We start from the raw sequence: 57671 nt of genomic DNA, 5'->3' as shown, positions 1-57671 counted from the left end.
GTGGCGGGCACGCGCGGCAAAGGCGGGCGGCATGTCCGCTGGAGGGTCGACGTAGAAGATCACTGAGGGCTTAGGGGGGCCGGTGATCCGAGCAAACAACCACAGATGATCGTGGACATCCCCGTCGAAGTACGGGTGGAGGGTCTGGTCACCCGCGTGCGTCGGTGCCTCCTCCTTCTTTTTATGGTTGCACCTAGAGCAGGCCGGGACGAGGTTAACGGGGACGACGGACAGCAGCGGGAAGGAGTCCTTCGGCAGCTGATGGTCGAGGGTATCCGCGGCACCATGCCCGCATAGGGCGCACAGCCCGTGGCAGCTGCCGCGAAGTTTGTCGTAGACAGAGCGTCCGGCCCCGCCAACCATGCGGTTGACATAGGTCTTCTTCAGCTCTTCGTTGATACCGCCCTTGGCGGCCGACTCGCCCTCAGGCTGATGTTTGAGGTGATTGAGGGTGTGCTGGGCCTGCTGGGCTGCGGCGACCTCGTATGCGGTCGCCGCCTTTACAACAGTTTCCTTAAGCCCTTGCAGCGCCTTGCGAACGCCAGTAGGACGGGCTGTGGCTGTGCAGACGTCATACACAGTGCTGGCGTCCAGGCTGGGCTTGACCATAGGGATCATTCAGTGGTCACCCTGCAGACCGTCGTCGGCGGAACGGGTGCCACGCGCGGCAATCAACGAGCGGGCGATGATGCGCGCCTCGCCGCCCAGCCGGCCCCGGAAACGTTCGAGGATCTCCTCGTAGGAAAGCCCGTCATCGACCGTGCGGCTGAGATCGCGGTGGAACCCGGTGTCAGTGACCTCCAGGCCGAAGACCTCGTGAGTGAGGACGCCGACGTTCTCGCCGAAGGTCTCGATGGTCGGCCGGTGCGCGGTGAACTGATCGCCGTGACGCAGCAGCTTCCATACACAGTCGGATGGGACTTCTTGGAGGACTACCGGGGAGTGCGTGGCGACGATCGCGAGTCCGTTGCGGTCAGTCAAGAGATCCGACAGAGCTCGGACGAACGCCGCAAGCATAGGGGGATGCAAGTGCGTTTCCGGCTCATCGATGAGAACCAGAGTGCGCTCGCCGACGTTCTCGACAAGCCGGGTCATGGTCAGCAGGACGACCTTGTGGCCGGAACTGAGCGAGTTGAACAGGCTGCGGGCCACAGTGCGTCGGCGAGCGGTGGGGTTGATTCGGATGTACGCGCTCAACCACCCCTCGGGCAACAGACCGCTACCCGAGTACGACAGGGTCCGCAGGGCGGCCATCCACCGCTCGTGCAACTCGGCGGTGCCGAGGCAGATATCCAGGCTCTCGGCGAACTCTTTTTTGAGTCGGGATTGTGACTTCATTTGCGGGGTGTGCCCCTGGGCGGACGGCTGGCACAAACCTACGTACACGGTAGGAAAGTCCGCCGGATACTCGGGCAGGAGGGGCGGGGTGTCGAAGGCACTGAAGGAAACCCGAACGAGGTTGGCGAAGGAACGCCCTGTAATGGCATCAAGGGCCGTACGGGGAATTTCCGCACCCCTCTCCGCCTCTGCTTCGTAGATCCATCCCACCTCCTCGGGGTCGGCTTGAGGATCTGCGACTGCCCGCGAGAGTCGCTGCAGCAAGACAGACTTGCCCGCCCCGTTGCGGCCGGTGAGAACGTGGATGTTGGACGGCGGCTGCTGACCGGGAATAACCTGGAAGTCGAGAGTAAGACGGTCGCCACCATCTTGCACAGGGGAGATGTAGCCGATGTCGAAGGAGGCGCGGCGCGCTCCCCCTCGGGCCATGCGCCGAAATTGACCCTCGACCGTGTGCGCCCTGAGTGAGCGCATCAACGAAACGCGCGTGACCTCCTGATGCTGCGCCATGGCGAACACCCGTTCATTCAGAGCCATGTCCTGCAGCCCGCGTAGCACAGCTTCAGAGGTGCTCCCGGCCAGTTCGTTTAGCCTCTCGTAGTAGGTGTCGTCTTGCCCGACGGAGAAGTATCCGTCTGACAGCCTCGTGAAAGACGACGGGAGCCGCACGACGGTCTCGGCATCCGGCTCCATGTCGAGCGACGCAATCTTCACATTGCCAATGTCGTGACGTCCTCGGTTGTCGACGACTAGGAGGCGGAACATGGTGCGCCATCCGAAGTCGTCCCAGGAGTCTTTGACCAGCACGGCGAGCGGCCGGGGATCAAGCGGGATACGGGCCCCCCGGTCGAGTACAACGAACCGCACGCCGCCTCCTGAACACTTTGCGCTGCTCCGCCCCGGCTATGTGGGCGGTACGCCAATCCTAAGGGCTTGCCGGGAAACAAGTCGTGGCTTCCAGCTGTGGGGCTCGTTGGTCTGGTATGGGGAGATCGGAGGGGATCGAGGCCGTTCTGGCGGCGAAGTTCCAGGTGCTGTTGCCACATCTGGACGAGCGTCAGCGTCGGCTGGCCATAGGGGCGGAAGCACTGTCGCTGGGGCATGGCGGCATCAAAATCGTCGCCGCTGCAGCCGGGGTCCGGGAGGCCACGGTCTCGCGTGGGGCGGCTGAACTGGACTCTGGTCAGGCCCCGTTGGGGCGGGTGCGCCATCCCGGTGGAGGGCGGAAGAAGGCGGCCGAGCTGGACTCTGGGCTGCGGCCGGCACTGCTGGCGCTGGTCGAGCCCGACGAGCGGGGCGACCCGATGTCGCCGCTGCGCTGGACGACGAAGTCGACCCGGAAGCTGTCGGCGGAGCTCACCCGCCAGGGGCACCGGGTCTCCGCCGACACCGTCGCCGGTCTGCTGCGGGAGGAGGGCTTCAGCCTGCAGGCCAACACCAAGACCATCGAAGGTGCCCAGCACCCCGACAGGGACGCCCAGTTCCGCTACCTCAACGAGCGGGCACGAGACCACAGGGACGCCGGTGACCCGGTGATCAGCGTGGACAGCAAGAAGAAGGAACTGATCGGCGATTACAGGAACGCCGGGCACGAATGGCAGCCTGCAGGACAACCCGTGAGGGTCAAGACGCACGACTTCCCCGGCCAGGCCGCCAAGGCGATTCCCTACGGAATCTACGACATGACGGCGAACACCGGTTGGGTCAGCATCGGCACCGATCACGACACGGCGGCGTTCGCCGTCGCCTCGATCCGCCGCTGGTGGCAGGCGGTCGGCCAACACGACTACCCCGGCGCCCGCCGGCTGCTGATCACCGCTGACGGTGGCGGCTCCAACGGCTACCGCACCCGGGGCTGGAAGACCCAGCTCGCCGATCTCGCCGCCGAGACCGGCCTTGAGATCATGGTGTGCCACCTTCCGCCCGGCACCTCGAAGTGGAACAAGATCGAGCACCGGCTGTTCTCCCACATCACCATGAACTGGCGAGGCAGGCCCCTGACCAGCCACGAAGTCATGCTCCAGACCATCGCCGCGACCACCAGCCGCACCGGCCTCACCGTCCGGGCCGACTCGACAGCGGTGAGTACCCCACCGGCATCCGCATCAGCGACGAGGAGATCGCCGCCCTGCCCATCACCCGCCACCGCTTCCACGGCGACTGGAACTACACCCTCCACCCCCAGCGCCCGACGGACACGGCGACCACCACCAGCACACAGGACGAGGCCCTGGCGGACGGACCGGCCCGCCTCACGCAGCGTTCGTTACAGGATCCGGAACTGACCGGGATGACCCGCCAGCAGCTCAACGAACTCATCGACATGCTGACTCCAGCGATGGAGATTCAACGCGAGCAAGTGCTCCGCACCCGCAGGGGCCACGAACGCCTGGTGGCCCCTGGCACAGGCGCCAAACCCAAGCTCACCTCAGCCGACCGAGTCCTGGCCACCGTGCTCCACCTGCGGAAACTCGCGACCATGGACCTCTTGGGCCAGCTCTTCAACACCACCGCCATGACCATCAGCCGCGCAGCGAAAGACGTCCGCCCGCTCCTGGACGCCCACGGAGTTCACATCCCCGCCTCGACCGCCCGCTTCCGCACACCGACTGACATCGAGAGATTCCTCGACCTCGACAAGAACAAGATCAAACCGACGTGTTGATTCCCGGCAAGCCCTAAGAGCTTGTAACATGATCATGTTCGGGCCCTCTTGAGGTGTCGCCAGCAGCTGAGCTGCAGGCCAGGGAGACGAGGGCGTCGTGAGTTCGGTATATCGTTCCCATTAGACAGCGAGGCGATTGAGCCGGTGGAGCACCGCGAAGGCCTGCTCAACGACGTAGCGGAACTCGCCCATGTCCTTGACGTTCGGGTTGCCTCTGCGGGGAGATGACGGGCAGGATCCGGCGTTTGCGGTGTGCGTCGTGGTTGGGTTGGAATCGGAACCCTTGTCGCCAAGCATGGCTTCGGGACGTCCGCGGGGACGGCTGGGGCGGCCAGTGACAGGTGGGATGCCGTCGAACAGGGCGAGTGTCTTTACTGACGTCAGCGCAGCCGCACGTACAACTGACCTTGCAGAGCCCGCCGGGCGGAGCACTTGGGTCCGTCATCGCCGACTGAGACCAGGCCGCTCGGTTGTCCCATCAGGGCACTTCGACCCACTCAATGTGATCACTTGAGACATCCGCAGCAGCTTTGCCGCTCGAGGTCTGTGCGCGAGGGCCAGTGGTGATGCGTGCTGAAGGTTCTGGGACGGCAGCGGCGTGAGGGATCACGGCGGCGCAGGCTTCGCAAGCATCAGCAAGGTGCCAGGTCCGGCCCTGGTCCGCCCGGATAAGCAAGAGTCGAAGCGGCCCAGAGCACGGCCCCTGCCGGCGATGCCATGTGCAGAGCCGCTCGCGGCACTGACAGATTCGCAGGTACACGGGCAGTTGAGACTCGGACAAGTGGCGCACAAAGTGCCGTCGAATCTCTGGGGCCCCAGTAGACCCCGTCACCACGATAGGCAAGGGGCAGGCGCTGCATGTCGCCACAGGCTGCCCAGCCGGGCTGCTGATCGTGACGCTCCATGCACGCGAGGGCAGAGCTGGGGTCATCGATTCCCTCCAAGCCGCGATTGGGTACTTCTCCGGTCCGCCTGACGAGCGGCTCCGGGCGGTGCCAACGTAGTGCAGACCTGTGCCCTGACGGGGATGCCTCCGTACCCGCACAAATAGGGCAGAGGTCTGCACTGCCAGGGCAGGGGTCTGCACCTTCGGATGGTCAGGTGACGATCTTCCCGCCGCCAGACCCCGACCCGATGGCGCTGCGGCAGTCCCTGGCCCGACTGCGCGCGGATCGAGGCTGGAGTTATGACCAGCTCGCCGCCCATAGCGGCTTGTCCCGCCGCACCCTCATTGAGATCGAACAGGGTCGTACCGTCGGCACGCTCGGGACCTGGCACGCGCTCGCTCATGCCTTCAGCATCCCTCTGGGCGAGCTTCTCGACCCGCTGTGCACCGGCCATGACTCCCCAGGGTCCGAGCGCTGAACTTGCCGTTCTCCGATCACCCGAAGGGGATGCCGGGGGCGGACGTGTGCTCGATGGGCGTACTCGTGTGGGTTTCTTGACACTCGATCGAAGGGGCCCGATGGTGCGCACACGGACAGTAGGCGCGTCGGCTGGCACTTTCACTTCGGCATCTGCCGTAAGAGATAAGGCCTCGGTCCTCGCTCGCCTTGAGTGTGGTGGGGTCGCCACAGCTCCCGGAGGGCCCCCTTCATGCGCTTCAGCCCCACCGACGAACAGGCCGCCGCCCTGGAGGCATTCGGCGAAGGCGACCATCTCGTTATCCAGGCCGGTGCCGGTACCGGCAAGACCTCTACACTCGCCTTCCTCGCCGAGCAAAAGGCCGCCCGCCGAGGCCACTACCTCGCCTTCAACCGAGCCATCGCTCTGGACGCGGCCGCCCGCTTCCCTGCATCTGTCCAGTGCAAGACTGCTCACTCCCTGGCCTACGCCGCCCTCGGATACCGATTCCGCGACCGCCTCAATAGCCCTCGCCGGCCCGGTTGGAAAGTGGGCCAAGACCTGGGTCTGAACAGTGCCACCCGCATTCACGGGCGCGATCTCATGCCCGCCACCCTCTCGAACGCGGTGCTACGGACGGTCAGCCTCTACTGTCAGTCCGCCGACACTGAGCTCGCCCACCATCACGTCCCGCGCCTGCGCGGCATCGATAGCGACGAGGCTCACGCGGAACTCGCCGATCTCCTGCTGCCGTATGCGGCAAGGGTTTGGGGCGATCTACAAAGCCCCGACGGAGACGTGGTGCGCTTCGAACACGACCATTACCTCAAGATGTGGGCCTTGACCGAGCCCGTTCTGCACTGCGACTTCCTGCTGCTGGACGAGGCCCAGGACACCAATCCCGTCCTCGAGCAGGTCGTTCTGGCCCAGCGGGTCCGCACCCAGATCGTCATGGTCGGCGACTCCGCCCAGGCCATCTACGGCTGGCGAGGCGCCCGTGACGTGATGACTGGATTCGCTGGTCGTCAACTCACCCTGACTCGTTCCTTCCGCTTCGGCCCCGAACTCGCTACCGAAGCAAACCGCTGGCTCGCCCTTAGCGGAGCTCCGATCCAGCTCACCGGAAGCCCGGACATCCCCACCAGCATCGGGGGGCGCGCGGAGAGCCCTAATGCGGTGCTGTGTCGCACAAACATCGGGGCTGTCTCCGAAATTTTCACGCTTCTCGATGCCGGTACGGCGACAGCGCTGGTGGGTGGGGGCGGCGCTCTGCGTGCCCTAGCTCAGGCCGCCCGCGACCTTATCGGGGGACGGCGCACACACCACCCAGAACTACTGCTGTTCACCACCTGGACCGCGCTACGCGACTATGCCGAGCTCGACCCCGCTGGCGCCGATCTGCAGCCCTTCGCCAACCTCGTAGACGAACACGGCCCTGACGCCATCCTCCATGCCGTCGACCGCCTTGTTCCCGAGGACCATGCCAAGGTCACCGTTTCCACCGCCCATAAAGCCAAAGGCCGGGAATGGTCCCACGTGCGCATCGCCACCGACTTCACCCCGCCCCCCGACACCAACGCCGTGGACTCCTCAGGCCGCCCCGTGCCCGGCCCCGTCAAAGAATCGGAAGCCCGCTTGGCCTACGTTGCCGTCACTCGCGCCCGTCACCACCTCGATCCCGAAGGCCTGGCATGGATCGATCAGCACCCCGACAACCCCATGAGGCGTTGCCCATGAGAGGACGCCGATCCCCATGGCATGCCTCGTCACAGCCGGCGTAGGGATGCGCTCCTCAAGGGACGACGGATAGGCTGCGCGTCGCAGCAGCCGTAGCCTGCTGGCCCTTGCCTTCGAAGGTCGTGAGGGTAAGCCCGAACATGAGTCGGTTCATCTCCTCGCTAGTGAGCCCCAGGTCGGCCGCGACGGACCCAGGGCGAACACGCTTCGAACGCAGCGCGGTAAAGACCTTCGTCAACACCTGCGACGTTTCTCGCTGGCTCATGCCCTGCGGCTCACCGGACCGATATCCCAAACGGCTCAACTCGGCGCAGGTAGAACGGTACTGCCAGTCGGAGAGCAGTCCCAGGTCGTGCATCCGGTAGGTCAGAGCCATGGCAGAGACGTTCCAGATCCGCTTGCCGCGAAGGATCTGATCGACGTGTGCACCTGAGGGCATGTGTCCCAGAACGCTCGCTCGAGGCATCAGGAACGCGGAGGCAAAGTCGTTCGCTTGCCGTTCGGCGTCGGGCCCTGAGCAGGCGTGCTCACTACCATGCATGACGAGGTGACCCAGTTCATGGGCCGCGTCGAAGCGCCCTCGCTCGGCCGACTTGAGTGTGTTGAGGAATACGAACGGAACACCGTCGCGCCACACGGCGAAGGCGTCGACCTCTGCGTGGTCAGGATCGAGTGAAAACACTCGAACTCCGTGTGCTTCCAGAAGATGCACCATATTGGGCGCTGGCGCTTCCGCCAGACCCCAGCGGGTGCGAACCATGCCAGCGGCTGTTTCCGGGTCAGGTTTGCCCAGTGAAGGCACATTCACTTCTGGTAGGCGGAACCTTTCGTCGATCCACTCGTAAAGCATCGCACCCAGCGTGCCTGCGGCTCGCGCGGCTTCGAGGACCCTGGCCGAGGTCTTGCTCCGCGCCCGCCACGAGATGCCCTCGGCGGGGAGCTCGTCCAGCGCAGGGCCTTCGAAGAAGACGGTAGGGAAGTCGAGCGCTGAGGCGATCTTGGCGACAGTGTCGGGACGGGGCGTAGTGCGTCCTGTCTCGTAGTTTGACAGGCTCTGCAGTGACACCCCAGCTCGGTCCGACAACTCAGCAAGGGTAAGACCCCTGCGCTTGCGGGCCAGTGTGATGCGGGACGGGGTCACCATGGGGGCTGCCTCAGTTATTGGTGGTGCTCAGCAGGGCGACAGGTTTCGCCGCCCAGCCAACGGGCCTCAGCGGAAATCGACGGCGATGTCGATCTCTTCAGGTCCATCATCGTTCGTAAGTTCGATTCCGTCCATCACCAGGGCGGGAAGCGGAATCCTCGGACCCCATTCGATCACGAAGCCGTCCCGGAAGCCCTTCGGCTGCGACAGCTCGCAGTCGATCCGTACCGTGTCACCGATCTTGGTGCGACAGGACAGCAGGAACCACGTCTTCAGGGCAAAGGCCTCTTCTTCGCTCAACGCAACCCCCTCAGAGCCAGCGCCAGCCACGAACAGAGCCGTCTGTACGAGCGAAGTGGCGTCGCCGGCGTTGGCGCGAGCGACCATTTCAGTGGCGGCTCCGCGGCGCCGTGCGTTCTTCGGGAACAGGCTTGCCTGCCCCGTGGCGGCGTTGCCCGCCATCACGCCCATCGCAACCGATCGATCCGGATTGCAGACAAGTTCGAGCCGACCATGGACGAGCCGCGCCCACCCCTCCTTCTCGATGTGCAGCTCGCGGATGGTCCGCACATGCGCCTCATAGGCCCGCCGGCCCGCCGTTCCCGTTGGATCGTTGCGGACAGCGGTGCGCCTTGCCACCTCGCCCGCGCGCAGCACTCCGTGCAGGAGCTCCAGCCTGGTCCCCACGCCACCCAACTGGACCCGAACCTCATCGGGTTCAGGGGAAGGCTTCACAAGGGACAGGGTCAAGGGAACCTCCAAGGGTCGACAGCGAGCTTATAAAGACTGTACCTCAGATGAGGGTCGAGTTTTATAAGAATCGCCGAGCTTTACGACCCTTCTGTAGGCCGTGAGCCGGGTCAGGGGGGAGTGATGCTCGTGATCGCGGATGGCCTGCCGGAGAGAACGGCTCGTGGCAAGTGGCCCTGTCTGCAGCTCTCTTGTGGCCGGACGGCTCGAATGAAGTGCACCGCTTGGAGAGAGGAACAGGCCCCGCAGCTGTTCTGAGGGGCCGTCCTGGTGCATATGGCTGGTCAGATCTGCAGGATCAGTGAGCTCCTTCAGAGTTGCCTCTCCAGCGTGAGGATGGCCTTGGCGATTGACGTCATGCGGTTGGGGCTGCACCGGGACCTGCGGAAGATCCGCCAGGACTTCAGGCTCGCGACACCGCGTTCCACGGGTGCTCGTGCTGCGGCCAGGGCCCGGTTGAGGGTCTTCTCGGTGGGAGTGAGTTCCTGGAGTGGCTTGCGTTTGATGCCGGTCGTCAGCCACGGACCGGCGCCCTGGTAGGCGAGATCGGCCAGGATGGGAACACCCTGGCGCTCGCAGATCCGGATGATCCAGTGGGTACGGGCGGCGGTCAGGTCGTGTGTGCGGCCCGGCAGCGCGGGCGAGATCCACAGCAGCCGGCCGCCGGGATCGGTGACGACCTGCACGTTCACACCATGGCGCCGGTGCTTGTGGGAGTAGTCGGCCCGACCGTCGCCGACCCGGTCGCACTCGGCGAGGGTGCCGTCGAGCAGGACGAAGTCGGGATCGTGCTCACGCAGCGTCTTGAGCAGACCCGGTGCTCGTTCGGCGAGCAGGTCGACGATCGCGCGGGTGTAGGCGTGGGCGGTGGACTCGCTGATCCCGAACCCGGCGGCGATCTTCGCCAGAGTGGTGTGCTCTCGTAGGTACACCAGTGCCACCATCGCCCGCTGAGACGGACGGAGCTTGCAGCGCCGGTCGCCCTCACGAATGACAACCAGCAGGGTGACCCACTCCACGTGCGCATGTGGCAGGTCGAGTGCGGCAGGATGGATGACCAACGAGGCCCCCGAGCAGCGTGGTTGAGACGTCAGACACCTCGATCAACAGCTCAGGGGCCTCGCCCGTTGCGCTTCACGGCCCATCACCCGATCGGTGGCCAACTCGAAGAAGCTCAGTGCCTCCACCTGCCCGAGCGTGGCCACGCTGGCCTGTGCGGCCTCCCGGGCCTTCGTCAGCTTCTCCATCCATGCGATCCGCTCCTCGCCGAGCTGGGCGCGCAATCGCCGCGCTTGCTCAAAGTCCGTCATGCGAGTGTGGGCGGAGTCGACGTAGGTGGTCGGAAGTAGAGCCAGGCGACCTAGGGCAGTTCGGGAGCCTGGCTCCGCGCGTGCCAGGGTGGAGAGTGACAGCTCATTCGTTCTCGGTTGTCCCTCGGCGGCGGGAGGACAACTCGACAACGGTGCGTTCGCTTCGCTTGCCGAGTTCCTCGCGGAGGGCTTCGTTGTCGTGGTGCAGAGCGGCGATTGCCGTGGCGGCGGCCTTGAGGCGCTTTTCAAGGCCAGTGCATTCCTGGGTCTTCGCCCTCAGTTTCTTGCGGAGTTCCGCGATCTGCCCGTCGCGTTGCGCCTCGCCGCGGGTGACCTTCCCGTGGACTGCGACGTAGGCGTCCCACTCGGCGAGGATGCTGGGGGCCCGGTTCATCGTCGCCCGGCTGACCTGGGCTTCTCTCCAAAGGTTCTCCTTGGTGAGCTTCCCGTCCGTGTGCTGAGGCTTGCCTGCGATGAGCCGTTGCATAGCGGCCCGGAGGGCTTGGGCGGTTTTGTCGGACACTTGGTCCTCGGCAGGGCGGGCAGGAGTCATGCGGATGCCTCCTGGACTTGATTCAGGACGGCCTCGGCTCGCTCGGCTTCGCGGGTGATGAGGGCTCGGCGGCAGGGTGCCAAGCCGGGGGTCTGAAGGAGCTTGAGCTGAGTGCGATGATGGGAGTCGTAGATCGGGACATGCTCGACGCCGATCATGCTGTTGCCGCAACGGTCGGGACGGCAGCGATCCGGCAGCGGACCCGTGTGGCCTTCCGGGATGATCGCGTTCTCGAGGCAGACCGCACCGGCGGGTTGCGAAGCGTCGTAGAGGCAGTTGTTGAGGACACCGAAGCGGATGGTGATTCCGGCCTTGCGCAGGAGGTCCTCTTCGACGCGGGAGCTGACGTTTCGGGCTTTGACGGTTGCGATGATCTGGTCGAAGGCGGCTTTGACGCGGTCGGCTCCGTGGCCGAAGCCGATGACCTCTCCGTCCTTGTGGGCCTGGTAGAGGTTCTTCAGTCGCCTGAATCGGGCGGCGTCGATGGCGTTCTCAAGGTGCTTGGCCCAAGCGTCGTCTGCGGCTGCATAACCGCGGGTGGAGCTGTTGGCGAGAGCCCGGGTGGCGATGTGCTTGAGCTGAATGCCCAGGGCGATCTCCGATCCGGCGAACTGGTCGGTCAGCATCGCCATGGTCTTGCGGAACATGTGGGGCGAGGCATCGCCTTCGGGGATCCGGTCGAGCCCTGACCAGTCCCGGCCTTCGTTGACGAAGGCGATGAAGGAACTCACCATCTCGGAGCCGTCGATGGCCTCGTCGGAGTCCGGCCTCTGGATCGGGGCGAAAACCCGGTCGGGGTGTACTGAGACGATTTCAGCGACCGCGATGGCCTCGGCAACCGGCTCGGAGATCCACCAGTGCTTGCGGGGCTTGTTGCTGTTGCCCTTGCTCAGGGTTGAGGCGATGGCGGGCGAGTTGTAGTGCTCGACGATGCAGTTGCGGCCGATCTTGTGCAGCTCCGAGTCGCGCATCATTGACAAGGCGGCGACCAAGACGAACGCGGCATCCCGTAGCACCGTCTGGAGTCTGTGGAGTTGCTGGGCGTCGAAGCCAGGGTGCCATCGGCCGACGCTGCTGTCCGCTCGGGTGACCTCCGTCAGGTCCTGCACGGGTCCTGCATGGGTGAACCGGCCCTCGGAAACGGCGTTCAAGACCATCCCGCGCCGCTCGCGGCTGCTGGGGCGGCGGCGTTCGGAGAACAGGGCGTGATGAAGGTCTTCAGTGACGCCAAGGAACAGCGCCATCAAACGCCAGTTGACCCGCGGGGGCTGCTCGTCAGGCCGGTCACGGTCGTAGTAGACGGGGACCTTGTTGTCCGGGTCGGCGAGCCATGCTTTGAGTTCTGCGGTCTTCCCCGCAGTGGACCGACCGGCGGCCTGGCGGAGTCCGCCGTAGCATCGAACGGCCCGGAGAATGTCCGGCGCGAAGGTGTGGATGTATGCCCAGGCCGCACGAATAAGCGGGAACCAGATTTCCGGTGCGACGGCTTGCGTGGACAGTTCGGACGTCTTGACGTACTTCGAGACCTGGCGGGCGCTCTTGCCGGGCCAGGGATCCGCCGTCGGCCATCCGACGGTGAGCACCTCGCTGAACGCATGCATCTTCTGGAAGAGCCCGACGTGCCCACAGACCGTAGCCGGCCGCAGGCATTTGGCCAGGTCCTTGATGTGGCGCTTGAGGTCGACGACCTCCCACTCCGAGGGAAGGTCAGGAAGGCCGTTCTTCCGCCCCCACTTGACCGCTCCTCGGAGATAGGAGAGCGCATTGCGCAAGGTGATCACGTCCGCTGCGGAGTAGCCGAGGTGGATGCCCTTGTCCTGCAGCGTCTCGTGCTGCGGATTGGAAAGGATCATCGCGACCTCACGGGCCAGCAGGTTCCAGGCCGGAGGCTCCAGAACACCGGTGAAGTTCATCTTCCACTCGCTGGCGGAGAAGTTAGCGGGGCGCTCGAGAATGCCGTTGTAGTCCCAAGACCTGGTGTCGCCGAACAGGGGGATCCGGGCGTCCGGGCGTCGAGCGTCCTTGTGCAGTGGACGGCCCTGGACGACGGGTTCGTCCGCAGGGAAGAGAGGGATCCACTCGGCGGCGGGGCTGGTCAGGATCACGAGTCGAACTCCACGCGTGCGGACAGCGGAAGGTCCAAGGTGGCCTCTCCGGCACCGATGTGTTTGCGGGCCAGCGTGATCTCCTCGTCATTGCGGTCGGCAAGGACCGCAGTGAGGTTCGAGTAGGACTGGCCCCAGTGCCTGGTGAATGCCTGCGGCGTCAGCCGTTGCTTGACTTTCTCCAAGTGCGATTGGAAGAGGAGCAGTTGGGGAAGCTGGCTGGGCATTACCCAGGCGTTGCGGCACTCGAGACACCGCAGCGGGGCGACCGCGCAGAGCTCACCGGGCGGACTGTAAGGACCGTCGTATGGGTTCCTGCAGTGGGAAATCCCCATGTCGAGCTGACCCTGGACGATTCCGTCCGCCTCCTCGGGCTGCAGCCCGAGCGCCTGGAGTGCCTCGCTGTCCCCCGCTGCCTCCGCCGCGTCGGAGGTGATGACGGTGGGCCCACCGGTCGCCTTGCTGAACCAATGGTCTTGGGCGGTGGTAATCACCTCGCCGGAAATTACCCGCAGGGTCGTGCCCTGCGCGTAGTGGCCAGCGAAGGTTTCTTCCAGGTGGTCGTCGGCGGCCTCGCTGATCCGCCCACCGCTCACGATGGCTTTCTCGACCTTGGTCGATTTCCGCAGCCGGCCGATGTGCCGGTCCCCTTCGATGGTCACGCCGACGGAGTCCAGCCACTTCCCGAAGGCCATCGAAGGAACCTCTGGGTCCCAGCGGCAGAACTCAATCTCCAGGTTGGCATGCACCACGGCCCGGACGAAGAGGGTGTTGGTGATGTGCGGTGTCCGTTCCCGGACCTTCTCAGTGGCCTGAAGCAGGCGGCGCACGATCGCGCTGGCTTCCCGCCGGGGCTTGTCATAACTCTCGTGTTCACCCCGCTCTCCGGTCTCCGGCTGGGGCTGAGCGGCGTCGCGGAAGGCCCGGTGCCGCAGCCGGCTCGCGCGGTCCTTGATCAACGTGAGCCGGACACCCTTGGGGAGGAACTCGACGTCGCCGGGGCCGAAGTCTGTCACTTCCTCGGAGGCATGTCCGGTGGCATCCATCAGCAGCACCCGGAACGCATGCAGGTCCAAGGTAGTCGGATAGAGACGGCTCAATAGCCGTCTGACCAGCATGATCTTGGCCATGTTGGAGTAGACATGACCGTCCGGCCTGGTGATGAGCGCGCGCAACTCCTCGGGCCACAAGGAGGCAGGAGGCAAAGCTCTGGTGGTCTCCTTCGCGTGGACCGTGTTCTGGCACAGAAACCACAGCAAGTCCGCGATGTTGAACCAACTTCCCTGGTCGGGGTGCTGTCCCTGCCCGGCCAGGGCCCAGCCCTCGTCCAGGCGCTTTTGCAGAGCGTTCGCCGAGGTCCACGCGGCTCGGACCATGGCCTGCTTCTCCGCGAGCTCGAACTCATCGCGTTCGTTCGACTCACCCCAGCCGATCAGAATCGGGCCGCGGGCAAGGCGGGCGAGGCCCTCGTCGACGCTGCGGTGCCGATGGTCGTCGCGCCGGACGATCAGCACGTGCATGGCGCGGGCCAGCATGGCGGGCCACTGCGACCCCGTGGAGAACTCGGCCGGCAGATTCCGCTCCCACTTCGAGAGGACGGGCTTCAGCCCAGGGCTCTCCAGCGTCATCAGCTCGGCGTCCGTCTGGGTGTCCGCCGTCTCGCAGAGCTTCTCGATGGCCCTGCGATAGTTATCCGAGGGGCCAGCGGTGAGGCTGGTGGAGGCGACGTACTCCACCCACTCGTCCGCCAGCTGAGCGGCCAGCCGTGAGCATCGGTAGGCGGCCGGGTCAACGTACTGCAGCACTTCTCGGCCTCGGCTAGTCGTGGAGACGACCCGCAGTCCCAGGCCGGATGTCCCCGCCGGGGCGTCCAGTGCCTCGAGCAGGCGTTGTTGGACAATGCGCTTCCTGGGCATCAGCCCTCCATGTTCTTCAAGGCGGGCTTCTCCACGCGGAAGGCGTGGGAGGCGATCTGCGCGTAGGTGGTCTGTTCGTCGCGGTCGCCGAGCCAGTCGCGGAAGGCCGCCTCGAAGTCGTTCACCAGGTCGTCGGTGTACTGGAGATAGTCGTAGGTGGTCGACGGGTTCGCGTGACCCAATCTGCGGCTCACGATCAGCAGCGGGTTGTAGCGGATGTTCCCTGTCAGGTAGGAACGGTGACGGCGGCGGCGGGCCGCGTGATCCGGCTCCTCGCCGTCCATCTGCCGTTCCAGGTAGGTCAGCAGCTGCAGGGCGTAGGTGTGGCGCAGGTCGTGCCAGCGCCATCTCTTCGCGGGCATCAGCGGCGTGGTCTCGTCCGCGAGGGCTTCCATCCGGCGCCAGGCGTCGTGGCGGTAGCGCTTCCATGAGTCGGCCAGCGGCATCAGACCGCCCCGGCAGACGAAGAGAGTCAGTGCCTCCAGCCCGAACTCCCCCTCCCGCACGGTGATCCGCCGCAGATCAGGGTCCATCGCAGACATCAGGAACTCCTGCTGGATCCCGTCGAGCGTGCCGCGGATCAGGCCCGTTGCATGTTCGATGTGCGAGACGACGAACAAGTCTCGGTGCAGCCGGCCGAGCCTGCGAGCGGCTGCCTCCACTACATAGGGCCTCTCCAGCAAGCAGTAGATCTCGGCCGATTCGACGGTGTCTTCGGGGACGTAGATCGTGCGTTCCTTGCCGTACTTGGCGCAGGCCTGGACCTTGAACTCGGCCGCTTCACCGGGGCGTCCCCATCCGATACCCAGCTCGGGCAACAGCACGGTCGCCCATTCCTGCCACCGCATCCCCGTGCCCAAAGCCAGGTCACAGGCGCACCGACCCCGGTGCGGGCCGCTGGCACGGAAGGACCGGTTCACACTCGAATCAGGCCGCTGCCCACCCAGCCCGACATCCCGGAGGTACCGGAACTGGTCGAAGGTCAGATGCCGGATGTCCATGCCGAGGCGGATCCCCGAGGACAATGCATTCCGCCCCCGCGCGGCAACCCGCATGGGGGCGCTCTCCAAGCACTTCCGGTCTTTGACAACGTACGTATAGAACCTATCGATGACCCCGGACTCTTTGGTCCAGGCCGAGTAGCCGACCGGCCGGGACCGCCTGGGAGTGGGCGTCCCCCCATCGGTGGCAATGGGTTCTCTGGCCGACCGGGTCCGCTGGGTGCGCGACCTCTTGTAGGCGATAAGGTCCGACTCCGTGGCCGACAAAATGTCACGGCCACGCTTGCGCTGGTGTACGTCGACGCGGGCCATGATCCGGCCGTACTCCTTGAGCGTCGACTTCGCCAGATCCTCGTACGACATCTTCCGGCCCCACGAGCAGTACGGCTCCACCGGCATCATCGTCTCCTCATCGAGGTAGATCGGCGTGCCGTCGGAGATCGCCTGCTTGTCGAGCAAGGCAGCCACCTCGTCACCCGACAACAGCGGACTCTCCAGGTGCTTCCTGGCCAACTCCATTTCAACCGAGAACAGTTGCACTCTGTCTCCTTCCTGATACATCGCGGAGAAGAGAGATAGCAGGGAAGGGGATCCGATGTACGACGCGTTCACTGAGACGAGTTACAAGGAATGACACAGAACTGAAGTGCCCGAAGAAGAAGTGGGTGAGGACCACGAGCGGAACCCGGGTCACCGCCAGATCGCGCAGGCACCGGTCGACTGCCCGGGGGTCGGGTCCGGCGTCGACGACCACCCCCGTGCCGTCCCCCGCCGCGAGGACCATCGCATCGCCCTGCCCCACGTCACAGAGGGCGAACGACCAGCCGGGCGGCGGCCATCCGGTCACGATCCGGGTCAGCGGAACCGGCCGCAGCACCGCCAGCACCAGAAGCAGCCCGACAGCTCCGCAGATCCAGGGGTGACGGGCCAGCCTCGGGGCCAGCAGCACGGCCGACACCGTGAGTCCGGCCAGCAGCGCGGCGCCGGACCACCCTTCGGGCCACTGCACCTCGGCCCCGGGAAGGCCCGCCCCCGTCCGGGCGACCGTGGCGATCCACCCGGCCGGCCAGCTCGCGACCCTCGCCACCGACTCGGCCGCCGACGGGGCGACCGAGGCAACGGCAAGGGCCACGAACCCGAGCACCGTCGCCGGCGCCACCGCGAACTCCGCCAGCAGATTGCAGGGCACCGCCACCAGGCTGACCCGTGAGACCAGGACCACCACCACGGGCGCGCACACCGCCTGCGCGGCCGCCGCCGCAGCCAGAACCTCGGCAAGCCTGCCCGGTACTCGCCGTGCCCGCAGAGCGGCGCTCCAGCGCGGCGCGAGCGTCAGCAGCGCACCGGTGGCCAGGACCGACAGCAGGAATCCGTAGCTCCGGGCCAGCCAGGGGTCGTAGAGCACCAAGAGGACGACAGCGGCCGCCAGAGCGGGGATCAGGGATCTCCGTCGGCCCGTCCCGATCGCGAGGAGGGTGATCAGTCCGCAGGCCGCGGCGCGGAGCACGCTCGGTTCCGGGCGGCAGACGACGATGAACGCGAGGGTCAGCACACCGCCGATCACTGCGGTCCCCCGCAGGGAGAGCCCCAACAGAGGTGCCAGTCCGCGGCGTTCCGCGCTCGACGCCGATCCCGGCGGGCCGACGAGAAGGAAGAGCAGAATCGAGAGGTTGGCTCCCGAAACGCTCAGCAGGTGGGTGAGGTCAGTCGCCTTGAAGGCGTCGTGGAGTTCGGGCGGGACCCTGGAGGTGTCACCGACCACCAGCCCCGGCAACAGCGCTCGCGCATCCGCGTCCAGACCGTCCGTCGCCTCCCGCAGCCCGGCACGCAGGTCTCCCGCCGCACGCTGGATCCACGTCGGGGGCCCGGTGATCCGCGGCTCCCCCGCATCGTCCACCCGCAGGACCGCGGCGAGGCGTTCGCCGTCGTGTGCGGGAGGCGAGAGCCGGCCGGTGAGGCGGAGCCGGGTGGACGGGAGCAGGCGCTGCCAGTCCGACCGGTGGTCGCCCGCCGCGACCATGAGCAGCACCGGCGTACGGACCCGGGTGCTCGGCCCGTCCGGCGTCCGCACCTCCATGACCTCGGCACCGATCAGGAGAAGATCCGGGGTGCTGTGGTTGCCGCGCACTGCCGGTCGGGTCGGCCGGGGATCCGAGGTCACCCGTACCTCGACGTCGATCCGCGCATACTCGCGGGCCAGCCCGGGCACGGGCCCGCGTCGCACATCCGCTCCGTGGAGCCCGGCCACGGCCGCGCCCGCCCCCGCGCAGAGCAGCACGGCTCCCCCTGCGGCAAGAACCCGTGCCCGCCCGACGGCCCGCCCCGCCCGGGACTCTCCGCTCCGCCTCCCCGCCCGGGACTCTCCGCTGCGCCGTCCCGCCCCGGGCTCTCCGCTCTGCCTCCCCGCCCCGGGCTCGTCGGCCGCTGTCCCAGCCCAGGAGTCTCCGTCGACCCTCCCGGTCGGGAAGCCCGCGCCGGTACCCCCGCTCCGGGACTCAGCGTGGGCACCCCCGGCCCGAGGCCCTCCGCTCCCCCGCCGAGTGGCGTGCATGGCCACCGCCAGCAGAACGAGCGCCGGAACCGAGCAGGCGACTGCCACAACGACCGCCCACCGCCCCGAAAGGCTCAGCGTCGCCGCCGCTGCCGCCCAGACCGCCAGGGCCGGCGGAACGAGCCGCAGGTCCATGGGCCCCTCCCTGCGTACCCCCTTCCCCTCCTCGTCCGCATCCCCCTGCGTGCCCGCACCTCCGACGCTGCCCCTGTCCATGCCCCGGGAGTCGAACCGAGAGCCGGACCGGGAGTCGGGACGGAGATCGGGCCGGATGCCGGAACGGGCGTCGGAACCGATGCCGGGACGGATGTCGGAACGTACGTCGGGACGGACTTCGGGACGGACTTCGTCCCGGGAGTCGAACCCGGTTTCACGGCTGTTCACGGGCGTACGAGCGGCTGGAGGTCGGCGAAGCGGCGGTCGCCGATCCCCCTGACCTGTCGGAGTTCGTCGACGGATCGGAAGCCGTTGTGCTCCGCGCGGTAGTCGATCATGTGCTGGGCCAGCACGGGGCCGACCCCCGGCAGGGTTTCGAGCTGCTCCGCTGTCGCCGTGTTCAGGCTCAGCGGCACCGAAGGCCCGGCCCCGCCTTGCACACCGGCCGCCCCGGACCCGACCCCGCCGCCTCTCGTGCCGAAGACCGGCAGGCCCGGCGGAAGGCCCACGGCGACCTGTTCACCGTCCACCAGGATCCTCGCCCGGTTGAGTCCCGTGACGTCCGTGCCGGTGCGCACCCCGCCCGCCGCTTCGAGCGCGTCCTCCACCCGTGACCCCGCCGGAAGCCGACGGACGCCCGGCCGGCGGACCTTACCGCTCACATCGACGACGATCTGACCGCTCCCGGTCCCGCCACTCCCGCTCGGCGGCTCCCCGGCTGCCGGACGGGGATCCGGACCGGGCGCGCCGGACCGTAACGGATCCGCCGGCAGCGCGGGCGCCGCCGCTTCGTCCGCGACCGGTTCCGGCGCACGCACGGCCTGGGGCCGCACGGACCAGAAGTGCGCAGTGGCGACGGCCACGGCGGCGAGCAACACCAGACCGAGCACCACCGGCGTGCGCGGCGCCATCCCGCACCGGATCCGCACCCACAACGGCAGCCGTTCCCGGACCGCCGACACGAGACGGCGCGCCCTCGACGTACCGGCGGGCATCTCCCCCACCATCTCGGACCGGGGCACCGGTGGCGCCGATGCGGGCGGGGGTGTCTCGGGCGGCTCATCCACCGCTGCGGGCCGGACATCGCTCGCGGGCGCGGAGGCGTCGGCCATGAGCGCATCCGCCCGGCGGCGCGCGGCCGCCGACGCGAGGGCGGTCCGACCTCGCACGGACCGCCGACCGCCTTGGCGCGGACCGGGACGAGCCCCGGGGCGCACACCAGCCCGGCCGCTCGGGCGCGTACCGGATCCGCGGCGCGCTCGCGCGGGCGCTGCGGACATGGACGAGAGCGAGGACGAGGGATCAGAGGAGTCGGACGCGGACGCGGAGGTGAACGGGGCGTCGGGAGCTGACGCCCGAGAAGATCGAAGGGCCATGCCTCACGACGTTAGGCACCTCTGGCGAAACCCGCTGAGCAGCTCCGATTCCTGTGGACAGCCGGGCAGTTGTGGACAACTCGGCCACTCCACGGAGTGAATCTCCCCGGCGAGATCAGAGCCGGGAACAACGCTCCCGGGAAGGACCGCGGCACATCACCAGAGAGGTATGCGCAGAAAGACCACCGCAAGGACGTCACCGGGGGAGGTCACCGGTGAGGGAAGTCACCGCAGGAAAGTCACCGGGGGAAGTCACCGCAGAGAGATCACCGCGCCGAGCAGCCCCGGCCCCGTGTGCGCCCCGATCACCGCGCCGACCTCGCTGACGTGGAGATCGACGAGACCGGGGACTCGTTCGCGCAGCCGCTCGGCCAGGCGGTCGGCCCGCTCCTGGGCGGCGAGGTGGTGGACGGCGATGTCCACCGGGGCCCCGCCCGCCCGCTCGGTGACGATCTCCTCCAGACGGGCGATCGCCTTGGATGCCGTCCGCACCTTCTCCAGCATCTCGATCCGGCCCCCGTCGAGCTCCAGGATCGGCTTCACCGCCAGCGCGGACCCCAGCAGGGCCTGGGCCGTACCGATGCGACCGCCCCGGCGCAGGTAGTCGAGCGTGTCGACATAGAAATACGCCGAGGTGCCCGCAGCCCGCTTCTCCGCCGCCGCCACCGCCTCGTCCAGGCCGCCGCCCGCCTCGGCGGCCTCCGCCGCCGCGAGTGCGCAGAACCCCAGGGCCATGGCGACCATGCCGGTGTCCACCACACGTACCGGAACGGGGGCGTCCTTCGCCGCGAGCTGCGCGGCGTCGTACGTGCCCGAGAACTCCGACGACAGATGCAGGGACACCACCGCGTCCGCCCCGGCCTCGGCCGCCGCCCGGTAGGCCTCGGCGAAGACCTCGGGGCTGGGGCGGGACGTCGTCACGGAGTGGCGTTTCTGCAGAGCCAGGGCGAGCGAGCGGGCGGAGATCTCCGTGCCCTCCTCCAGCGCCCGGTCACCCAGAACGACGGTCAGCGGCACCGCGGTGATGCCGTGCCGTTCCATCGTCGGGCGCGGCAGGTAGGCCGTGGAATCGGTGACGACAGCGACATGGCGGGACATGAGCCGGAGGTTACCTGGCGTGGTGGGAGCGCGGCAGCCCGGCCCTGGCCCTCTGATCATTCCTGGCCGCTTCGGAACGCATCCGTTCGGGCCCGGAGCGTCCCGCGCGCGTCAGTTCGTCGTTTCCGGCCGGGTGGACTTCTGCCAGGAGTAGGTCGAACGCAGCCGCGGGTCCGGTGCGGTGATCGCCTGCGGGCTCTCCTCACGGGCCGGTCCGGACCACGCCTCGTCGGCCGTGCTGCTGCCGGCCGACGGTTCCGCCGAGGCGGCCGGCTCCGGCCAGTCCGTCCCCGGGCCCCGGCCCGGGGACGCGGCGGAGGCGTCCGCGCCGGACCGCTGCGTCGACGGCTCGTCCACGGCCCAGTGCCGCAACGCACCGGCCTCGATGTCGATCTGCGCGTTCAGCGCGTCCAGGTCGTCGTCGGCGAACTGGCGTGCCCGGTCCCGTGCCGCCCAGCGCAGCGACTCGGCGGAGTGCGTGATGCGCTGCGTGCGCTCCCGCAGCTTGGGCAGCAGGCCCGCGACCGTCGCCCGGTCCGGCTCGCGCTCCAGCCTCTTCAGCTCGTCGTCCAGCTCCAGGCCGTGGGCGCTCAGCCGCCGGAACAGGTCCACCGACTCCGCCAGGGAGGCGTCCTCGGCGACACCGGCGTGCAGGGCGTCCTGCGTGGCCCGCATCGAGGTGCGCAGGGAGAGCCGGAGCTGGGCGAGCTCGCCCGCGACCCCCGCCTGCCCGAAACTCTTGGCCCGGAGTGTGGTGTCCTCCACCGTGCGACGGGCCTGCGTGATCGTGCGGTCCACGCCCCGCTTGGCCGCACCGACGGCCTTCACGGTCGCATAGACACCCAGCGCGACGAACGCGACCAGGAGCAACGCCAGGATCGTGAGCGCGGCTTCCATGAATGCCCCTCGGTGTCTCGATGCGGCCGCCGGTACCGGTCGCCCCCTCCACCGTAAACGGAGCGGGCAGGTCGGGGGTTCCCTCGGAACCCCCAACCTGCCCGTAGGGGATGGCCCCCACCGCTCACGGGGCCGTCACACCGCCACCGTCGACGTCCCCGTCACGCAGGGACGATGTTCACCAGCTTCGGTGCCCGCACGATCACCTTGCGGATGCCCGCCCCGCCCAACGCGGCGACGACCGCCTCGTCGGCCAGGGCCAGCGCCTCCAGCTCCTCGTCCGTGATGGAGGGCGAGATCTCCAGGCGGGCCCGGACCTTGCCCTTGATCTGGACGACGCAGGTGACGGTCTCGTCGACCACGTACGCCGGGTCGGCCACCGGGAAGTCCTGGTGGACGACGGAGTCGGTATGGCCCAGCCGGCGCCACAGCTCCTCGGCGATGTGCGGGGCCAGCGGGGCGATCAGCAGGACCAGCCGCTCGGCGACCGAGCGCGACAGCGGGCCGCCGGCCTTCGTCAGGTGGTTGTTCAGCTCGGTGACCTTGGCGATGGCGGTGTTGAACCGCATCCCCGCCATGTCCTGGCCGACCCCGTCGATCGCCTTGTGCAGCGCGCGCAGGGTGTCCTCGCCGGGCTCCGTGTCGACGACGGTGACCTCCCCGGTCTCCTCGTCGACGACGTTGCGCCACAGCCGCTGCAGCAGGCGGTACTGGCCGACCACGGCACGCGTGTCCCAGGGGCGCGACACGTCCAGGGGGCCCATCGCCATCTCGTACAGGCGCAGGGTGTCCGCGCCGTACTCCGCGCAGATCTCGTCCGGCGTGACCGCGTTCTTCAGGGACTTGCCCATCTTGCCCAGGACGCGGCTGACCTTCTCGCCCTGGTGGAAGAACGCGCCGTCGCGCTCCTCCACCTCGGCGGCGGGAACGGCGATGCCCCGGCTGTCGCGGTAGACGAACGCCTGGATCATGCCCTGGTTGTACAGCTTGTGGAACGGCTCGGCGGAGGAGATGTGGCCCAGGTCGTGCAGCACCTTGGACCAGAAACGCGCGTACAGCAGGTGCAGCACGGCGTGCTCGGCCCCGCCGACGTACAGGTCGACACCGCCGGTGGGCTGCCCCTCGCGGGGCCCCATCCAGTACTGCTCGATCGACGGGTCGACGAGCTGCCGGTCGTTGTCCGGGTCCAGGTAGCGCAGCTCGTACCAGCAGGAACCGGCCCAGTTGGGCATGGTGTTGGTCTCGCGGCGGTAGCTCCGTCGACCAGCGCCGTCACCCAGGTCCAGCGTGACGTTGACCCAGTCGGCGTTGCGCGACAGGGGGGTCTCGGGCTGGGCGGACGCGTCCTCCGGGTCGAAGGTGCGCGGGGAGTAGTCCTCGACCTCGGGCAGTTCCAGCGGCAGCATGGACTCGGGCAGCGGGTGGGCGATGCCGTCCTCGTCGTACACGATCGGGAAGGGCTCGCCCCAGTAGCGCTGCCGGCTGAACAGCCAGTCGCGCAGCCGGAAGTTGACGGTGCCCTCGCCGACGCCGTGCTCCTGCAGCCACTCGGTGATCCTGGCCTTGGCCTCGACGACGCCCAGGCCGTCCAGCGAGATCTCGTCGTTGGCCGAGTTGACCAGCTTCGCGTCGTACGAGCTGAAGGCGTCGTCCCACGTGGCGGGGTCGGTGCCGCGGTCGTCGGAGGGCTGGACGACACAGCGCATCGGCAGCTCGAAGGCGCGCGCGAAGGCGAAGTCGCGTGCGTCGTGCGCCGGTACGGCCATGATCGCGCCGGTGCCGTAGCCCATCAGGACGTAGTCGGCGATGAAGACGGGAACCTTCTCGCCGCTGACGGGGTTGGTGGCGTACGCACCGGTGAAGACACCCGTCTTGTCCTTGGCCTCGGCCTGCCGCTCGACGTCGGACTTGGCGGCGGCCTGCTTGCGGTACGCGGTGACGGCCTCGGCCGGGCTCGCGTGACCGCCGGTCCACACCGGGTGGGTGCCCTCGGGCCAGGCGGCCGGAATGATCCGCTCGACCATGTCGTGCTCGGGGGCCAGGACCATGTACGTCGCGCCGAACAGGGTGTCCTGGCGGGTGGTGAAGACGGTGATGCCGCCCGCGGTGTCCACCGGGAACTCCACCCGGGCGCCCTCGGAGCGGCCGATCCAGTTGCGCTGCTGCAGCTTGATGGCCTCAGGCCAGTCCAGGCCGTCCAGGTCGTTCAGCAGCCGGTCGGCGTAGGCGGTGATGCGCATGTTCCACTGGCGCAGCTTGGCCTTGAAGACGGGGAAGTTGCCGCGCTCGGACCGGCCGTCGGCGGTGACCTCCTCGTTGGCCAGGACGGTGCCCAGGCCGGGCGACCAGTTCACCGGGGCGTCGGAGGCGTACGCCAGTCGGTACTGGCTCAGCAGGTCGGCGCGCTCGGTGGCGCTCAGGGCGCTCCACTCACGGCCGTCGGGGGTCGCGCGCGTGCCGCTCTCGAACTGCTCGACCAGCTCGGCGATCGGGCGGGCCCGGTCGGCCTCGGTGTCGTACCAGGAGTTGAAGATCTGCAGGAAGATCCACTGCGTCCACTTGTAGTACTCGGCGTCGATCGTCGCGAAGGAGCGGCGCTTGTCGTGGCCCAGCCCCAGCCTGCGCAGCTGGACCTTCATGTTCTCCATGTTGGCCTCGGTGGAGACCCGGGGGTGGGTGCCCGTCTGCACCGCGTACTGCTCGGCGGGCAGGCCGAACGCGTCGAAGCCCAGGGTGTGCAGCACGTTGTGGCCGGTCATCCGCTGGTGGCGGGCGTAGACATCGGTGGCGATGTAGCCCAGCGGGTGTCCGACGTGCAGGCCCGCACCCGAGGGGTACGGGAACATGTCCATGATGAACTTCTTCGGCTTGGCGGCCAGCTCCGGGTCGCCCGCCAGGCCGCCGGTGGGGTTCGGCGCCTCGTACGTCCCCTCGGCGTCCCAGAAGTCCTGCCAGCGTGCCTCGATGTCGGCGGCCATCGCCGCCGTGTAGCGGTGCGGCGCGGCCGTCTCGGCAGCGGAATTCGTCTCGCTCATGATCCTCAAAGCTCCATCGATCGTCATCTGCCGGGAAACGAAAAATCCCCTCGCACAGGAGGGGACGCCGCGCTGACTCCGACCAGGCGTTCTCACCGGTCGGGACTCTTCAGCGCGGCTCGCTAAGCAGAAGGCGTACGGCACGCATGGCGTCAGGGTACCGCACGGACCCGGAAGGGAGCGGGGAGTAACCGGAGGGCGGACACCGCCCGCAGGCGCGCGGACCCTCACCACCCGCGCACCACTCTCCGTAGCCGGAAGGTGGCGTTCCCGTGGCTGCGGCGTGTACGACCCGCGTGCCGCGCATGAGGTTTCCGCGAAGTCCTGGGCGGACTCGCGGGGCGGGGAGAACGCCCGGGAAGCAGAGGTTACTCCGCGTACCGACCTCTATCGGGGCAACCGAGCAAACCTCGTACCGGTTGGTATGGGGCGTCCTAGCATGCGGCAACGGGACCGCTTTGCCGAACTATTCGGAGTCGCCCCCATGAACCCTCATCGCAAGATCCGCGTATCCCCCAGCATGAGCCCCGCAATGAGCAGGCCGGTACAGGGCGGCCTGACAGTCGCCGCGTTGGTCTTCGTCCCTCTGTTCGCCGTCGCAGGGAGCGACGAGCTGCGCGCCACCCTCGATTTCACCACCGGCGTCCTGTCGCTGGTGTCGCTCAGCGCTGCCGTCGCCTGGGGCCTGCTGGCCACCGACCGGCTGTTCCTCTCCACCCGGCAGCGCATCGTCTGCCAGGGCGTCCACCGGGCCACCGCCGTGGCGTCGCTCGGCTTTCTGCTGCTGCACGGAACGGTCAAAGTCGCCCTCGGGCACGTGGCGTTGATCGGCGCGCTCATACCCTTCAGCCTCGGCGTGAGCGGCGCGGCGGGGCTGATCGGGTTCGGTTCGCTGGCCGGGCTGCTGATGGTCGTCACGGCCGCGACCGGAGCCCTGCGCAGCGCCTTCGCCCAGCCCTCTCCCAAGGCCGCCCGGCTCGGGCAGTCGCTGGGGTCGCCCCGGGAGGCGGGCGGGATCGCAGGCCGGTGGCGCGCCGTGCACGCGCTGGCGTACCCGGCGTGGTGCGCCGCGCTGATCCACGGCCTGTACGCGGGGCGCGCGCCTGCCACGTGGGTGGTCGTGATGTACGGGCTCTGCCTCGCCGCCGTCGCCGGAGCGCTGTGCCTGCGGATGCTGCCGCGTCCGACGAAGCGGCGCATCGCCGACCGGGTCGCCGAACTGCTGGGCGAAGGGCCGCCTGCCGCGCCCGATCCGGTCCTGCGGGAATCCCCCTCGCCCACCGGGGAGCCCTGGTCCGATCCGGCCGCCTGGAGCGAGGGCGACCGGGACGTGCGCGGCACGCCGGTGCGCCCGCGCACGCTGTCGGCGCCCGTACCCCCGAACACGCCCCCCTTCACGGCGATCCCCGGCGCGTTGCACGAAGCGCCGACGGAAACGCTGCACAGCGGGCGGTCGCCCCTGTACGAGCCCCCGCCCCGCAGCGCCGACCGCATCACCTTCGGCCCACCGGAGGAGCTGCCAGCCCCGGGGCGGAGGAAGGCCGGATCAGGTCCCGGGACGGGCATCACGGCCGGGTACCGCGCCGTCTCGCTCGGCGGCGGACCGTCAGCCCCGCCGGAGACCCGCTGGCCCTCACCGTCCCCGGCCCCGCCCGGGCAGGCGCACCACGGCGCGCCCCGGCAGGACCCACTGGCGTACACCGCGCAGGAGCACACCTACGCGGCGCCTTTCCACGAAATGCCGGAGCACGGCACGCCGAGGTACGGAACGCCGGAGCACACCGGCCCGGAACCCGGCGCCCACGGAGGCGGAACGCCCGAACACGGCGCACCGGCGTACGCCACCTCGGAGAACGCCGACGCACCGACGCACGTGAGCTCGGCGTACACCGGCGCACCGACGTACACGACCACGGAGAACACCGACGCACCGACGCACGTGGCCTCGGCGTACACCGGCGCACCGGCCGACTACGACACCGTGCCGTCCGCTCCGGTCGCCCCCTCCCCCTCCCCCGCTCCCTCGCCCTTCGCCGCGCCCCGTGCCGAACCGGAGGCCGGGCCGTTCGCCGCTCCTCCGGCCGGCGAACCCTGGCACGCACCCGCAGGAGACCGACCGTGAACGTCCCCCTCCCCGATGTGCCCGAGGTCCGCGTCGTCGGACTGCCGCAACTGACCACCGGCTTCGACCTGGTGGAGCGGCTCGACCTCGCCATGCACCTCAAGGTCCACGGGCCGCTGGAGCCGATGACCGGTGAGCGACTGGCCGAACTGGCCGAGACGATCTCTCTCCGCGGAAGGGGAGGCGCCGGTTTCCCCTTCGGCAAGAAGCTGCGAGCGGTGGCGAAGGCGTCCATCAGGCGCGGGGTACGGCCCGTCGTGGTGGTCAACGGCAGCGAGGGCGAACCCGCCTGCCGCAAGGACACCGTGCTGCTCAACCGCGCCCCGCATCTGATCCTTGACGGTGCGCTGCTGGCGGCGGAGGCGCTCGGCGCGCGCACCCTGGTCGTCGCCGTCACCCGCAACTCCACGGAGATGTCCGTACGGGCGGCTCTCGCCGAACGCGGCCTCTCCGACCGGCGCGGCCGGCAGTTGCGCGCCCGTGTGGTCCGCACCCCGGAGCGCATGGTCTCGGGCGAGGCGTCCTCGGTGATCCGGGCGGCGAACGGCGGGCCCGCCCTGCCACCGGGACGGCGTGAGCGGGCGGCGGAGACCGGGGTGGGCGGCTCGCCGACGCTGCTGTCGAACGCGGAGACGTACGCCCAGCTCGCCGTCGCAGCCCGGATCGGCCCCCGCCGCTACGGACACACCGGACTGCCGAACGAGCCCGGCACGGTCCTGCTCACCGTCTCCGGCGCCGTGGCGAGGCCGATGGTCGTCGAGGTGCCGACCGGGGTGCCGCTGCGGTACGTCCTGCAACTGGCCGGGGCCCCGCCGCTCCCCCAGGGAGTGCTGACCGGCGGCTACCACGGCAACTGGATCGACGCGGTCTCCTCGCACGACGCCGTGGTCTCCCGCGAGTCCCTGGCCACCGTGGGAGGCGCGCTCGGTGCGGGGGCCATCCTGCCGATCGGCCCGGACACCTGCCCGCTCGGCGAGTCCCTCCGGATAGCCAACTGGCTGGCCGCCGAGACCGCCGGACAGTGCGGCCCGTGCAAGCTGGGGCTCCCCGCCGCCGCGGGCGGGCTCTCCGACGTGCTGAACGGCGGCGGGCCCGCCGCCCTGGAGGCCCTGCGCGAGGTCACCCAGGCCGTGAAGGGCCGCGGGGCGTGCAAGCACCCGGATGGTTCCGCGCGGTTCCTGCTCTCGACCCTGTCGGCGTTCACGGACGACCTCGCCGCACATGTCCTGGACGGTGGCTGCGGCCGGGAGACGATCGGGGTGCTGCCGCTGCCCGCACCCGGCTACCAGGATCTGGAGGAGTCGATTCCGAGCGGCGAGAAGCTCGCGGTGGACTGGACGCTCTGCCAGGGCCACGGCCTGTGCGCGGACCTCGTTCCCGAGCTCATCCGGCTGGGCGCGGACGGCTATCCGGCGCTGGCGGACGCCGCCGTCCCGATGCACCTGCGCGGGCGCGCCCAGCGCGCCGTACGGCGTTGCCCCGCTCTCGCGCTCCGCATCGAGCAGCCGCCGGCCGAACGGCGTCCCGCCCTGCCGGCCGCCCATCGGCGCGCACTGGGCAGTGGACCCGGCTGATCCGGGCACAAAGAAGCGGGCCACCCGATTCGGGTGGCCCGCTTCTCATGTTCGATCCTGTGGAGCTAAGGAGAATTGAACTCCTGACCTCCTGCATGCCATGCAGGCGCTCTACCAACTGAGCTATAGCCCCTTGCTGTTTGCCGCCCGGTTCCCCCTGGCGACATCGAGAACATTACACGGTCCCCCCGGTGCTTCACCAAATCGGTTCCGGTCCGCACCGGTATGCCCGAATCATCCGGGACGTTCGACCCTCAACCGCAGGTCAGACGGCCTCAGCTCAGGCCGTCGCGAAGGAGTAGAAGCGCTTGAGCGTGCAGTGCTCCTCCAGGAGCCGCCCGTAGATCGGCTCCCCCTCCAGTTCCCGGTAGGTCTCGATCGGGTCGCCTTTTATGATCAGCGCCCGTGCGCATTCCTCGCACCAGTACTGGTACTCGGGGTTCACCGGGTCCATGTCCCTGACGATGGGCGTACCACTGCCGCACCAGTCGCACTTACGCCTGTGTGCACCCATCAGTCAGCTCCAGCTGTGGCCGCAGGCCGTGCACACGTAAGAGACCCCTCCGTTGTCACCCAGAACCTGGGCCACATGGGACGAACCGCAGGACGGACAGCCGAGACGGGGTCGGACATCGGACGTTACGGGGCCGGGGGGCGAGGCGGCGACAAGGCGCTGGTCGGGGACGTGTTCGCGACTCGCAGGCATCGCGCTCCCTCCCGATCGGTACGTCGCCCCCTCCGGCGTTCCGATTCTGCCATGGCCCCGCAAGAGGGGCAGCCCGCTCGACGCCCTCCGCCGTCTCCATGCAGAAGATCCCGCCCCCTGTGGGGACGGGATCCTGATTGTGGAGCTAAGGAGAATTGAACTCCTGACCTCCTGCATGCCATGCAGGCGCTCTACCAACTGAGCTATAGCCCCGCTGTCCGCTGTGTTTCTCTGCGTTTCCGCGCTGCGAACAAGATGAACTTTAGCCTGCGACCGGCCGGAAAGCGAAATCCGGCCCGGGCCGCCCGAGGGCGGCCCGCGAACACCCTCCCGCCGAACGCCGGGCAGGCCCTAGTCGTCGTCGCCGAGCACCGGCTCCGGGAGTGTGCCGGCGTTGTGCTCCAGCAGCCGCCAGCCGCGCGCGCCCTCCCCGAGGACGGACCAGCAGCAGTTGGACAGCCCGCCGAGCCCTTCCCAGTGGTGCGCCTCCAGACCCAGCAGTCGGCCGATCGTCGTCCTGATCGTGCCGCCATGGCTGACCACGACGAGCGTGCCGCCCTCCGGAAGCTTCTCGGCGTGCTCCAGAACGACCGGGGCCGCCCGGTCGGCGACCTCGGTCTCCAGCTCGCCACCGCCCCGGCGCACGGGCTCCCCGCGCTTCCAGGCGGCGTACTGCTCGCCGTAGCGCTCGACGATCTCCTCGTGCGTCAGCCCCTGCCACTCCCCCGCGTACGTCTCACGGAGTGCGGCGTCGTGGGCGACGGTCAGGCCGCTGACGGCGGAGAGCTCGGCGGCCGTGGCCGCCGCCCGCCGGAGGTCGGATGCCACGATGGCGTCCGGCTTCAGCGAGGCGAGCAGCCGGGCGGCGCGGCGGGCCTGACCGATGCCGGTCTCGGTCAGCTCGATGTCCGTGGAGCCCTGGAAACGGCGCTCCAGGTTCCATGCCGTCTGGCCGTGCCGCCAGAGGACGATCCTGCGGCCCTTGCCGCTCTTGCTGCCGTTCAGTTCTGGTCACCTTCCGTGCCGCCGTTGAGCTGTGCGTGCTCCTCGGCCTTGCCACGGGTCCTGACCGCGTCCTCGGGGAGGGCGATCTCCGGGCAGTCCTTCCACAGGCGCTCCAGCGCGTAGAAGACGCGCTCCTCGCTGTGCTGGACGTGGATGACGATGTCGACGTAGTCGAGGAGAATCCAGCGGGCGTCGCGGTCGCCCTCGCGGCGCACCGGCTTGGCGCCGAGCTCCTTCTGGAGCCGCTCCTCGATCTCGTCGACGATCGACTTGACCTGACGGTCGTTGGGGGCCGAGGCCAGCAGGAAGGCGTCGGTGATCGACAGCACATCGCTGACGTCGTAGGCGATGATGTCGTGCGCGAGCCGGTCGGCGGCCGCCTGGGCGGCGGCGTTGATGAGCTCGATGGAGCGGTCCGTGGCGGTCACATGCAGGCTTTCGTCGGGCGGTCGGATGCAACCTCTAGGGTCTCACGGACCGCCGACAGAGCCTTACTGCGTTTCCCGCCGGGGCCGCGGACACGTCGCCGAAGCGCCGGCCCGCGGCCCCGAGCGGGCTACGGGACCTCGTAGTCCTGGCCGAGGACCGCGGACACGTCGGCGTTGGCGGCCGGCTCGCCCTTCTTCACGTCGTCGGCGGAAAGGCCCAGGGTCTTGGCGACCTCGACGGCCTTCTCCTTGTCCTCGGCAGACCGGTAGAGCACGACGGACGACGTCTCGGTCCCGGCCTTGCCGCTGTCCACGAAGGCGTAGCCGCCGTTGACCAGTTGGACCCGGGCGGCTTCCGCGGCCTTCTGGTCGCCAGTGGCGTTGCGGACGGCGACCCGGAGCGGTGCACCCTCCTCGGGGGCGCTCACCGTGCCGCCGAGGATGTCCTTGACCACGCCGCGGGTGTCCGCCTCGGTGAGCGTGCCGTCCTCCTGGACCGGCAGCAGGGCCGTCTTGTAGTCGCCGACCTTGGCCCGCGAGGCCAGCTTGGCGAGCGAGGCCCCGAGGTCCTTCTCGGGCAGCGACGGATCGAGCACCTGGAGCAGGGTCTCGATGGTGACGGTGGCCGCCTTGGGGTCCTCGGAGATCTTGCGCAGGGTGGCCCGCATGACGTCGCCGAAGCGGGTCAGCTGCTTGGCCTCGGGCTCGCCCTCCGCACGGTAGGTGGCGTACGCGACGGCCATCGGGCCGCTGAGGGTCTGGGCCTCGCCCTTGTTCACCAGGGGCGACTCGCCCTTCTTCGCGGCGGGCACCTCGGTGTCGGTGTCGACCTCGATGTTGCCGACGAGTTCGACGAGGTTCTCCAGGTACGGGGTGTCCAGCCGCCAGGTGCCGGTGATCCGGGTGCCGAGGAGGGTGTCGATCGCCTCCCGGGTGCCGGTCCTGCCGTCGTCCTCGACGGACTTGCCGAGCGTGGTGGTCGTTCCGTCCTCGCCCGCGACCGCGAGGGAGTTGGGCAGCAGAACGGTGGTGCCCTGCTTGGTGGTGGTGTTGTCGACGAGCAGCGCGGTCGAGGTGCCGCCCTTCTTCGTGTCGTGCAGGTGCACCACGATCATGTCGCGCTGCTGGGCTCCGGCGGCGACAGCCTTCTTCTCGTCCGGTCCGGACAGGCCCGGGATCATGTCGGCGGACCACAGATAGCCGACCCCGCCGACGACGACGAGAACGGCGACGACTATGAGGGCGACCATGCGGTTGCGGCCCTTGCGCCGGGCCTCCTCGCGCCGCTCGCTGCGGCTCTCGGTGAACTTCAGCCAGTCGATGACGTCTTCGGAGTCCTCGTCGGGCTCCTCGATGAACGAGAACTGCTCGGTGCGGTAGTCCGGGGCGGACCCCCGCTGCCCGGGAAGCGCGGCGTCGGCCTCCGTCTCCGGCCCGGTCCGAGGCGGCGAGGGTTCCACGGGGGCCCGGGGCGGGGTCTGTTCCGGTGCGGGGGCGGCGCCCTGCTGGGGGATGCTCCAGTGCTCGCCGGTGTCGACGGCGGCGGGCTGCTGCCCGGTGGTGTAGCCGTAGTCGGTGTAGGAGCCGTAGCCGTATCCCTGGTCGCCGCCCTGCCCCTGGTACGCCTGACCCTGCTGGTGGTCCTGGTGTCCGGGTTGTCCGGTGGCGTAGGGGTCGTAGCCCTGGTGCTGCTGAGGGTTGCCGTAGGCGTCGTACCCGTAGCCGTAACCGGCGTCCTGGGGCTGGTGGCCCTGGCCCTGCTGGACGGCGTAGGGGTCGTAGCCCTGGCCCTGCTGGTCGTACGGCTGCTGCGCTTGCTGCTGCTGGTAGACCGGCTGCCCGTACGCGTCGTAGCCGACGATCTGCGGCTCCTGGTAGTACGGGTCGTACGGGTTCTGTCGGTCGTTCACCGGTGCCCCTCTCCGTGGCTCATTCGCCGCGGTACAGCTGGCGCTTGTCGATGTAGCGGACCACTCCGTCCGGCACCAGATACCAGACCGGCTCCCCCTGCGCGACCCTCTCACGGCAGTCCGTGGACGAGATCGCGAGCGCGGGCACCTCCACGAGGGAGACGCCGCCCTCGGGCAGTCCGTCGTCCGTGAGTACGTGACCCGGGCGGGTCACACCGATGAAGTGGGAGAGCGAGAACAGCTCCTCCGCGTCGCGCCAGGTGAGGATCTGGGCGAGCGCGTCGGCGCCGGTGATGAAGAAGAGATCCGCGTCGCCGTGGACCTCGCGCAGGTCCCGCAGCGTATCGATGGTGTACGTCGGTCCGCCACGGTCGATGTCACTGCGGCTGACGGAGAACTGCGGGTTGGACGCCGTGGCGATGACCGTCATCAGATAGCGGTCCTCGGCCGGGGAGACCTTCTTGTGGCTCTTCTGCCAGGGCTGGCCGGTCGGCACGAAGACGACCTCGTCCAGATGGAACTGGGCGGCCACTTCACTGGCCGCCACCAGGTGTCCATGGTGGATCGGGTCGAATGTCCCGCCCATCACGCCGATGCGGCGCTTGCCGGGGCCGGTAGGCACTTCCTGCTCTCCCATGCGTGCAGAGCCTACTGGCACGGCCGTGCGCCCCCGGCTCAGCGGTCGCGGTTGAAGCTGATGGTGATGAACAGAAGCAGCATCAGCGCGACAAAGGCCCCGGCGCCGACGAAGTAGGGGTTGAGGCTTTCGTGGTTGCCGCCGCCCTCGCCGCCGGAGGCGAGAGTGACCAGCTGGTGTGTGGTGCTCGTGAGGCTCATCTTCGGCAGGACCTATCGATCGTGAGTCGGAAGGAAGACGTCGGGGCCATCGTATGCGGGACCTTCGGGCACGCTCACGGCGACTCAGTCGTTGTTGTCGTCGTTGCGGTATCCACGCAGCAGGAACCAGGCGAGCAGGACCGCTCCGAGGATCGAGACGAGCAGCACGATCCGGAGGGTGGCGCCCGGTCCCTGCTCCTGGGACGCGGCAGCGAGCAGTACGGCGGTGTGCGGCATTTCGGGCGCTCCTCACGGTTATCCACAGCCCCCCGCACACCGTAGCGCCAGCGCATACGCTGGGTTGTGTCCGGGGGACGAGCGACGTCTCGTACGAACAGGGGGCCATCCATGACCGACAGCAGTCACGAGAACGTGCCGAGCAGGGCGCGCCGGCGATTTCCCGGGATCTCCTCCCGGGCCTATGAGCACCCCGCCGACCGCTCGGCCCTGGTGGCCCTGCGCAAGCTGACCGGGTTCGACACCGTGTTCAAGGCGCTCAGCGGGCTGCTCCCGGAGCGGAGCCTGCGGCTGCTCTTCCTCTCCGATTCCGTCCGGGTGAGCGACGCGCAGTTCGCCCATCTCAACGACATGCTGCGGGACGCGTGTTACATCCTGGACCTGGAGAAGGTCCCGCCGATGTACGTGAAGCAGGACCCGCAGCCCAACGCCATGTGCATCGGTCTCGACGAGCCGATCATCGTGGTCACCACGGGCCTGGTCGAGCTGCTCGACGAGGAGGAGATGCGGACGGTGGTGGGCCACGAGGTGGGCCACGCGCTCTCCGGTCACTCGGTGTACCGGACGATACTGCTGTTCCTGACCAACCTCGCCGTGAAGGTCGCCTGGATCCCGCTGGGCAATGTGGCGATCATGGCGATCGTGACGGCGCTGCGCGAGTGGTTCCGCAAGTCGGAGCTGTCCGCGGACCGGGCCGGGCTGCTGGTGGGCCAGGACACCCAGGCGTCGATGCGCGGTCTGATGAAGATCGCGGGCGGTAATCACCTCCACGAGATGAACGTGGACGCCTTCCTCGCCCAGGCCGACGAGTACGAGAAGAGCGGCGACCTCCGCGACTCCGTCCTGAAGATCCTCAACGTGCTGCCCCGGACGCACCCCTTCACCGCCGTGCGGGCGGCCGAGCTGAAGAAGTGGTCGGAGACCCGTGACTTCCAGCGGATCATGGACGGCCACTACCCCCGGCGCGACGAGGACAAGGACACCTCGGTGACCGACTCGTTCCGGGAGTCCGCGTCGCACTACGCGGACACGGTGCGCACCAGCAAGGACCCGCTGATGAAGCTGGTGGGCGACATCGCCGGCGGCGCGGGGGACCTGGGCGGCAAGCTGCGCGACAAGTTCACCGGGGGCGGCTCCGGCGGCGGTTCCGCTACGGCCGGGGACGGGGCGTCCGGTCGGCCTCAGGACCCGGAGGAGGGGAGCTCGGGGCCGACGAAGGGCTGACCGGCCGCCAGGGTCCCGCACAGGGCCGCCGTGGGCGGGCCCGAGGCGTACGGGTCGGTTGCGGCGGGGCCGCGGGCGTCCGCCTTCTCCCCGGCCAGGAGAGGGCGGAGCATCCCGGTCGCGTCGGCCGAGCAGGACTGCGGCCCGGCCTGGACATGGGCGGTGCGCACCTCCAGGCGGTGCAGTCGCAGGTCCTCCCGGTCGAAGCGGAAGTGCAGCTCGCGTCGCACGGTGAACAGGGACGCGCCGTCCTCGCTCGGAGGTCCGTCCGCCGGGCGCAGGGCGTAGGTGAAGGTGTGGTCCGAGACGACGCCGAGAACGCCCGCCGTCTCCTCCTCGTAGCGGAGGGTGCCCTGGACCCGGATCTGCGGGTCGGCGAGTTCCACCCGCTCCGGGTCGAAGCGGACCAGCCAGCCGGTGGCGGCGTGGCTCTCGTCGTCCGCCGGTTCGCTCAGGCTCCGTTCGAACTGGGGCCGCTGGTCCGGGTCCAGGAGGTGCTCGACGGGCCGTCGTACGGAGCCGGTGAGGACGTCGGGGTTCAGGGACGACTCGACCAGGTAGTCCTTGACCGTGGCGAGGGCGGCGGTGATCTGGTTGTCGGAGAAGTTCTGGGTTCGCTTGACACCGGGGAAGTTGATGCCGTCCGCGCCCGTGCGGAATCCGGAGACCGGCTCGGCCCGGTACAGCTGCTCGGGTGATCCCCCCGGTACGGCGCCCCGGGGGGCCAGAGGGATGACCGTGGTCCGCAGGGGTTCGGCGCGTCGCACGGCCGGCTGGGGATAGGGGCTGCGGAATCCGATGTAGACGGCCACGGCGAAGGCCAGGGCGATCAGGACGACCAGCGCCACGGCGGCCCGGGAGCCGCCTCCGCCGCGGAGGGGCGGCGGATCCTCGGGGAGGCTGCGGACGGCACGGGCGTGGTCGCCCATCCGTTCCTGCGCCGAGTACTCACGCATCCGGGCAGCCTGGATGAACGATTCGTCGAAGACGAGCGAGCGGTATTCGTCCTCGCCGCCCGCAGGGTTCTCGGGCGGGCCGTCCGGCGGTTCTGAGCGGCCTGTCATGACTTCTCTCCCGATCTCCACACCGGTCGGTTCGGTGCGCAACGGTCTGCTTCGGCCGAGCGGGGCGTGCGGCAGCGAGAAGCCCCCCTGGGAACGAGGGGTCACATCATCAGGGTAGGTCGAATGCGGTCCCTGTAAACGCGGAGACCGCCGGGAACTGCGGAGGCGACGGGGGCCGCCCTCGGCGAACGGGTGACAGGGGGACAGGAGAAGCCTCCGCGGGCCCCCGGGGGGCTGTCCCGGCTCAGGGCACCCTGGGCTCGGCGGAGACCGCGGGGCGGGAGTAGTCCGCAGAGGCCGACGGGGCGGCCCCGGGTTTGTCCACACCGCTGCTGGCGGGGGGCGGCACCTGGTCCTGGCGGTCGTTGGACGCGCCCCGGTAGACGGCGGTGAAGGCGAGGGAGACCATGCCGACGCCCATCACCACGGCGAGCAGCCAGGCGACCGGCCGGTGCCAGCGGGCGGAGTTGCGGTAGGGGCGCAGGGAGCCGCCGTGGCGGCCGTAGGGTCCGGGGCCGTCGCCGTCGTCCCCGAAGCCGTCGTCGGGGTCGTAGTCGAGGTCCTGGGGGTCGTGGAAGCCACGGGAGCCGCCGTAGCCGTATGCGTCGTCGTCCGTGCGGCGGGTGCGGCGGGCGCGGGCCGCGTCGGCCTCGGCACGGGCCTCGGCGGCGGCGAGCAGGCGCTCCACGGCGCTGGGTTCGTGGACGGGCGCGGACCGGACGAAGTCCTCGTCGAACACCACGGAGGCGAAGTCCTCGTCCGCGCCTCCGCGGTCGTCGTCGGGCTCCCAGCCGTCAGGAAACGGCTTGCCCCCCACGTCGTCCGGCACGGAATCAGCGTAGCCGGGCCGGGACCTTTTGGGCAGGGACCCCGCAAACTCCCCCGGATCGTTCCGGGGGCGACACCCGGCCGCCGCCCCCGGAACGGAAGGCCCCCGCGCAGGCGGGGTCCCCTTCCGCCGAGGAGCCCATCCGAGTGGGAGCACCTCCGGACGGGCCCTGCGGGCGGGTTCCTCCAGATGGGCCCCTGTGGGCGGGATTCCTGCGGACGGGCCCTGCGGGCGGATTCCTGCGGGCAGGTTCCTGCGGGCAGGTTCCTGCGGGCAGGTTCCTGCGGATGGGTTCCCGCGGGCGGGTCCCTCCGACGGGGCCCCTCGGTGGGGGGCGTTCCGGGTGGGTCCCAGGGGGCGGGAGCACCTCCGCGGGGCCCTCCGGTGAGGGACCTGCGGACGGGAGTCCCCTGCCGGTGGGAGGGGACTGCCGTGGACGGGCGGGGGCAGGGCGCGGGACCGGGCGTCTCAGCGGGTGTGGCCGTCGCCCGTGACGATGTACTTCGTCGACGTCAGCTCGGGCAGGCCCATCGGGCCGCGGGCGTGCAGCTTCTGGGTGGAGATGCCGATCTCGGCGCCGAAGCCGAACTGCCCGCCGTCGGTGAACCGCGTGGAGGCGTTCACGGCGACCGTGGTGGAATCGACCAACTGGGTGAACCGACGGGCGGCGGCCTGCGAGGTGGTGACGATCGCCTCGGTGTGACCGGAGGACCAGAGGCGGATGTGGGCGACCGCCGCGTCCAGGGAGTCGACGACCGCCGCGGCGATGTCGTAGGAGAGGTACTCGGTCTCCCAGTCCTCCGTCGTCGCCGGGACCACCGTGGCCTTGGAGCCCTCGGCACGCTCCAGGACGTGTTCGTCGCCGTGGACGGTGACCCCGGCTTCGGCCAGTGCGTTCAGGGCGAGCGGCAGGAAGTCGTCCGCCACGTCCTGGTGGACGAGCAGGGTCTCGGCCGCGTTGCAGACGCTGGGTCGCTGGGCCTTGGAGTTGATCAGGATGTCGACGGCCATGGCCAGGTCGGTCTGCGCGTCGACGTAGACGTGGCAGTTGCCGGTGCCCGTCTCGATGACGGGGACGGTGGACTCCTCGACGACCGTGCGGATCAGCGAGGCGCCGCCGCGCGGGATGAGGACGTCGACGAGGCCGCGGGCCCGCATCAGTTCCGTGACGGAGTCGCGGCTCTCGCCCGGGACGAGCTGCACCGCGTCGGCGGGGAGGCCGGAGCCGCCGACCGCGTCGCGCAGGACCCGGACGAGCGCGGTGTTGGAGGCGTAGGCGGAGGAGGAGCCGCGCAGCAGGACCGCGTTGCCGGACTTGAGGCAGAGGGCGGCGGCGTCGACGGTGACGTTGGGCCGGGCCTCGTAGATGATGCCGACCACGCCGAGGGGGACCCGGACCTGGCGGAGGTCGATGCCGTTGGGCAGGGTCGAGCCGCGCACCACTTCCCCGACCGGGTCGGGAAGGGCCGCGACGTCCCGTACGTCGGAGGCGATGGCGCGGATGCGGTCCGGGGTGAGGGTCAGGCGGTCGATGATGCCTTCGCTCGTCCCGGCCTCGCGGGCGCGTTCGACGTCCTTCGCGTTGGCCTCGACGATCTCGGCGGTGCGCACTTCGAGGGCGTCGGCGATGGCCAGCAGCGCGTCGTCCTTGGCCGCGCGCGGGAGGGGCGCGATGTCGGCGGCGGCGGCGCGGGCCCGGTAGGCGGCCTGCGTGACCGGGGAGAGGTTGTCGTAGGGCGAGAGCGTGGTCATGCCCGCAGAGTAATGCGCGCTCTGCGGGCATCCGTCACGTATCCCGTGATGCGAGACGGCAGCCCGCAGGCCGGACGCCTCTCCGGGGACACGGCCCACCGGGCGTCGGACGCCTCTCCGGGGACACGGACGGCCGCGCGTCGGACGCCTCCCGTGCTGACGGCAGCGCTGCCGTCAGTACGGGTGGACCCCCACAGGGGCGGCGGGCGGCGGGCCGTAGCCCTCGGCGACCCGCAGGTGGTAGGTCTGGCGGTCGATGACTTCGAGGCCGACGATCTCCCAGGGCGGGAGCCGGGCGCTGGAGCGGTGCTCGCCCCACAGCCGCAGCGCGACGGCGGCCGCGTCGTGCAGGTCGCGCGCCTCTTCCCAGTAGCGGATCTCGGCGTGGTCGCCTGCGTAGCGGCTGGTCAGCAGGAAGGGATGGTCGTGCGCGAGCTGTTCCAGGCCGCGTCTGACCTCCCCCAGCGGAGTCTCGGTGCCCGAGACGCTGAGGGTGATGTGCCAGAGCCTCGACTGCGGGGACTCCTCCTTCGCCGTCGTGACCGGCTCCCGTTCGGCGGCGTCGGACGCGAGGGGTGTGCGGTCGACATCCGCCCCCGCTCCGACACTCGTCAGGGCGCGGTTGGCCGTGCCTCGGGGCGGCGCCCCCGGGCGCGCTCGTCTCACCGGCGGCCTCCTGTGTGTGTTGCTGTGCGGTTCCCCTGTTTCCCCACTACAAAGTGGACCAGTCCACAGCCGGGCGTGGGGTGGTTTTGGTGAAGGTCCCCGCCGAAGAGCCGGACTTTCAGCCGTTTCAGGGGGTGAGGCGCGGCGTGAGGATGACCAGGTCGTCCCTGTGTACGACCTCGCGCTCGTAGGCGGGTCCCAGTTCACGGGCCAGATCCCGGGTGGAGCGGCCGAGCAGCTGGGGGATCTCCTTGGCGTCGAAGTTGACGAGTCCGCGGGCGATGGGGGTGCCGTGCGGATCGCGCAGTTCGACCGGGTCGCCCGCGCTGAACTCGCCCTCGACGCCGGAGATTCCGGCGGGCAGCAGCGAGGTGCGCCGTTCCACGACGGCCCGTACGGCGCCGTCGTCGAGGGTGAGCGCGCCCTGCGGGGTGGAGGCGTGGGCCAGCCACAGGAGCCGGTCGGCGGAGCGGCGGCCCGTGCGGTGGAAGTACGTTCCGGTGTCGCGGCCCGCGAGGGCGTCGGCGGCGCGGCTGGCGGAGGTGAGGACGACGGGGACCCCGGCAGCGGTGGCGATGTTGGCGGCCTCGACCTTGGTGACCATGCCGCCGGTGCCCACGCCCGCCTTCCCGGCGCTGCCGATGGTGACACCGGCCAGGTCGTCGGGGCCGGTGACCTCGGCGATCCGGGAGGCGCCCGGGGTGCCGGGGGGTCCGTCGTAGAGGCCGTCCACGTCGGAGAGCAGGACGAGGAGATCGGCGTGGACGAGGTGGGCGACGAGGGCGGCGAGCCGGTCGTTGTCGCCGAAGCGGATCTCGTCGGTGGCGACGGTGTCGTTCTCGTTGACGACGGGGACGGCGCCCATCTCCAGGAGCTTGTCCAGGGTGCTGTAGGCGTTGCGGTAGTGCCCGCGGCGGCTGGTGTCGTCGGCGGTCAGGAGGACCTGGCCGACGCGGACGCCGTAGCGGGCGAAGGAGGCGGTGTAGCGGGCCACGAGGAGGCCCTGTCCGACGCTGGCGGCGGCCTGCTGACGGGCGAGGTCCTTGGGCCGGCGGACGAGGCCGAGCGGGGCGAGTCCGGCGGCGATGGCGCCGCTGGAGACGAGGACGACCTCGCGTTCGCCACCGTCCCTGACCTTGGCCAGGACGTCGACGAGCGCGTCGACCCGGTCGGCGTCGAGACCGCCCGAGGCTGTGGTGAGCGAGGAGGAGCCGACCTTGACGACGACTCTGCGGGCGCCGGTCACCGCCGACTCGCGGTGCGACGGCCTCTGCTCTGCCACGTGGTTCCTCGCTCTGGATCGCCCCGGTGTCCGACGGGGGCGTCGCAGCCGGCCGGCCGGTGCCGCCCCCCGGCACGTCACAGTACGCGAGCGGCCGCCCCCGCCGCCTGCCCGTTCCGCTCGCTGGACGTCCGGGGAGGTCCAGGGACGTCCGGGGAGGTCCAGGGACATCCGGGGACGTCCGCCGACGGCCGGGACGTCCGGCGGGGGGTGCGGGCGGCGGGGCGGCCGGTGGGCTCAGCTCTGCTGCTCGTCCTTGACGGCGAGCATCCGGTCGACGACCCGGGCGGAAGCGCGGCCGTCGGAGGGCTCGCAGAAGTCGACCCGGAACTGGGCGTACTTCTCCTGGTACTCCTCGCTGACCGCGTCGATGTTCCGGATCGCGGAGACCAGGTCCTCGGAGGTCTTGATCAGCGGGCCGGGGGCGCGGGAGGTGAAGTCGAAGTAGAAGCCGCGCAGGGTGTCGCGGTAGTGCTCCAGGTCGTACGTGAAGAAGAGCATCGGGCGCCCGGAGTGCGCGAAGTCGAACAGCACCGAGGAGTAGTCCGTGATCATCACGTCGGCGATCAGGTAGAGGTCGGCGATGTCCGGGTAGTACGTGACGTCGTAGACGAAGCCCTGCCCGGCGCCGGGGATGGAGTCGAGGACCTTGTGGTGCTTGCGGTAGAGCAGCACGTGGTCCTCGCCGAGCTCGCGCTGGGCGGCCTCGACGTCGATCCGGTTGTCGAGCTTGAAGCGGCGTCCGCCGTAGCGCTGGTCGTCGCGCCAGGTGGGTGCGTACAGGACGACCTTCTTGCCCGCGGGGATGCCGAGCTTCTCCCGTACGGCCGCGGCGCGCTTGACGCGGTCGGGGGCGTGGAAGACGTCGTTGCGCGGGTAGCCCGCCTCCAGGACCTCGCACTGGAGGCGGAAGGAGTTGGTCATGATGGGGGTGGTGAAGGCGTTCGGCGTGATGAACAGGCTGTACTGGCGCGAGCGCTGCGGCAGGCTCGCGATGTAGGCCAGGTTCGCCTTCGGAGTGCCGAGGAGGTCGGCGCCGATACGCTTGAGCGGTGTGCCGTGCCAGGTCTGGACGACGACCTGCCCCTCGCGGCGGACGAACCACTCGCGGATGCCGCCGTTGGTGACGACGTACCGGCTGCGGGCCAGTGCCTCGTACCACTCCTTGCTGCCCCACTCGACGCCCCGGACACCGGGCGGCAGCACGACCTGCTGGTCGTGGACCATCGCGATGTGCTCGACCTCGGTGCCGCGCCGCTTGAGCTCCTCGTAGACCGCGCGGGGCGAGTCGGAGAACTGCTTGCCGCCGAAGCTGTTGTACAGGACGGCCTCGCGCAGCGGCAGTCGGCGCTGCTCGGGGGTGTAGACGTCGCGCATCAGCCGCTGGCGGTACGCGCCGCGCAGCTCCGGGGCGAGGACCGGGCCGGACTCCACGAAGATCCGGTCGAAGTCGACCCGCTCGACGGTGTACGTGCGGTGCTCCCCGCGGTGGGCCAGCGGGAGCATGCCGACGAGGTCGGGGCGGACGGTGACGGGCAGGTCGCGGGTGTGGTCCCACTCGGTGGTGCGGCGCAGCCGCGGCATCCAGCGGCCGGCCCGCAGCGGCACGGTGCCCTCGTAGGTGGGCATGGTGTCCGGGCGCAGCCGGGCGGTGAAGCGGCCGTCGGCGAACTCCGCGGACAGCGGGCGGTCCTCGTTGCGGCCGGTGTGGCGCAGGACCATCTTCATCTGCTCGGCGGGGCCGGTGTAGACGCCGGAGAGGACGAGTTCGCCGTCGGCGCTCCACTCGACGCTGTCGACGACCGGCTGGACCGTGCGGACCTGCGGGGTGAAGTTGCCGGCGCCGTCGGTGAGGATCGCGAGCTCGCGGCCCTCGGGCAGCGCGTGTACGCCGGTGACGGGGCCGGTGCCGTTGGTGGCCCGGCGGGTGCTGCCGTCGGCGAAGACGATGAGCGTGCGGTACTTGACGGCCTTGCCGGGCCGTACGCCGTCGACGGGCAGGTCGGCCAGGGGCAGCCGGGCGGTGTGGCGGAGCCAGCCGTCGGCGCCGGTCTCGCCCTGCTGGAGCGGGAGGTCGGTGGCGAAGCCGCTGGGCTCGTGGTCGATGCGCAGGGCGGTGGGGTACTTGCCCGCGGGGGTGGTGACGCGGGAGCGCAGGGTGACGGTGAGGGTGTCGCCGTCGGCCTCCTGCGCAATGACCTCGGCCGGGACGACGTCCACGGACAGCCTCAGCCGGTTGCGGTCGAAGCCGGCGACGAGGCGGACGCCGTCGTCGAGGGTCCGGGTGAGGCTGTGTCCGGCCGCGCCCGCGTTGTTCTTGGTGATGCTGCCGACGGACATGCCGCCGGGGCGCGGGATGCCGAGGCCCAGGCGCCAGGTACCGGGCTGCCACTGGCCGCGCACGCGGAGGCGGGACGGGTCGACGGCGATCTCGAAGCCGGACCAGTCGTAGTTGTGCAGGGCGCCCTTGGCCTCGGCGGTGGCGCGGGGCTCCATGACCGTGCGCAGCCGCAGCGGGAGGGTGGAGCGGCTGCCCTGACGGCGGAGCACGGCGACGCGCAGCGAGCGCTTGCCGGTGGCCGAGGGGACGTTGGGGATGTAGGCGTAGCCCTTGATCTGGAGCTTGCCGTCCTCCCAGGCGAGGTCGAGGAGCTTGCCGCGTACGGGCAGCTCACTGCGGTTGAAGTTGCGCACGGAGGAGGGGAGGGACGAGCTCTCGACGCCGGGCAGCTCGATGCGGGCGCGCCGCAGGCCGCGGACGGAGAAGGCTCCCGGGTTCTCCCGCTCGTAGTGCAGCAGGTCGGCCAGTTCGTCGCCGCGCCCGCTGGCCGCCAGGTGCCACTTGACCCGGGCCATCGGGGAGAACTGCCGGACGACCTTCGGGGCGGCCTGGGCCAGGAAGTCCTTGGCCGCCCGGTGGAATTCGGGGCGCTCCTCGACCGGAGTCTCCGGGAAGTACTTCATGAGCCGGCTGAGCTCGTCGGGGATCGCTTCGAGGGACGCCACGGGGGGAAGGCCTTTCCGGGGGGACGTGCGGATACTGAACCCCAGGGATACGGGGCGTTAATGAGACGTGTTCAACCGTCTCATGGTTGCCCCACAGTATGACGTGAGACCTCTCACAGACGAACCCGCCCCGGGTGGCGCCCGGGGCGGGGAGGGGTGTTCGAGCGCTGCCCGGGAGCCCCGGTGTCCGGTCCGCCGGGCCCGCGGGGAGAGCCGGTCAGGCGCGGTGCGCGCGGGGCGCGCGCAGAGCGCTGAGCACCGCCCGGCGGGCCCGGTGGACCAGCCGCCGGGTGAAGGACGAGCGGGACCGGTGCGGCGGCGCCTCGATCCGCCGCCCGCCGACCCATTCCGTGACGGTCACCTCATAGGCACTGTCGGGGAGCACGGAACTCTCGCCGAAGTGCGGGTAGGCGAGGTGCGGGCGGGGCGGGTTTCCCCGGCGGACGACCTCGGGCTCCCTCTTGTCGCGCAGGAAGGCGGCGATGTCCAGGAGCAGGTCGAGCCGGCCCGCGGCCAGGCACATCAGCCGCAGCCGTTCGTTCACCTTGAGGTTGCGGCCGAGTCCGGGCGTCCAGTACGCCTGCATCAAGGGGGCGGCCAGCGCCATCTTCCGCTCCCGGACGCGGGCCTTCTGCTTCACCAGCCCGGGGCCGAACTGCGGCAGCAGGGTGATGACGAAGGGGCGCACCATCAAGGCGTCGCGCCGGGGGCCCGGGGGCACGTACGCGGCGATGAGCCCCATGAGGGCGCGGGCCGAGTCGAAGCGGCGCTCGAAGCCGCCCTTCTTGGTCATCTGGTTGCGGTCCTCGCGGCCCACCAGGTAGTAGCAGGTGTAGTCGGCGACGACGGAGACGCCGCTGCCCCGCAGATACGCCTCCATCGTGAACAGGGCGTCCTCGCCCGTCTTGAGCTTCTCGTCGAAGGACATGCCGAGGCGTACGAGGAGATCGCGCCGGAACAGTTTCTGGGCGCTCAGGGTGAACTTGATGTTGGAGGAGTAGAGGTCGGCGCGCTCGACGGTCTGCTTCCACATCGACTTGGCGGCACCGCGGTTGACCCCGACGATCTTTCCGAGCACCACGTCCGTGCCCGCCCGGTCCCCCATGGCGACCATGCGCTCCAGGGCTTCCTCGCCGAAGTAGTCGTCCGCGTCGAGGAAGAAGACGTACCGGCCGCGGGCGAGGTCGAGACCCCGGTTGCGCGGGCCACTGGGTCCGCCGGAGTTCGACTGCCGGACGACTCTCGTGGGGATGGCGGTCCGGGCGGCGAACTCCTCCAGGAAGGCGCCCGTGCCGTCGGTGGAGCCGTCGTCGACGGCGACGATCTCCATGCGGTCCGCGCCGATGGTCTGCGCCTCGACGGACTCCAGGCACCGGATCAGGTAGGGCATCGCGTCATACGCCCCGATGATCACACTGACATCGGGCTCGTCGTTCTTCCTGGGCATGTCGGCCATGTGCACCTGTCGATTTGATCACGAGAGGAGGCGAATTGCCCGACTATGCACTTTTTGCGCATCAACATGCCGAACGACCCGTACATCCCCCCCTCGGGAGAGACGTACGGGTCGCGTTCGAGGTTGCCCGCTTTTCAGCCAGTTCGATCAGGCGTACGACGCATGGCCGTACGACCGCTCGGCGCTCAGCGCAGGGACGAGGTCCCCTCGGCGAGAGCGGTCTCCGCCTCGCCCTCCGCCGCGTCGGCCTCCGGAGCGTCCGGGTCGGCCGTGGCGTCCGCCTCGACGGCAGCCTCCGGATCGCCGGTTCCGACGCCACTGGTGACGGCCTCCGCGTCCGGGACCGCCACGGCCTGCTCCCCGATCCGCTGCGCGACGGCCAGGTTACGGGCCTCGGCCTTAGACGCCAGCGCCCGTACGGCGGCGTTGAACTGCTCCATGGAGGTCGGCTCGTCCGGCCCCAGCAGGTAGGTCTTCAGCTCCCGACGGGCGTCCGCCAGCGTGTCCGCCGCCGGATCGGCCACCGCGGCCAGCAGCGTGTCGAGCTCCTCGGCGCCGTTGGACAGGATGACCGCCGCACGCACCGCGGTGTTCTGCCGCTTGAACTCCTCGGCTCCCAGCGCGGCCGAATCGGTGACCGCGTACGGCTTGCCACTCGCGATGAAGTCGGAGACCACACTGGAGATGTCCGAAACCATGGCGTCGGACTCGTTGAAGCAGTCGTACAGCTTGGGCTGCGCGCCGGTCACCGTACGGTGCTCCCACCAGCCGAAGGAGCGCCAGTAGGCATCGTTCCACTCGGCCCTCAGCGTCGCGGTCTCCGCCTCGCGGACCGGGTCGCCGAGCGAGAGCCGCGACTCCTCCGCGTCGTCACCGCCCGAGCGGCCGGTGGCCGCGAGCTGCGCGAGCCGCGCCTCGATCCGGCTGAGCTCGGCCCGGGCGGCGCTCTGTCCGGCAGCGGCCGCGGAGGCTTCCCGCGCCCAGCGGGGCTCCGCCGCGCGCTCGGCGGCGGCCTTCTGCAGCATCGCCCGGATCCGCGCGTCGACGGCCTTGGCCTTGGCGCTGCGGATGCCGGTGAAGGGGTGCGGCTTGTAGATGATCCGGACCGGGTCGGCGGCGTTCAGCAGCCGGCGCACGATGTTCTCGCCCGCCAGCAGCAGGGAGGTGTTGCCCGGGTTGTCGTCCCAGCCCTCCCAGGTGGGCGCGTACAGCACGGTCGGGATCGGGTTCTTGGCCGCGCCCGTCCAGCTCTTGATGGGCTCCAGCTGCGGGCGTCCGACCTCGACGATGTCCTCGTCGCGGATCCCCACATCGGCCAGCGCGTAGCGGTCACGGCCGGCCCGGCCCGCCGTCCACACCTCGTCGTACACCTTGGAGTAGGGGTTCACACTGGCGAGCTTGTCGCTGTCGCCGTGGCCGATGAAGACGTGCTTCATGGTCGGGACGCGCAGGATGTGGATGTTCTTGCCCACGTTCGCGGGGTAGAGGCAGACCCGCACCGTGGAGAGGTCCAGGTTCATCAGGTGGGTCCCCGCCGGGACGCAGAGCACCGGGACCGAGGTCTCGGCGAGCTGCGGGACGAGACCGCGCTCCCGCATGATGATCAGCGGGCGGCCCTCGACCCGGCTCATGGTCTCCAGCCACATGTTGCCCTGGTAGGCGGACTCGTTGGAGCCGGAGAAGTAGAGCACCACGGTCGGCTGATAGTCACGCAGCCAGCTGTCGACGGCCTTGAGCACGGCGGGGGCCGGAGGAGCCAGCCGACCGCGGCGCACGTACGGGACGAGCAGCGCGAGGTAGAGCAGGGCCAGCAGCAGCGTCAGGCCGATGCCGACGTAACCGACGACGTCCTCACCGGTCCCGGCGGCGATCAGCACGCCCACCACGGCCGGGATGTCGAGGTGCAGCATCTTCTCCGCGGAGCGCCGCGTCAGCACGCCGGGCGGGGCGTCGGGGATACGGACCGCGTGCAGGTCCACGTTGCGGGTGACGACCGGCATGGTGCGGCGGAGCCGGATCAGGGTCGTCATGGCCCCGTGCGGCGCCTGGAGACCGTAGAAGAGCAGGAAGCAGGCCACCGCGGCGTAGAAGAGCGGCGTCTCGGCGAGATCCAGGCGGGCCAGCAGGAGGATGACCATCAGCTGCCGGAGCAGGAAGCGGATCGACAGCCCGGCCCGCACCTTGCCCAGGCGGTTGATCAGATAGCTCCCCCGCTGGTGGAGATACCAGTCGGCGGCGTACGTGACAGCGGCGGCCGCCGCGAAGAACCAGATGTGAGGCATGAGCGCGGCGAGCATGACGCAGGGATATCCCAGCCCCATCAACAACGCTGCCGCCAGTTCCGACCTGCTGCCCACACGGGCCAGGCGAATGGCTGTCGAGATCACGAGGAACCTGCTCCAGGGGGTGCCGGTTGATTCACGTATTGGCGGAAATGTGAAGGTGCGGCTTCACGCATTCGGGCCTCTGCCGTCGCGTGGAGCGACGGACAGAGGCCCGGAAAAGCACATTTGTCAAGAATTATTACACATCTGCCTGGCGGTCCAGCACGGAGGCGAGGGCCTGCTCGAAGCCCGAGGACTCGGCGGCGCCCGCCGTCGGGTCCTGCTGCCGTACGTCGATGACATGGCCGGTCAGCTCGGAGAGCAGAACGTCGAGCGAGGTGCGCGCGACGGCCTCGGAGGAGAGCAGCGAACCCTCGGGCTCCTGACCGAACGCCTTGGTCCGCATCGGCGTCGCGGTGCGCTCCGGATTGACGCAGTTGACCCGGATGCCCTCGCCCGCCCACTCGTCGGCGAGCGCCTGGGTGAGGTTGACCATGGCGGCCTTGGTGGAGGAGTAGAGGCTGTACTCGGCGCGGCCCCGGGTGTAGCTGCTGGAGGTGTAGAGCAGCAGCTGGCCCTGGGTCTCCGCCAGGTACTTGTACGAGGCGCGGGCGATCTGGACGGGCGCCAGGTAGTTGACGTTCAGCGCTTCCTGGATCGTCGTGTTGTCGGTCTCGGCCAGCTTGCCGATGCGCAGCACGCCCGCGGTGTTGATGACGTAGTCGACACGGCCGGTCTCGCCGTACGCCGTGGAGAGCGCGTCGTCCACGTGCTCCGGGTTCTCCACGTGCGTTCCCGTGGTGGAGCGGCCCAGGGCGTAGACCTTCGCGCCGTAGCTCTCGGCGAGGGCGGCGATGTCGGCGCCGATGCCGTACGAGCCGCCGAAGACCACGAGCGTCTTGCCCGTGAGCAGCTCCCGGTAGGCGGCCTCGTCGGCCTGGCGCGGGGCGGCGGTGGAGGCGAGCTGGAAGAGCTTGTCGGTGATGAAGACGTCGACCGGCTGGGTCACCTTCATGTTGTACTCGTCGCCCGCGACCACGTAGATCGGCACGTCGGGGAGGTACTTGAGGACCACCGAACAGTCGTCGGTCGCCTGGAAGTTGGGGTCCCCCGCCGCGACCTCGTACGCCTTGCGGATCGTGGAGAGCTTGAAGGCCTGCGGCGTCTGGCCGCGGCGCAGCCGGGAGCGGTCGGGCACGTCGGTGATGAACTCGCCGTCCTCGCCGTGCGTTCGCGTCACGATGATCGTGTCCGCGGACGGGATGGCGACGTCGACGGCCTGGTAGCGCTCCAGCGCCTCGACACAGTCCGTGATGACGCGCTGTGACAGCAGGGGACGCACCGCGTCGTGGAAGAGGACGTTGCGGTCCTCGCCCTCGGCGAGACCCTCGCCGAGGGCCGCGATGGCGCGCTCGGTGGTCTCGTTGCGGGTGTTGCCGCCCTCGATGATCCGGGTGACCTTGCTCAGACCGGCCTTCGCGACGATCTTCTCGACGTCGGGGACGAACCCGGGGGCCATCAGCACGATGACGTCGTCGATGCTCTCGGCGTTCTCGAAGATGGTCAGCGTGTGCTCGATGACAGCCTTGCCTGCGATCTTCAGCAGCTGCTTGGGGATCGAGAGGCCGACGCGCTGGCCGGTGCCACCGGCGAGCACGACCGCTGTGGTCCGGGGCTTGGCTTCATGCGGCACAGACACAGACGACCTACCTTGCTATGACAGGGGGAACAGTGTGATGGTCGCACTCTCCGTGACCGTCTCGCAAGGTGGACGTCATCCGTCGCTAGCCCTGCGGATACCCGCAGTTCACCCTCTGGCCAGGGAGGTTGGGCGGTGCGGGAGTGTTGCGCGGGGTGACCGACCCCACAGATGTGTTGCGTAATCGGCACATGAGCAGCACGTTCACCCGGTGTGACCGGGAGAGGCCCCGGGCGCCCGGTGCCGAGGCTACCGGACGGCCCGCCTCCGCAGAGACGGGCCGTGGAGCGCAGCGCTTAGAAGGGGTCGAACTCGTCGTATTCCTTCTGCGCGTCGTCGCGCTCGGCCTCGCGGTCCTTGCGGCGCTGCGCCGCGGGGCGCGGGGCCTCCATGCGGTGGTCCTCGCCGCGGCGGCCGAGCATCTCCGCACCGGCCTGCATGGTCGGCTCCCAGTCGAAGACGACCGCGTTGTCCTCGGGGCCGATCGCGACACCGTCGCCGGGCCGGGCACCTGCCTTGACCAGTTCGCCCTCGACGCCGAGGCGGTTGAGCCGGTCGGCGAGGTAGCCGACGGCCTCGTCGTTGTTGAAGTCGGTCTGGCGCACCCAGCGCTCGGGCTTCTCGCCGCGCACCCGGTAGAGGTCCTCGCCCTCGGCGGTGACCGTGAAGCCCGCGTCGTCGACGGCCTTGGGGCGGATGACGATGCGGGTCGCCTCCTCCTTCGGCTTGGTGGCGCGCGCCTCGGCGATGATCCCGGCGAGCGCGTAGCTCAGCTCGTTGAGGCCCTTGTGGGCGATCGCGGAGACCTCGAAGACGCGGTAGCCGCGGGCTTCCAGGTCGGGGCGGATCATGTCGGCGAGGTCCTGGCCGTCGGGGATGTCGACCTTGTTGAGGGCGACGATGCGGGGCCGGTCCTCCAGCCCGCCGTACTGGCGCAGCTCCTCCTCGATGATGTCGAGGTCGGAGACGGGGTCGCGGTCGGACTCCAGGGTGGCGGTGTCCAGGACGTGCACGAGCACCGAGCAGCGCTCGACGTGCCGCAGGAACTCCAGGCCGAGGCCCTTGCCCTGGCTGGCGCCCGGGATGAGGCCCGGGACGTCGGCGATGGTGTAGACGGTCGAACCGGCGGTGACGACGCCGAGGTTCGGTACGAGGGTGGTGAACGGGTAGTCCGCGATCTTCGGCTTGGCCGCGGAGAGCACCGAGATCAGGGAGGACTTGCCCGCGCTCGGGTAGCCGACGAGGGCCACGTCGGCGACGGTCTTGAGCTCCAGGACGATGTCGCGGCTCTCGCCCGGCTCACCGAGCAGCGCGAAGCCGGGGGCCTTGCGGCGGGCCGAGGCCAGCGCGGCGTTGCCGAGGCCGCCGCGGCCGCCTTGGCCGGCCACGAAGGTGGTGCCCTGGCCGATGAGGTCGGCGAGGACGTTCCCGGCCTTGTCGAGGACGACGGTGCCGTCCGGGACGGGCAGGACCAGGTCCTGGCCGTCCTTGCCGGAACGGTTGTCGCCGGCGCCCGGCTGGCCGTTGGTGGCCTTGCGGTGGGGGTGGTGGTGGTAGTCGAGCAGCGTGGTCACGGACTGCTCGACGACGAGGATCACATCGCCGCCGCGTCCGCCGTTGCCCCCGTCGGGGCCGCCCAGCGGCTTGAACTTCTCACGGTGTACGGAGGCGCAGCCGTGGCCTCCGTTACCCGCGGCGGCATGCAGCTCGACGCGGTCCACGAAGGTGGTCATGGTGGGTGCCTCCAGATGACAGGTGCAGGTACTGCGGAAAAAGCGGAAGGGTCTCTGTCGTAACACGCCGAGGGCGGACCCGCTTCCCCGTGCGCCGGGAAAGCTGAGATCCGCCCTCGGAAGGTGCTGTGTGCCGTTCTGCGCGCGTCGAGAGAACTCAGACGGCGAGCGGAACGATGTTCACGACCTTGCGGCCGCGGTGCGTGCCGAACTCCACCGCACCGGCGGTCAGCGCGAACAGCGTGTCGTCGCCGCCACGGCCGACGCCCGCGCCGGGGTGGAAGTGGGTGCCGCGCTGGCGGACCAGGATCTCACCGGCGTTGACGGCCTGACCGCCGAAGCGCTTCACGCCGAGCCGCTGAGCATTGGAATCGCGCCCGTTCCGAGTGGACGATGCGCCCTTCTTGTGTGCCATGTGTTCTCAGTCCCTTACTTCGCAGCCGTGGGGATACCGGTGACCTTGATCGCCGTGTACTGCTGGCGGTGACCCTGGCGGCGGCGGTAGCCGGTCTTGTTCTTGTAGCGAAGGATGTCGATCTTCGCGCCCTTGTGGTGGTCCACGATCTCGGCCGTGACCTTGATGCCGTCCAGCACCCACGGGTCGCTGGTGACCGAGTCACCGTCGACAACGAGCAGGGTCGAGAGCTCGACCGTGTCGCCAACCTTGGCAGTGGAAATCTTGTCAACCTCAACGATGTCGCCGACAGCAACCTTGTGCTGGCGACCACCGCTGCGCACGATGGCGTACACGCGGATCTCTCTCTCGCTCGGAACGGAACCCCTGATGCCAGCCGCCCGCACGGGCCGGGGCCCGTGTCGATCCGGAAGGATGAGCGGCCTCTCCCGACGGACGGCGCGAACACCGACCGTGACCGGGAGGGATGTGCTCAGGGGTAGGCGCGTTAAGGAAACACACCGAGGGTCAAGGTTACGGGGCGGGGGTGTGGGGGTCAAACCGGGACGGGAAGAGTCCCAGGTGCTGCGCCGACCCTACGGAGTCCGCCCTTCGAGCTCCGGCGTCATACCTCTCGGCGAGGTCATCCCGCCCTGCCCTCAGCACCGCTTGAGGGCAGATCCTTGATGACCGGTGAGCACATGTGGGGTCCATGTAATGTTTCCGCGGAGCCACAGGAAACGCATCGTTTCCCTTCACCACCACCAATATCCGCGGTAGTTGAGGGAAATACGCGTTTCCTATCGATACATCCCCGAAAGGAGGGATGTGCGTTTTGGCTCGCGGCGCGGCTGCTCTTGGGGGGAGGCAGCGCTGGAGGTATCGGATGGGTCGCGTCGTGGCACCGGTCCCCTCGATCAAGACGTTTCCGGGGTCACGACCGTACGAGCGCACCTCCGGATATCCAGCAGGAGAGCACCGCACCTCTCTGTGAACGAAAGGCAGCATCATGATTTCCGCACGACGCGCGGTCGCCACCGGTGTGGCGGCCGCCGCCTGCGTCGCGGGGGCAGTCACCGTGGCCCATGCGCAGGAACCCCGAAGCGGGTCCGCGGCGGCCGTCGCGAACGAGCTTCCCCCGTACGCCGTCGAGGACTTCGCCTACCCCGGCGCGGCCGGGATCGAGGCGGACCTCGGCATCGTCCTCAAGCGCGGCGACGGTCACATCACCCTCGCGGACTGCGCCCCCGGCGGGAGCTTCCTGGAGGTGTACTCGCGTGACAAGGGCCGGATCTGCTTCAACGTCACGGGGGCGACGGGCCGACTCACCCTGGAGATCCCCACGGTCTACGGCATCAAGGGCGCGGCGTCGCACGCGACCGACGTCACGCTGACCGCCGCGAACGACGAGCAGAACGTCTCCGTCGCGAAGAACGAGTGGAAGGGCGTCGGCGAAAGCGCGGACCCGGAGGGCCGGGACCACGTCCTGGTGGAACTCTCCACCTCGTCCTAACACGCTCGACCTGTGCACCGGCCCTCCTCGGAGGCCCGCTGCCGGGTCTGCTTCTCAGCTTCTCAGCCTTCTACGCTCCGATCGGCAAGGAACACATCACATGCACTTGAGACGGCCTCTTCGCTCACGGTTCTTCGTCGGACTCGCCGCGGCCTCGGCAGTCGGCGCCCTCACTCTCTCCTCCCCCGCGACGGCCGTGATCGGTGACGGGGTCACCGACGACACGTACACGTTCGCCGCGCACCTGAGCATCGGTGAAGGGGACGCGAAGCGCGCCTGCACCGGTTCGCTGGTCGACGCCCAGTGGATCCTGACCGCGAGCAGTTGTTTCGCGGCCGCCGGGCAGCCCGCATACCCGATACCCGCCGGCGCCCCGGCGCTGAAGACCACCGCGACCATCGGGCGTACACACCTGACCGGTACCGGTGGCCAGGTCGTCGAGGTCACCGAGCTCGTCCCGCGCTCCGACCGCGACCTGGTGATGGCCAAGCTGGCCCGCCCCGTGACCGACATCGCCCCGGTCCTTCTGGCGGACTCGGCCCCGGTGGACGGCGAGAGCCTGCGGGCCCTGGGCTACGGGCGCACCGCGACGGCCTGGGTTCCCGACCGGCTGCACGCGGGGGCGTTCGCCGTGACCGCGACCGGTGCGACGACGGTGGCCGTCACCCGTGACGGAGGCACGATCTGCAAGGGGGACGCGGGCGGCCCCGCCCTGCGGGAGCAGGACGGCAAGGTCCTGCTCGCCGCCGTCCACAGCGCCTCCTGGCAAGCGGGCTGCTTCGGGTCCGACGCGACTCGGGGCGACGCCGTCGAGACCCGCACCGACGATGTCATCGAATGGGTCACCCAGGTCCGCGGACTGCCGCAGGGCTCCCAGGCAGCCTCCGGCGACTTCAACGGCGACGGCCGCGAGGACATCGCCGCGTTCTACGACAACGGCACCTCCACCACGGGCAAGAACCGGGTGTCGCTCTTCGCCTTCTACGGCACCGCCTCGGGCTTCGGCGAGCCCGAGAAGGTGTGGAGCACGCCGGGCGGCTTCACCTGGAGCAAGAGCCGGCTGACCTCGGGTGACTACACCGGCGACGGCAAGGACGACATAGCGGTCCTGTACGACACCGGGTCGTCCGAAACCGGCAACATCACCTCGCTCTACACCTTCGCCAGCACCGGCGCCGGCTTCCGCGCACCGCAGAAGACCTGGACCACGACCGGCGGGTTCACCTGGAGCAAGAGCAAGGTCACCTCCGGCGACTACAACGGAGACGGCAAGGACGACGTCGCCGTCCTCTACGACACCGGCACGTCCGACACCGGCAACGTGTCCTCCCTCTACACCTTCACCAGCAACGGAACCACCTTCGACAACCCGCGCAAGACCTGGACCACCACCGGCGGGTTCACCTGGAGCAAGAGCAAGGTCACCTCCGGCGACTACAACGGAGACGGCAAGGACGACGTCGCCGTCCTCTACGACACCGGCACGTCCGACACCGGCAACGTGTCCTCCCTCTACACCTTCACCAGCAACGGAACCACCTTCGACAACCCGCGCAAGACCTGGACCACCACCGGCGGGTTCACCTGGAGCAAGAGCAAGGTCACCTCCGGCGACTACAACGGAGACGGCAAGGACGACGTCGCCGTCCTCTACAACCGCGGCACCTCGGAGACCGGTGTGCGCCAGGCCGCCCTCTTCACCTTCACCAGCAACGGCACGGTCTTCGCCGCACCCAAGGAGGTGTGGACCAGCACCGGTTCCTTCACCTGGGAAGCGAGCCAGCCCGTGTCCGGTGACTTCAACAAGGACGGCAAGGACGACATCGGGGTCCTCTACCGCGCCGGGACCACTCCCGACGGCCGCCGGATCGACACCGTGTTCACGTTCTCCAGCACCGGAACCGGCGTCAAGGCACCGGTGAAGCACTGGATGGGCCCCATCATCTGACAGCTCACTCCAGCGAACGGGCCGGTGGGCAGGGCCTTTATGCTTTCCGGGCGCATCAGCTCTCCGAAAGGCATATGCCGTGAACTACAGGGTCCAGCCCACCGCCCAGGTCGACGAGACCGCCGAGATCGGGGACGGCTCCAGCGTCTGGGAGCTGGCGCAGATCCGCGAGGGAGCCAAGCTCGGTGAGGGCTGCGTCGTCGGCCGCGGTGCCTATGTCGGCACGGGTGTGCGCATCGGTGCCAACGTGAAGCTGCAGAACTACGCTCTCGTGTACGAGCCCGCCGAGCTCGGCGACGGCGTCTTCGTCGGCCCCGCCGTCGTCCTCACCAACGATCACAACCCGCGCTCGGTCGACCCGGACGGCAAGCAGAAGCGCGGCGGCGACTGGGAAGCCGTCGGCGTGAAGGTCGCCGAGGGCGCCTCGCTCGGCGCCCGGTCGGTCTGCGTCGCGCCGGTCCGGATCGGTCGGTGGGCGATGGTCGCGGCCGGCGCCGTGGTCACCAAGGACGTCCCGGACTTCGGACTGGTCGTCGGCGTGCCCGCCCGGCAGATCGGCTGGGTCGGCCGCAGCGGGGTCCGGCTGGTCGAGCGGGAGGGCGAGCCGGGGCTGTGGGAGTGCCCGCAGAGCGCTGCGCTGTACGACGAGAAGGACGGCGTGCTCAGGGAGCGCCACGGCTAGGGCGTGTCCGGCGGATCAGGGCCGGACGCGCCCCTGGGCCGATGCGTCCCCTGCATCCGGCGTTTCGGGAAGAAGTGCGCCCACACACCCGCTCATCCTTTGATCAGCCCAGAACATGAGCTTTTCTGACATAAGCGTTCGATAGTCTGATGGGTGCTGCACCGCGAGGATGCGCGCCCTGGCGGAGACGGCCGTTTCGTGGAGCCAGGTGACCGAGTGAAAGGAAGTCGATGAACAGCCACGTGCTCTATCTCGCTCTTGGCAGCTATCGCGTACTTGCTGCACACGAGCACGTGAAGAGGCTGGCCACGTCGGGAAGCCAGGTCGTTCTGGCTGCTCCGGACACGGACGCGTGGTCGGACGTCCTGTCGGACCTCTCCGGCATCGAGGGCGTAGAGATCATCCGCCTGTCGCCTGATGCCCAGGGCTCTGTCCAGCGGTCGGCCAAGCGCCTGACGTCCGGCGCTGCCGCCAGGGTCGACACCATCGTCGCAGGGGACGCGCAGGCGATCCCGGCCGCTTGGCGGCTGGCCAGGCGCAGGCCCGACGTCACCCTGCGGATGGAGCCCTACGACCATGGCGACCGCGTTCCGGAGCCCGCGGACCTCGCAGTGGTCACACCTTGGTACCCCTCGCCCAACAACCCGTACGCCGGCGCCTTCGTGAAGATGGCGACCCGCAGCGTCGCGGACAATTTCGACCGGGTGACAATCCTGCATACCGAGGATTGGTCCGGTCGCGCCGACGCCCCCCTCAACGACGCCATCAAGATCACGACGGACCGTCTGCAGGAGCGCAGGGAACTCGTTCCCGTCCTGGACACACCGGAGGGACGGTTGCTCCGGGTCCCCGTACCGCTGATCCACCGCAAGAACTACGCCCCGTGGCTCGCCGCCCAGGAGCGGGCACTGAAGAACGCCTTGCCCACAGGTCGCATCGAGGCTCCGGTCGTGCACGCGCATGCCGGTATCTACGGCGGCGTGCTGGCCATGCGGCTGGCTCGCGCCGACGCTCGCATCGTCGTCACCGAGCACGCCACTTTCCTGAACAAGGTGTTCTCGCAACCTGCGGCTCGGTCGCTCTACCGCGATGTACTGCAACGAGCCGATGCATTCCTCTGTGTCAGCGCATATCTTCGCGATCAGATCGCGAGAGAATTCCCGGATTTCGCGCACAAGCTGCGCATCGTTCCGAACGTCATCGACTTCGACGCTTTTCCGTCGAGTTCTGAGCGCTCTTCTGATCTGCTCAGCTGGCTGTATGTCGGCCGACTGGTCAAGCACAAGGGTGTGAGTGAGCTCCTGGAGGCCTTCGCCTCGGTCGCGAAGGAGGAGCCCGCCGCGACACTCACCATGGTGGGCAGCGGTTCGCTGGAGGAGACGCTGCGCGCCCGCGGTCTGGAGCTGGGACTGGAAGGCCGCTTTCGCATCGCACCGCCCGTCTCCCCCGACCAGGTCAACGACCTCATGCATCAGCACGACCTTCTGGTGCACGCGAGCAAGATCGAGACGTTCGGCATGACCATCGTTGAGGCGGTAGCCGCGGGCCTGCCGGTCCTGGTCACACGCAGCCGCGGCCCCGAGGAAACCCTTGCCGGGATCGACCGGCAGGCGGGTGCGCTGATGGATGTCGACGACGACCCCCAGGTCATCGTCGACGCGTACTGGCAACTGCGCTCGCGGGTCGGCGAGCTTGACCTTCCCGCCGCACGTGAAAGCCTCCTGCGGCGTTACGGAAGCGCTGCCGTGTCCGAGCAGTTGATGAACGTCTACCTGGACCGGCCGTTGCCACCGACGGTTCCCGAGAGCGCGGAAGCACTGAACGCGGACGACGCGGAAGAGGTCCCGGCGGAGTCCGAAGTGCCGGCCGAATCCCTGGCCGAGGCACCCGTCGGCCGACCCACGCCCGGGGAGCCGGTCGGCCGGGCGGTGCTCCTCGCCCTGGCGCCGCCCAAGGCGCGCCGCGTGGCCGCGTACGCCAACCATCTCGTGGAACGCGGCGTGCACGTGACCGTGGTGACCGCCAAGACGTCCGTGTGGAGCCGGACCCGCATGGATTCCCGGGTTCATTTGGTGAGTATCGAAAAGTCCGAGAAGAAGCTGCGCGTGCCCCGCGGAGAACGCTTCCTGGTCTACCGCGCCCCGCGTGCAGTTCTACGCAAGGCGCGGGCCGCCGCCAAGAAGCGACGGACCACCGTCACACCGGAAATCATGGTGGCCGCTGTGCAACGCACACACACCAAAGCCGCCGACGCTTTCCATAAAAAGATCTTCAACCGCGGGTACGCGGAAATTCGGCCACAGA

At 69.3% G+C, this 57671-nt stretch carries 41 protein-coding genes, 2 tRNA genes and 3 pseudogenes (2 of these 46 running past the window's edge); 10 read left to right on the top strand and 36 right to left on the bottom strand.

Annotated elements, in window-relative coordinates; genetic code table 11:
• Positions 1-609, bottom strand: partial view of an HNH endonuclease gene (locus KME66_RS24095; RefSeq protein ID WP_216325811.1) — the 5' portion only. It extends 243 nt beyond the left edge of the window; 609 of the gene's 852 nt are visible here — the first part of the coding sequence; its start codon is at positions 607-609; the stop codon falls past the left edge of the window.
• Between the two features lie 9 nt (positions 610-618).
• Positions 619-2205 carry an AAA family ATPase gene (locus KME66_RS24090; protein WP_253208465.1) on the bottom strand — a complete coding sequence of 529 codons (1587 nt, stop codon included), beginning with the start codon at positions 2203-2205 and terminating at the stop codon, positions 619-621.
• Between the two features lie 116 nt (positions 2206-2321).
• Between KME66_RS24090 and KME66_RS24085 the strand changes: the two are divergent.
• From KME66_RS24085 to KME66_RS24075, 3 genes and pseudogenes are all read left to right on the top strand, one after another.
• Positions 2322-4003: pseudogene (locus KME66_RS24085) on the top strand (ISAzo13 family transposase).
• 1101 nt (positions 4004-5104) lie between these two features.
• Positions 5105-5368 carry a helix-turn-helix transcriptional regulator gene (locus KME66_RS24080; RefSeq protein WP_216325809.1) on the top strand — a complete coding sequence of 88 codons (264 nt, stop codon included), beginning with the start codon at positions 5105-5107 and terminating at the stop codon, positions 5366-5368.
• A gap of 231 nt (positions 5369-5599) precedes the next feature.
• Positions 5600-7084: a UvrD-helicase domain-containing protein gene (locus tag KME66_RS24075; protein ID WP_216325806.1), complete on the top strand. Its 1485-nt coding sequence runs from the start codon at positions 5600-5602 to the stop codon at positions 7082-7084.
• A gap of 55 nt (positions 7085-7139) precedes the next feature.
• Here KME66_RS24075 and KME66_RS24070 read toward each other — a convergent pair whose 3' ends face one another.
• The 13 genes and pseudogenes from KME66_RS24070 to leuS all read right to left on the bottom strand — a co-directional run bounded on the left by KME66_RS24070 (position 7140) and on the right by leuS (position 24976).
• Entirely contained in the window at positions 7140-8228 is a 1089-nt protein-coding gene (locus tag KME66_RS24070) for an ImmA/IrrE family metallo-endopeptidase (protein WP_216325803.1), read from the bottom strand.
• Positions 8229-8294: 66 nt separating this feature from the next.
• On the bottom strand, positions 8295-8978 hold the full coding sequence (locus KME66_RS24065) for a hypothetical protein (RefSeq protein ID WP_253208464.1): 684 nt from the start codon (positions 8976-8978) through the stop codon (positions 8295-8297).
• 311 nt (positions 8979-9289) lie between these two features.
• A complete protein-coding gene (locus KME66_RS24060; protein WP_216325801.1) occupies positions 9290-10039 on the bottom strand; it encodes a transposase family protein in 750 nt (249 codons plus the stop codon).
• Positions 10040-10081: 42 nt separating this feature from the next.
• Positions 10082-10288 carry a hypothetical protein gene (locus KME66_RS24055; protein ID WP_216325798.1) on the bottom strand — a complete coding sequence of 69 codons (207 nt, stop codon included), beginning with the start codon at positions 10286-10288 and terminating at the stop codon, positions 10082-10084.
• A gap of 103 nt (positions 10289-10391) precedes the next feature.
• Complete coding sequence (locus KME66_RS24050; RefSeq protein ID WP_253208463.1) at positions 10392-10841, bottom strand: hypothetical protein; 450 nt, start codon at positions 10839-10841, stop codon at positions 10392-10394.
• Complete coding sequence (locus KME66_RS24045) at positions 10838-12946, bottom strand: integrase (RefSeq protein ID WP_216325795.1); 2109 nt, start codon at positions 12944-12946, stop codon at positions 10838-10840. Before KME66_RS24045 ends, KME66_RS24050 begins: the two co-directional genes overlap by 4 nt.
• Positions 12943-14862, bottom strand: coding sequence for a hypothetical protein (locus KME66_RS24040; protein ID WP_216325793.1), 1920 nt, complete (start codon positions 14860-14862; stop codon positions 12943-12945). Before KME66_RS24040 ends, KME66_RS24045 begins: the two co-directional genes overlap by 4 nt.
• The gene (locus tag KME66_RS24035; RefSeq protein WP_216325789.1) at positions 14862-16403 is read right to left on the bottom strand and encodes a hypothetical protein; all 1542 of its coding nucleotides are present in this window, start codon (positions 16401-16403) and stop codon (positions 14862-14864) included. The genes KME66_RS24040 and KME66_RS24035 overlap by 1 nt, the downstream gene beginning before the upstream one ends.
• A gap of 118 nt (positions 16404-16521) precedes the next feature.
• Positions 16522-18549 (bottom strand): annotated as a pseudogene (locus tag KME66_RS24030) (ComEC/Rec2 family competence protein); the annotation flags it as partial.
• A 245-nt stretch (positions 18550-18794) separates the two neighbouring features.
• Positions 18795-19946 carry a ComEA family DNA-binding protein gene (locus KME66_RS24025; RefSeq protein WP_253208461.1) on the bottom strand — a complete coding sequence of 384 codons (1152 nt, stop codon included), beginning with the start codon at positions 19944-19946 and terminating at the stop codon, positions 18795-18797.
• 252 nt (positions 19947-20198) lie between these two features.
• Positions 20199-21044: a DegV family protein gene (locus KME66_RS24020; RefSeq protein ID WP_073216847.1), complete on the bottom strand. Its 846-nt coding sequence runs from the start codon at positions 21042-21044 to the stop codon at positions 20199-20201.
• Positions 21045-21155: 111 nt separating this feature from the next.
• Entirely contained in the window at positions 21156-21941 is a 786-nt protein-coding gene (locus tag KME66_RS24015; protein ID WP_216325787.1) for a hypothetical protein, read from the bottom strand.
• 161 nt (positions 21942-22102) lie between these two features.
• On the bottom strand, positions 22103-24976 hold the full coding sequence (gene leuS, locus KME66_RS24010) for a leucine--tRNA ligase (RefSeq protein WP_073216841.1): 2874 nt from the start codon (positions 24974-24976) through the stop codon (positions 22103-22105).
• Positions 24977-25508: 532 nt separating this feature from the next.
• On the opposite strand from leuS, the gene KME66_RS24005 reads away from it, so the two are divergent.
• Together KME66_RS24005 and KME66_RS24000 are read left to right on the top strand one after the other, a co-directional pair.
• Complete coding sequence (locus KME66_RS24005) at positions 25509-27098, top strand: hypothetical protein (RefSeq protein ID WP_216325784.1); 1590 nt, start codon at positions 25509-25511, stop codon at positions 27096-27098.
• Complete coding sequence (locus KME66_RS24000) at positions 27095-28672, top strand: NADH-quinone oxidoreductase subunit NuoF family protein (protein WP_216325781.1); 1578 nt, start codon at positions 27095-27097, stop codon at positions 28670-28672. The genes KME66_RS24005 and KME66_RS24000 overlap by 4 nt, the downstream gene beginning before the upstream one ends.
• A gap of 60 nt (positions 28673-28732) precedes the next feature.
• On the opposite strand, the gene KME66_RS23995 is transcribed toward KME66_RS24000, so the two are convergent.
• The 9 genes from KME66_RS23995 to KME66_RS23955 all read right to left on the bottom strand — a co-directional run bounded on the left by KME66_RS23995 (position 28733) and on the right by KME66_RS23955 (position 33795).
• Positions 28733-28805 (bottom strand) — tRNA-Ala (locus KME66_RS23995).
• 147 nt (positions 28806-28952) lie between these two features.
• The gene (locus KME66_RS23990) at positions 28953-29186 is read right to left on the bottom strand and encodes a hypothetical protein (RefSeq protein WP_073216832.1); all 234 of its coding nucleotides are present in this window, start codon (positions 29184-29186) and stop codon (positions 28953-28955) included.
• Between the two features lie 332 nt (positions 29187-29518).
• Positions 29519-29591, bottom strand: a tRNA-Ala gene (locus KME66_RS23985).
• Between the two features lie 138 nt (positions 29592-29729).
• A complete protein-coding gene (locus KME66_RS23980) occupies positions 29730-30383 on the bottom strand; it encodes a histidine phosphatase family protein (protein ID WP_216329585.1) in 654 nt (217 codons plus the stop codon).
• Positions 30380-30811, bottom strand: coding sequence for a ribosome silencing factor (gene rsfS, locus KME66_RS23975; protein WP_073216826.1), 432 nt, complete (start codon positions 30809-30811; stop codon positions 30380-30382). Before rsfS ends, KME66_RS23980 begins: the two co-directional genes overlap by 4 nt.
• 128 nt (positions 30812-30939) lie before the next feature.
• Entirely contained in the window at positions 30940-32721 is a 1782-nt protein-coding gene (locus KME66_RS23970; RefSeq protein ID WP_216325778.1) for an LCP family protein, read from the bottom strand.
• 19 nt (positions 32722-32740) lie between these two features.
• Positions 32741-33358, bottom strand: coding sequence for a nicotinate-nucleotide adenylyltransferase (gene nadD, locus KME66_RS23965; protein WP_030329499.1), 618 nt, complete (start codon positions 33356-33358; stop codon positions 32741-32743).
• Positions 33359-33396: 38 nt separating this feature from the next.
• Positions 33397-33558: a hypothetical protein gene (locus tag KME66_RS23960; protein ID WP_010062923.1), complete on the bottom strand. Its 162-nt coding sequence runs from the start codon at positions 33556-33558 to the stop codon at positions 33397-33399.
• Positions 33559-33642: 84 nt separating this feature from the next.
• Positions 33643-33795, bottom strand: a complete 153-nt coding sequence (locus tag KME66_RS23955) for a hypothetical protein (RefSeq protein WP_176711446.1) — start codon at positions 33793-33795, stop codon at positions 33643-33645.
• 111 nt (positions 33796-33906) lie between these two features.
• On the opposite strand from KME66_RS23955, the gene KME66_RS23950 reads away from it, so the two are divergent.
• The gene (locus tag KME66_RS23950) at positions 33907-35019 is read left to right on the top strand and encodes a M48 family metallopeptidase (protein WP_073216819.1); all 1113 of its coding nucleotides are present in this window, start codon (positions 33907-33909) and stop codon (positions 35017-35019) included.
• On the opposite strand, the pseudogene KME66_RS23945 reads toward KME66_RS23950, so the two are convergent.
• The 12 genes and pseudogenes from KME66_RS23945 to rplU form a co-directional block, all read right to left on the bottom strand.
• A pseudogene (locus KME66_RS23945) lies at positions 34946-36083 on the bottom strand (hypothetical protein). The gene KME66_RS23950 and the pseudogene KME66_RS23945 overlap by 74 nt on opposite strands.
• Before the next feature lie 244 nt (positions 36084-36327).
• Entirely contained in the window at positions 36328-36912 is a 585-nt protein-coding gene (locus KME66_RS23940) for a hypothetical protein (protein WP_073216813.1), read from the bottom strand.
• A 468-nt stretch (positions 36913-37380) separates the two neighbouring features.
• A complete protein-coding gene (locus KME66_RS23935) occupies positions 37381-38664 on the bottom strand; it encodes a glutamate-5-semialdehyde dehydrogenase (protein WP_216325774.1) in 1284 nt (427 codons plus the stop codon).
• Positions 38665-38838: 174 nt separating this feature from the next.
• Positions 38839-39330: a hypothetical protein gene (locus KME66_RS23930; protein WP_073216807.1), complete on the bottom strand. Its 492-nt coding sequence runs from the start codon at positions 39328-39330 to the stop codon at positions 38839-38841.
• A 127-nt stretch (positions 39331-39457) separates the two neighbouring features.
• Positions 39458-40612, bottom strand: coding sequence for a glutamate 5-kinase (gene proB / locus KME66_RS23925; protein WP_236726249.1), 1155 nt, complete (start codon positions 40610-40612; stop codon positions 39458-39460).
• Positions 40613-40849: 237 nt separating this feature from the next.
• Positions 40850-43618, bottom strand: coding sequence for a CDP-glycerol glycerophosphotransferase family protein (locus KME66_RS23920; protein WP_216325771.1), 2769 nt, complete (start codon positions 43616-43618; stop codon positions 40850-40852).
• 217 nt (positions 43619-43835) lie between these two features.
• Complete coding sequence (locus KME66_RS23915; protein ID WP_216325768.1) at positions 43836-45074, bottom strand: glycosyltransferase family 2 protein; 1239 nt, start codon at positions 45072-45074, stop codon at positions 43836-43838.
• A 185-nt stretch (positions 45075-45259) separates the two neighbouring features.
• A complete protein-coding gene (locus tag KME66_RS23910; RefSeq protein WP_253208460.1) occupies positions 45260-47371 on the bottom strand; it encodes a CDP-glycerol glycerophosphotransferase family protein in 2112 nt (703 codons plus the stop codon).
• Positions 47372-47597: 226 nt separating this feature from the next.
• Positions 47598-49097 (bottom strand): bifunctional cytidylyltransferase/SDR family oxidoreductase, encoded by a 1500-nt coding sequence (locus KME66_RS23905; RefSeq protein ID WP_073216795.1) that lies wholly within the window; start codon positions 49095-49097, stop codon positions 47598-47600.
• Between the two features lie 296 nt (positions 49098-49393).
• Positions 49394-50830 (bottom strand): GTPase ObgE, encoded by a 1437-nt coding sequence (obgE, locus tag KME66_RS23900; protein ID WP_216325762.1) that lies wholly within the window; start codon positions 50828-50830, stop codon positions 49394-49396.
• Between the two features lie 157 nt (positions 50831-50987).
• Positions 50988-51245, bottom strand: a complete 258-nt coding sequence (rpmA, locus tag KME66_RS23895) for a 50S ribosomal protein L27 (RefSeq protein ID WP_006124388.1) — start codon at positions 51243-51245, stop codon at positions 50988-50990.
• A gap of 14 nt (positions 51246-51259) precedes the next feature.
• Complete coding sequence (rplU, locus tag KME66_RS23890; RefSeq protein WP_006124389.1) at positions 51260-51580, bottom strand: 50S ribosomal protein L21; 321 nt, start codon at positions 51578-51580, stop codon at positions 51260-51262.
• Between the two features lie 653 nt (positions 51581-52233).
• Here rplU and KME66_RS23885 point away from each other — a divergent pair.
• From KME66_RS23885 to KME66_RS23870, 4 genes are all read left to right on the top strand, one after another.
• Positions 52234-52737 carry a hypothetical protein gene (locus KME66_RS23885; protein ID WP_216325760.1) on the top strand — a complete coding sequence of 168 codons (504 nt, stop codon included), beginning with the start codon at positions 52234-52236 and terminating at the stop codon, positions 52735-52737.
• Positions 52738-52837: 100 nt separating this feature from the next.
• Complete coding sequence (locus KME66_RS23880; protein WP_216325757.1) at positions 52838-54685, top strand: FG-GAP-like repeat-containing protein; 1848 nt, start codon at positions 52838-52840, stop codon at positions 54683-54685.
• 79 nt (positions 54686-54764) lie between these two features.
• Positions 54765-55367: an acyltransferase gene (locus KME66_RS23875; protein ID WP_216325754.1), complete on the top strand. Its 603-nt coding sequence runs from the start codon at positions 54765-54767 to the stop codon at positions 55365-55367.
• A gap of 230 nt (positions 55368-55597) precedes the next feature.
• On the top strand, positions 55598-57671 hold the 5' portion of the coding sequence (locus tag KME66_RS23870) for a glycosyltransferase family 4 protein (protein WP_216325751.1). Its footprint extends 179 nt past the window's final position; the window shows 2074 of its 2253 coding nt (coding positions 1-2074); it begins with the start codon at positions 55598-55600; its stop codon lies off the right edge, out of view.

This window comes from Streptomyces sp. YPW6, from assembly GCF_018866325.1.
GTDB lineage: Bacteria > Actinomycetota > Actinomycetes > Streptomycetales > Streptomycetaceae > Streptomyces.
This window is presented reverse-complemented; position numbering and strand designations above follow the sequence as displayed.

What these genes read in the sequence shown, in the direction of transcription:
- KME66_RS24075 (WP_216325806.1), top strand. Translation starts at nt 5,600, where the DNA reads ATGCGCTTCAGCCCCACCGACGAACAGGCCGCCGCCCTGGAGGCATTC.
- KME66_RS24070 (WP_216325803.1), bottom strand. Translation starts at nt 8,228, where the DNA reads ATGGTGACCCCGTCCCGCATCACACTGGCCCGCAAGCGCAGGGGTCTT.
- KME66_RS24055 (WP_216325798.1), bottom strand. Translation starts at nt 10,288, where the DNA reads ATGACGGACTTTGAGCAAGCGCGGCGATTGCGCGCCCAGCTCGGCGAG.
- KME66_RS24050 (WP_253208463.1), bottom strand. Translation starts at nt 10,841, where the DNA reads ATGACTCCTGCCCGCCCTGCCGAGGACCAAGTGTCCGACAAAACCGCC.
- KME66_RS24040 (WP_216325793.1), bottom strand. Translation starts at nt 14,862, where the DNA reads ATGCCCAGGAAGCGCATTGTCCAACAACGCCTGCTCGAGGCACTGGAC.
- KME66_RS24025 (WP_253208461.1), bottom strand. Translation starts at nt 19,946, where the DNA reads ATGGCCCTTCGATCTTCTCGGGCGTCAGCTCCCGACGCCCCGTTCACC.
- KME66_RS24020 (WP_073216847.1), bottom strand. Translation starts at nt 21,044, where the DNA reads ATGTCCCGCCATGTCGCTGTCGTCACCGATTCCACGGCCTACCTGCCG.
- KME66_RS24015 (WP_216325787.1), bottom strand. Translation starts at nt 21,941, where the DNA reads ATGGAAGCCGCGCTCACGATCCTGGCGTTGCTCCTGGTCGCGTTCGTC.
- leuS (WP_073216841.1), bottom strand. Translation starts at nt 24,976, where the DNA reads ATGAGCGAGACGAATTCCGCTGCCGAGACGGCCGCGCCGCACCGCTAC.
- KME66_RS24005 (WP_216325784.1), top strand. Translation starts at nt 25,509, where the DNA reads ATGAGCAGGCCGGTACAGGGCGGCCTGACAGTCGCCGCGTTGGTCTTC.
- KME66_RS23990 (WP_073216832.1), bottom strand. Translation starts at nt 29,186, where the DNA reads ATGGGTGCACACAGGCGTAAGTGCGACTGGTGCGGCAGTGGTACGCCC.
- nadD (WP_030329499.1), bottom strand. Translation starts at nt 33,358, where the DNA reads ATGGGAGAGCAGGAAGTGCCTACCGGCCCCGGCAAGCGCCGCATCGGC.
- KME66_RS23960 (WP_010062923.1), bottom strand. Translation starts at nt 33,558, where the DNA reads ATGAGCCTCACGAGCACCACACACCAGCTGGTCACTCTCGCCTCCGGC.
- KME66_RS23955 (WP_176711446.1), bottom strand. Translation starts at nt 33,795, where the DNA reads ATGCCGCACACCGCCGTACTGCTCGCTGCCGCGTCCCAGGAGCAGGGA.
- KME66_RS23950 (WP_073216819.1), top strand. Translation starts at nt 33,907, where the DNA reads ATGACCGACAGCAGTCACGAGAACGTGCCGAGCAGGGCGCGCCGGCGA.
- KME66_RS23935 (WP_216325774.1), bottom strand. Translation starts at nt 38,664, where the DNA reads ATGACCACGCTCTCGCCCTACGACAACCTCTCCCCGGTCACGCAGGCC.
- KME66_RS23915 (WP_216325768.1), bottom strand. Translation starts at nt 45,074, where the DNA reads ATGGCCGACATGCCCAGGAAGAACGACGAGCCCGATGTCAGTGTGATC.
- KME66_RS23910 (WP_253208460.1), bottom strand. Translation starts at nt 47,371, where the DNA reads ATGCTCGCCGCGCTCATGCCTCACATCTGGTTCTTCGCGGCGGCCGCC.
- obgE (WP_216325762.1), bottom strand. Translation starts at nt 50,830, where the DNA reads ATGACCACCTTCGTGGACCGCGTCGAGCTGCATGCCGCCGCGGGTAAC.
- rpmA (WP_006124388.1), bottom strand. Translation starts at nt 51,245, where the DNA reads ATGGCACACAAGAAGGGCGCATCGTCCACTCGGAACGGGCGCGATTCC.
- KME66_RS23885 (WP_216325760.1), top strand. Translation starts at nt 52,234, where the DNA reads ATGATTTCCGCACGACGCGCGGTCGCCACCGGTGTGGCGGCCGCCGCC.
- KME66_RS23880 (WP_216325757.1), top strand. Translation starts at nt 52,838, where the DNA reads ATGCACTTGAGACGGCCTCTTCGCTCACGGTTCTTCGTCGGACTCGCC.